40 protein-coding genes (2 of these 40 cut by a window edge) are annotated in these 57,671 nt (G+C 67.0%); 17 read left to right on the top strand and 23 right to left on the bottom strand.

Going from position 1 to position 57,671, the window contains the following annotated elements; genetic code table 11:
• The 3 genes in view from tssM to tssK are tightly spaced (each overlapping or abutting the next) and all read right to left on the bottom strand, a layout consistent with a single transcriptional unit that may run on beyond the window.
• Positions 1-1,150: the 5' end (the start) of a type VI secretion system membrane subunit TssM gene (gene tssM, locus ASC70_RS01630; protein WP_056045813.1), read on the bottom strand. The gene continues 2,288 nt to the left of window position 1, outside the view; the window shows 1,150 of its 3,438 coding nt (coding positions 1-1,150); it begins with the start codon at positions 1,148-1,150; the stop codon falls past the left edge of the window.
• Positions 1,147-2,547, bottom strand: a complete 1,401-nt coding sequence (gene icmH, locus ASC70_RS01635; RefSeq protein ID WP_056045816.1) for a type IVB secretion system protein IcmH/DotU — start codon at positions 2,545-2,547, stop codon at positions 1,147-1,149. Before icmH ends, tssM begins: the two co-directional genes overlap by 4 nt.
• Entirely contained in the window at positions 2,544-3,887 is a 1,344-nt protein-coding gene (gene tssK / locus ASC70_RS01640; RefSeq protein ID WP_047410975.1) for a type VI secretion system baseplate subunit TssK, read from the bottom strand. The genes icmH and tssK overlap by 4 nt, the downstream gene beginning before the upstream one ends.
• A gap of 289 nt (positions 3,888-4,176) precedes the next feature.
• Between tssK and ASC70_RS01645 the strand changes: the two genes are divergently transcribed.
• The 3 genes from ASC70_RS01645 to ASC70_RS01655 all read left to right on the top strand — a co-directional run bounded on the left by ASC70_RS01645 (position 4,177) and on the right by ASC70_RS01655 (position 6,726).
• Positions 4,177-5,367 carry a M23 family metallopeptidase gene (locus ASC70_RS01645; protein ID WP_162247168.1) on the top strand — a complete coding sequence of 397 codons (1,191 nt, stop codon included), beginning with the start codon at positions 4,177-4,179 and terminating at the stop codon, positions 5,365-5,367.
• A 182-nt stretch (positions 5,368-5,549) separates the two neighbouring features.
• The gene (locus ASC70_RS01650) at positions 5,550-6,170 is read left to right on the top strand and encodes a thioesterase domain-containing protein (protein ID WP_047410978.1); all 621 of its coding nucleotides are present in this window, start codon (positions 5,550-5,552) and stop codon (positions 6,168-6,170) included.
• Positions 6,171-6,207: 37 nt separating this feature from the next.
• A complete protein-coding gene (locus tag ASC70_RS01655) occupies positions 6,208-6,726 on the top strand; it encodes a hypothetical protein (RefSeq protein WP_056045822.1) in 519 nt (172 codons plus the stop codon).
• 165 nt (positions 6,727-6,891) lie between these two features.
• On the opposite strand, the gene ASC70_RS01660 is transcribed toward ASC70_RS01655, so the two are convergent.
• Genes ASC70_RS01660 through ASC70_RS01685 form a run of 6 tightly spaced genes read right to left on the bottom strand, consistent with a single transcriptional unit; the run spans position 6,892 to position 11,651 of the window.
• Positions 6,892-7,359: an SMI1/KNR4 family protein gene (locus tag ASC70_RS01660; protein ID WP_056045824.1), complete on the bottom strand. Its 468-nt coding sequence runs from the start codon at positions 7,357-7,359 to the stop codon at positions 6,892-6,894.
• A 39-nt stretch (positions 7,360-7,398) separates the two neighbouring features.
• Positions 7,399-7,842: an SMI1/KNR4 family protein gene (locus ASC70_RS01665; protein WP_056045827.1), complete on the bottom strand. Its 444-nt coding sequence runs from the start codon at positions 7,840-7,842 to the stop codon at positions 7,399-7,401.
• 39 nt (positions 7,843-7,881) lie between these two features.
• Entirely contained in the window at positions 7,882-8,454 is a 573-nt protein-coding gene (locus ASC70_RS01670; RefSeq protein WP_056045830.1) for a suppressor of fused domain protein, read from the bottom strand.
• 12 nt (positions 8,455-8,466) lie between these two features.
• Positions 8,467-9,672: a GH-E family nuclease gene (locus ASC70_RS25815; RefSeq protein ID WP_056045835.1), complete on the bottom strand. Its 1,206-nt coding sequence runs from the start codon at positions 9,670-9,672 to the stop codon at positions 8,467-8,469.
• Positions 9,673-9,703: 31 nt separating this feature from the next.
• Complete coding sequence (locus ASC70_RS01680; protein ID WP_082539678.1) at positions 9,704-10,267, bottom strand: DcrB-related protein; 564 nt, start codon at positions 10,265-10,267, stop codon at positions 9,704-9,706.
• Positions 10,242-11,651 carry an amidase gene (locus ASC70_RS01685; protein WP_056045841.1) on the bottom strand — a complete coding sequence of 470 codons (1,410 nt, stop codon included), beginning with the start codon at positions 11,649-11,651 and terminating at the stop codon, positions 10,242-10,244. The genes ASC70_RS01680 and ASC70_RS01685 overlap by 26 nt, the downstream gene beginning before the upstream one ends.
• A 133-nt stretch (positions 11,652-11,784) precedes the next feature.
• Here ASC70_RS01685 and ASC70_RS01690 point away from each other — a divergent pair, with 133 nt between their 5' ends.
• Positions 11,785-12,777, top strand: a complete 993-nt coding sequence (locus ASC70_RS01690; RefSeq protein WP_056045844.1) for a P1 family peptidase — start codon at positions 11,785-11,787, stop codon at positions 12,775-12,777.
• On the opposite strand, the gene ASC70_RS01695 is transcribed toward ASC70_RS01690, so the two are convergent.
• The 6 genes from ASC70_RS01695 to ASC70_RS01720 all read right to left on the bottom strand — a co-directional run bounded on the left by ASC70_RS01695 (position 12,774) and on the right by ASC70_RS01720 (position 22,389).
• The gene (locus ASC70_RS01695; protein ID WP_056046190.1) at positions 12,774-14,360 is read right to left on the bottom strand and encodes an ABC transporter ATP-binding protein; all 1,587 of its coding nucleotides are present in this window, start codon (positions 14,358-14,360) and stop codon (positions 12,774-12,776) included. The two genes, ASC70_RS01690 and ASC70_RS01695, sit on opposite strands and share 4 nt — an antisense overlap.
• Position 14,361: 1 nt before the next feature.
• Positions 14,362-15,177 carry an ABC transporter permease gene (locus ASC70_RS01700; protein ID WP_056045847.1) on the bottom strand — a complete coding sequence of 272 codons (816 nt, stop codon included), beginning with the start codon at positions 15,175-15,177 and terminating at the stop codon, positions 14,362-14,364.
• Positions 15,174-17,729, bottom strand: a complete 2,556-nt coding sequence (locus ASC70_RS01705; protein ID WP_235519200.1) for an ABC transporter substrate-binding protein — start codon at positions 17,727-17,729, stop codon at positions 15,174-15,176. The genes ASC70_RS01700 and ASC70_RS01705 overlap by 4 nt, the downstream gene beginning before the upstream one ends.
• Positions 17,726-19,099, bottom strand: a complete 1,374-nt coding sequence (locus ASC70_RS01710) for a tetratricopeptide repeat protein (RefSeq protein ID WP_056045856.1) — start codon at positions 19,097-19,099, stop codon at positions 17,726-17,728. The genes ASC70_RS01705 and ASC70_RS01710 overlap by 4 nt, the downstream gene beginning before the upstream one ends.
• 55 nt (positions 19,100-19,154) lie before the next feature.
• On the bottom strand, positions 19,155-20,120 hold the full coding sequence (locus ASC70_RS01715) for an alpha/beta fold hydrolase (RefSeq protein ID WP_082539679.1): 966 nt from the start codon (positions 20,118-20,120) through the stop codon (positions 19,155-19,157).
• Between the two features lie 82 nt (positions 20,121-20,202).
• Positions 20,203-22,389 carry a TonB-dependent receptor gene (locus tag ASC70_RS01720; protein WP_056045859.1) on the bottom strand — a complete coding sequence of 729 codons (2,187 nt, stop codon included), beginning with the start codon at positions 22,387-22,389 and terminating at the stop codon, positions 20,203-20,205.
• A 419-nt stretch (positions 22,390-22,808) separates the two neighbouring features.
• Between ASC70_RS01720 and ASC70_RS01725 the strand changes: the two genes are divergently transcribed.
• The 4 genes from ASC70_RS01725 to ASC70_RS01740 all read left to right on the top strand — a co-directional run bounded on the left by ASC70_RS01725 (position 22,809) and on the right by ASC70_RS01740 (position 32,880).
• Positions 22,809-25,079, top strand: coding sequence for a hypothetical protein (locus ASC70_RS01725; RefSeq protein ID WP_056045862.1), 2,271 nt, complete (start codon positions 22,809-22,811; stop codon positions 25,077-25,079).
• 328 nt (positions 25,080-25,407) lie between these two features.
• Complete coding sequence (locus ASC70_RS01730) at positions 25,408-28,113, top strand: TonB-dependent receptor (RefSeq protein ID WP_162247170.1); 2,706 nt, start codon at positions 25,408-25,410, stop codon at positions 28,111-28,113.
• Between the two features lie 83 nt (positions 28,114-28,196).
• On the top strand, positions 28,197-29,519 hold the full coding sequence (locus ASC70_RS01735; protein WP_056045868.1) for an oligogalacturonate lyase family protein: 1,323 nt from the start codon (positions 28,197-28,199) through the stop codon (positions 29,517-29,519).
• A gap of 13 nt (positions 29,520-29,532) precedes the next feature.
• Positions 29,533-32,880, top strand: coding sequence for a DUF4450 domain-containing protein (locus ASC70_RS01740; protein ID WP_056045872.1), 3,348 nt, complete (start codon positions 29,533-29,535; stop codon positions 32,878-32,880).
• Between the two features lie 18 nt (positions 32,881-32,898).
• Here ASC70_RS01740 and ASC70_RS01745 read toward each other — a convergent pair whose 3' ends face one another.
• Positions 32,899-35,160 carry a glycoside hydrolase family 88 protein gene (locus tag ASC70_RS01745; RefSeq protein ID WP_056045875.1) on the bottom strand — a complete coding sequence of 754 codons (2,262 nt, stop codon included), beginning with the start codon at positions 35,158-35,160 and terminating at the stop codon, positions 32,899-32,901.
• Positions 35,161-35,849: 689 nt separating this feature from the next.
• Here ASC70_RS01745 and pelA point away from each other — a divergent pair.
• The 3 genes from pelA (at position 35,850) to ASC70_RS01760 (ending at position 43,395) form a co-directional block, all read left to right on the top strand.
• Positions 35,850-37,202 (top strand): pectate lyase, encoded by a 1,353-nt coding sequence (gene pelA, locus ASC70_RS01750; RefSeq protein WP_082539681.1) that lies wholly within the window; start codon positions 35,850-35,852, stop codon positions 37,200-37,202.
• 128 nt (positions 37,203-37,330) lie between these two features.
• Positions 37,331-40,651 (top strand): TonB-dependent receptor, encoded by a 3,321-nt coding sequence (locus ASC70_RS01755; protein ID WP_056045878.1) that lies wholly within the window; start codon positions 37,331-37,333, stop codon positions 40,649-40,651.
• Positions 40,652-40,707: 56 nt separating this feature from the next.
• Positions 40,708-43,395: a glycosyl hydrolase gene (locus tag ASC70_RS01760; RefSeq protein ID WP_082539682.1), complete on the top strand. Its 2,688-nt coding sequence runs from the start codon at positions 40,708-40,710 to the stop codon at positions 43,393-43,395.
• 35 nt (positions 43,396-43,430) lie between these two features.
• Here ASC70_RS01760 and ASC70_RS01765 read toward each other — a convergent pair whose 3' ends face one another.
• From ASC70_RS01765 to ASC70_RS01780, 4 genes are all read right to left on the bottom strand, one after another.
• On the bottom strand, positions 43,431-44,732 hold the full coding sequence (locus tag ASC70_RS01765) for a glycoside hydrolase family 28 protein (protein WP_056045885.1): 1,302 nt from the start codon (positions 44,730-44,732) through the stop codon (positions 43,431-43,433).
• A gap of 57 nt (positions 44,733-44,789) precedes the next feature.
• On the bottom strand, positions 44,790-45,569 hold the full coding sequence (locus ASC70_RS01770; RefSeq protein ID WP_082539683.1) for an IclR family transcriptional regulator: 780 nt from the start codon (positions 45,567-45,569) through the stop codon (positions 44,790-44,792).
• Positions 45,570-45,707: 138 nt separating this feature from the next.
• The gene (locus tag ASC70_RS01775) at positions 45,708-46,766 is read right to left on the bottom strand and encodes a LacI family DNA-binding transcriptional regulator (protein ID WP_082539684.1); all 1,059 of its coding nucleotides are present in this window, start codon (positions 46,764-46,766) and stop codon (positions 45,708-45,710) included.
• 208 nt (positions 46,767-46,974) lie between these two features.
• Positions 46,975-48,063, bottom strand: a complete 1,089-nt coding sequence (locus ASC70_RS01780; RefSeq protein WP_056045892.1) for a rhamnogalacturonan acetylesterase — start codon at positions 48,061-48,063, stop codon at positions 46,975-46,977.
• Between the two features lie 405 nt (positions 48,064-48,468).
• Here ASC70_RS01780 and ASC70_RS01785 point away from each other — a divergent pair, with 405 nt between their 5' ends.
• Together ASC70_RS01785 and ASC70_RS01790 are read left to right on the top strand one after the other, a co-directional pair.
• A complete protein-coding gene (locus ASC70_RS01785) occupies positions 48,469-49,293 on the top strand; it encodes an RluA family pseudouridine synthase (RefSeq protein WP_056046197.1) in 825 nt (274 codons plus the stop codon).
• Positions 49,294-49,304: 11 nt separating this feature from the next.
• Positions 49,305-49,826, top strand: coding sequence for a hypothetical protein (locus ASC70_RS01790; RefSeq protein ID WP_056045894.1), 522 nt, complete (start codon positions 49,305-49,307; stop codon positions 49,824-49,826).
• A 17-nt stretch (positions 49,827-49,843) separates the two neighbouring features.
• Here the strand turns inward: ASC70_RS01790 and ASC70_RS01795 are convergent, their stop codons facing one another.
• Both ASC70_RS01795 and ASC70_RS01800 read right to left on the bottom strand, forming a co-directional pair.
• Complete coding sequence (locus ASC70_RS01795) at positions 49,844-50,881, bottom strand: NADP-dependent oxidoreductase (RefSeq protein WP_235519202.1); 1,038 nt, start codon at positions 50,879-50,881, stop codon at positions 49,844-49,846.
• A gap of 84 nt (positions 50,882-50,965) precedes the next feature.
• Positions 50,966-51,781 carry an oxidoreductase gene (locus ASC70_RS01800; RefSeq protein ID WP_056045896.1) on the bottom strand — a complete coding sequence of 272 codons (816 nt, stop codon included), beginning with the start codon at positions 51,779-51,781 and terminating at the stop codon, positions 50,966-50,968.
• Between the two features lie 105 nt (positions 51,782-51,886).
• On the opposite strand from ASC70_RS01800, the gene ASC70_RS01805 reads away from it, so the two are divergent.
• The gene (locus ASC70_RS01805; protein WP_056045899.1) at positions 51,887-52,471 is read left to right on the top strand and encodes a TetR/AcrR family transcriptional regulator; all 585 of its coding nucleotides are present in this window, start codon (positions 51,887-51,889) and stop codon (positions 52,469-52,471) included.
• Positions 52,472-52,656: 185 nt separating this feature from the next.
• On the opposite strand, the gene ASC70_RS01810 is transcribed toward ASC70_RS01805, so the two are convergent.
• The gene (locus ASC70_RS01810; RefSeq protein ID WP_156396093.1) at positions 52,657-53,943 is read right to left on the bottom strand and encodes an MFS transporter; all 1,287 of its coding nucleotides are present in this window, start codon (positions 53,941-53,943) and stop codon (positions 52,657-52,659) included.
• 323 nt (positions 53,944-54,266) lie between these two features.
• On the opposite strand from ASC70_RS01810, the gene ASC70_RS01815 reads away from it, so the two are divergent.
• From ASC70_RS01815 to ASC70_RS01825, 3 genes are all read left to right on the top strand, one after another.
• Positions 54,267-54,851, top strand: a complete 585-nt coding sequence (locus tag ASC70_RS01815) for an RNA polymerase sigma factor (RefSeq protein ID WP_056045905.1) — start codon at positions 54,267-54,269, stop codon at positions 54,849-54,851.
• The gene (locus ASC70_RS01820; RefSeq protein ID WP_056045908.1) at positions 54,784-55,776 is read left to right on the top strand and encodes a FecR family protein; all 993 of its coding nucleotides are present in this window, start codon (positions 54,784-54,786) and stop codon (positions 55,774-55,776) included. The genes ASC70_RS01815 and ASC70_RS01820 overlap by 68 nt, the downstream gene beginning before the upstream one ends.
• Positions 55,777-55,874: 98 nt before the next feature.
• Positions 55,875-57,671, top strand: the 5' portion of a protein-coding gene (locus ASC70_RS01825) for a TonB-dependent receptor (RefSeq protein ID WP_056045911.1). Its footprint extends 999 nt past the window's final position; 1,797 of the gene's 2,796 nt are visible here — the first part of the coding sequence; it begins with the start codon at positions 55,875-55,877; its stop codon lies off the right edge, out of view.

The following is a 57,671-nucleotide window of genomic DNA, read 5'->3' on the forward strand; positions in this document are numbered from 1 at the left end:
CCTGCCGCGCCACCACCGGCGCGTCATAGACGGCGGCGACGTCGCCGAGGATGCGATCGAGAGGCGCCCCCTCCTGCACGCCACTGGTGAAGTAGAAGCCGCGGAGCTTGGCCGGCGTATCCTGGTCGGCGATCAGAGCGCCGTCGAGGAAACGGGCGAGGCGCGCGCGTAAGGAGGCGACCTGGGCGGGGAAGCCGAGGATCAGGCTACGCCTGTGTGGATCGGTCTCTTCCTGCAGTCGCTTGGCGACTCGGTCGGAAAGGGCCTGCACCACGGCGTCGAACTCGCCCAGCAGGCCTTCTAGATCGTAGGGCTGCTCCAGCGGAAGGCTGGCGCCGAGCACTGCGCGGCGGCCCTCGACGTCGAGATCCTCGAAGAACTCGCCGAAGCCGGCCAGCAGGTCGGCCTTGGTGAACAGCACATAGACCGGCGCCGAGACCTCGAGCACTCGCCGCAGCTCGGCCAGCCGCCGGCGCACGGCGGTGGCGTGGTCGTCCAGTCCGGCGCGGTCGGTGTTCAGGATCTCGTCGAGGCCGATGGCGACCAGAACGCCGTTGATCGGTTGCAACGGCCGCGTGCGTCGCAGGAGGCCAAGAAAGCTCTCCCAGCCCTTCTGGTCGACCGCGGCGTCGGAAGTGTGGGTGGTGTAGCGGCCCGCGGTGTCGACCAGCACCGCTTCGTCGGCGAACCAGAAGTCGAGGTTACGCGTGCCGCCCACGCCCTTCAGCGCCGCGTCGGCGAAGGGAAGACGCACGCCCGACTTCAGCAGGGCGGTGGTCTTGCCCGCGCCCGGCGGACCGATGATCACGTACCACGGCCGGGCGTAGAGATAGTCGCGCCGCTCGCCGGCCACCGTCTTCAGCTTGGCCAGGGCCGAGCGCATCCGGCCCGACAGCGCCTCGGCCTCGGCGTCGCCGGGCGATGGCGCGGCCAACTGTTCGGCGATCGCGGCCGAGGCCTTGCGGGCGCGCAGGACGCGCAAAGTCGCGAAAACGCCCCAGACGATGGCGACCGTGAGGGCTAGCAGCAGCCGAACCCACCACGGGCGCAGGAACGGCGCCACCAGCGGCAGCACCAGGGCCAGCAGGACGGCAATCAGGATCGCGGCCAGCCCGGTCAGCAGCCACCAGTTCAGGAAGAAACGCTTCATGGCGCCTGTTCACCACGCGGAATGACGATTTCGACGCGGCGGTTCAGGGCCTTGCCGGCCGCCGTGGCGTTGGAGGCGATCGGCTGACTGTCGCCGAAGCCTTCGGTGCTGACGCGCGCCTTGTCGGTCAGCTGGTCGCGGACAACTCCGGCGGCGGCGTCCGCGCGGGCCTTCGAGAGCGCGAAGTTGTCGGGGAAGGTGATGCTGGTCAGGCGATCGGTGTCGGCGTGACCCTCGACGCGCACCGGGCCGCGCTCGGCTTCGACGGCGGCGCCGATGCGGGCGAACAGCTTGTCGGCGTTGGGTTCGAGCTTGTCCGACCCCGACTTGAACAGCGTGCCGATCGTGGTGCGCACGCGGATGGACTGGCTGTCCTGCTCGACCGTGACCAGGTGTTGGGCGATCTCCGGCGCCAGGAAACCCTGGATGCGCTGCAGCTGGGTGCTGGTGGGCGCCGGCGGCGGCGCGGCGAGGCGGGACATGCGCAGCGGCTGGTCGGGATTGATGGCCTTCAGGGCCGCCAACGACGGCTGCCCCGTCTGCATCAGCATCACGCGGAACAAGATGAATGCCACGAGCAGGACGCCAAGGGCGATCGCGCCGGCCAGGGCCAGGATCGCCCAAAAGCCGACCTTGGTCGCGGGCGTCGGATGTCCACGCCAGCGCGGCGTCAGTTCCGTCTGCGAGAGCGCGCGGACATGGTCCAGCGCCGCGTAGCAGCTGGCCATGATCTCGTGGAGCTGGCGCTTGCCGTCGGGCGAGACGCGATAACGCCCCTCGAACCCGGCGGCGAGGCAGGCGTGATAGAGTTCGATCAGGTCGGCGAACTGGGCTGGGCGGGCCAGCATGTCCTCCAGCAGGCGCCAGAAACGATCGCCGCCAATGTTCTCGGTGAACACCTGGACGACCATGCTCCGGCGCGCCCATTCGGCGCCGTCGGCGGCTTGTCCCGGCAGGTTCTGGGCGACGTCGTCGACCGTGGCGCAGACCGCGTAGAGCGCGCGTTGCCGGGTTTCGGCGTCGTAGTTCGCCGCATGCAGCGCCTTGTCGAAGGCCGCCACCTCGGTCGAGGCCTTCTGGTGCAGTTCGGGCAGACCTAGCCGTACGCGTCCCGACCGCACGCCGATGATCAGCGACAACAGCGGCGCGGCCGCCATCATCATCGGATTGCGAGCCCGGCCGGCCGGCGGCGGCAGAGGGATGTCGTCGTCGCTGGCGGTTCGGCGCCGCGGGGGCGGAGCCGGAGGCGAGGAAAAGTCGCCGGAATAGGTCGGGGTGAAAGCCGGCGAGGGCGCGGGCGCGGGCGAGGGCGGCCCGCCCGGCGTGCGGAGGTTCTGCAGCGGCGACGGCCGGAACACCGTCTTGTTCGGGTTCTTCGGGTCGTCGCTGTCGCTCATCGGCCGGTTCCCTTCACGCACCAGAGCTCGAGCTTAAGATCCGGCCAGTCGCCGGCCACGTGCAGGCCCAGGGCCGCGGCGCTGGCGAAGTCCCGCCAGTCGGCGACCGAGCGATCAAGTTCGAAGTAGACGTAGCCCGGGATCACCCGCAGCTGCGGCGGTGGCGTAGGCGTATGGCGAAGCGGCACGCCGGGCAGGGCGGAGTCGACGATCTCGCGCATCTTCTGGACCGCGCCGATCTTGGCCATCGACGGGAAGCGCCCGCGGATATCGTCCAGCGACGCGCGGGCGTTGACGGCCAGATAGAAGTAGCCGGTCTTGTAGAGATTGTGGTCGGTGATGCGCGAGGTGTAGGCGCCCAGCCCGGCCATCTGCAGCGGAAGCTGGATCGCCGAGCGATCGAACACCGCCGAGAGCGCGGCCTGCAGGGCCTCGAAGACCGGTTCGAAGGTCGGCTGCAGCTTCTCGTGGACATAGGCGGGAAACGGCGGCGGTCGACGATCCGGCCGGGTCAGGGTGGCCAGCTCGCCCGCCATGCCTAGGAAGGTTTCGTACAGGCGCTCTGGATGGACGCCGGGCAGGGCGTCCAGATGGCGAAGCTGGGGCGTCCAGCGGTTCAGCGCCTGCAACAACAGGAAGCTGGCGAAGGTCTCGGCCCCGCCATCGGTGGCCTCGACCGCGCGCAGCGCCAGTTCGTCCACCCGCTGGGCGGCTCGGCCGATGATGTCGGTCAGAAAGCCGGCAAGCCGGCGACTGGCCTGGATGTCGAGAGCCGGCGGGATATAGCGATCGTCGAACACCAGCGCGCCGTTGTGCACCTCGCGGATCCGCGCCAGGCCCAGCAGCACGCGGCCATAGGTCTGGTCCTGGGTCACGCCGAAGGCGAGGTTGGGGCGCGCCACCTCGATGGGCTCCTGGCCACGTTCTTCGGAGAAGGCGTCGGTGACGTCCTCTTCGTCGACCAGATAGCGCACGGCGGCGGTGTCGCGCTCGTCCCGTCCCTTGAACTCGACCGCGCCAGCCTGGCGGGCGGGGAGAGTGAGATAGACGATAGCGTCCCGGGCGTCGGCGGGGATGTCGAGCGGCGGCGGCGGCGGCAGATCGCCGGGAATCGAAAAGGGCAAACCGTCGGGCAGCACCCCCGACAGCGATTCGACCGCGAACTTGCCCAGGGCCGCCAGGTCGGCGTTGATCTTCAGTTGCGACACCCCCCACGGATAGGGGCGCAGGCTGTTCGCCCGGGCCGTGATCAGCGCCTCCAGATAGCGGTCCTGCTGTTGGAAGTGCTGTTGCCGAAGGAATAGACCTTCGCGCCACGCGACGCGGCTGTCGCTCTGCATACGCTTCCCTCGTTCCCCTGGGGGTTGCACTTAAACACTAGTCGGTAGAGCTACGGAAGCCGTATTCCCAGCAATAGCCCCTGGTTCGCGCGCCCCTCATAGCTATGCTTTGGGAAACGCAAGCAAAGAGAAGCGGATGCATCGCCGTTCAGAAGACGAGCCTTCCTTCGATCCGCGAAGCTGGATCAGAAAGACTGGCGCGCATTCGAAAATGATCCGCGAACGGTCAAGCTTGTCACGGTCAAGCTTGACCGTGAGCCGGCTTATGCTTTTTGGCGGGGGAGCGGTGGTGGCCTTGGCGTTGGCGGGAGCCGTCGGCTGGCGCCTGTGGCGCCCGCCCGCCAAACCCTCGGCGCCTGCTGCGGTCGCCGCCGCACCACAGTCGCCCGAAGGCTTGCGCCGCACCTTCGCGATCGCGCGGGTTCAGGACCTGGCGTCCGCGCTCGTCGCCGAGGGGGTCGGCATGGATCGCGCGATCCGCCTGGGTTTGGCGGCCAACGAAAAGCTGGACGCCGCGCCCGGCGAGCTTCGGGTGTCGCTGCGCTTTCGCTCGGGCCAGCCGGGCCTTGTCGACAGCGTCGAACTTCGACGGGCCGATGGATCGGGGGTGAGGCTGCGAGGCGACGGCTCACGGGCCGTGGACGCCGAGCCGCTCTCGTCCAACCGGACCGTCGAGATCAAGGTCGTGCGGGGCGAGATGGACGCCAACAGCTTCTATTCGTCGGCTGTCGCGGCCGGCGTGCGCGACTCGCTGATCGACGACTTCGCCGCCGCCTTCGCCTTCGATTTCGACTTCCAGCGTGAAATCAAGCCGGGCGATATCTTCGAGGCCGCGTTCGAGCGGCAGGTCGACGCGGAAGGTGCGGTCGTCGGCAGCGAGCGCCTCGTCTATGTCTCGCTGCAAACCAGCGCGAAATCCCGGGCGCTCTACGCCTTCCAGCCGCCCGGCGACGCCCGGCCCAGTTGGTTCGACGGCAATGGCGTCAGCGTGGTGCGCGGGCTGATGCGGACCCCGGTGGAGGGCGCGCGCATTACGTCCAGCTTTGGACTCAGGGTGCATCCGGTGCTGGGCTATACCCGCCTGCACAAGGGCACCGACTTCGCCGTGCCGGTGGGGACCGCGGTCTATGCCTCGGGCGACGGGGTGGTGGACTTCGTGGGTCCGCACGGCGGCCACGGCAACTTCGTGCGCATACGCCACAAGGCCAATCTGGAGACGGCCTATGCGCACCTCTCGCGCTTCGCGCCCGGCGTGGTGGTCGGGACGGCCGTGCGCCAGGGTCAGCCGATCGCCTTCTCCGGCAATACCGGCCTCTCGTCGGGACCGCATCTTCATTACGAGGTCATCGTCGAGGGTGTTCAGGTCGATCCCATGAGTTTCCAGACGAGCCAGGGGCGGACGCTCAATGGTCAAGCTTTGGCCGCCTTCCGGCGGGAGCGCGACAGGATTGATGGTCTGAGGGCGGCCCAAAACGGCTAAGCCTTGGAATGGTTCCAAGGCTATTGTGAAATATCGCGCGCAAGCTCTGCTGTAACTGTTCTGACATCATCTGGTTGATGAAAAAGGACTTTCTGGAAATTACAACAAATGGTGGTGGAGTGTATTGAGTAAGGCGAGTGCTGACGCTAGGCTCCGGCGACCTCTGGCCAGCGAGAGAGAGTATGATCGTCATCATCGATGGAACGGGACCGAGCGACGACAAGGAGTACGCCAAGGAGATGGGGAACTCCTTCCCCAGTCAGATCGCCAGGCAGGTCGTCGGAAGCGCCTACTTCCGCGGGCCGTCCCTGACCGGCAAGGAGGTGTCGCAGATCGCCGACCGCGCCGTCGGCGCGGCGCAGGGCGGTTCGGGCCCCTTGATGCTGGTGGGCTATAGCCGCGGCGGCTGCACCGCCATCGTCGCCGCCAAGCGGCTGAAGGCGCAGGGCAAGCGCGTCAAGGCGATGTTCCTGTTCGACGCGGTCGACATGCAGACCAGCGAACTTGGCCTATCGCAGACCATTCCGGACAATGTCGACTTCGTCGCCCACGCCCGCACGGCGCGCAGCTTGGGCTTCTGGGCCCGCAATCCGGTCAAGTCGCGGTTCTACTTCTACAACACCGGCCGCTGGCTCGACGGCGACGGGGTGCTTGAAGAGAAGAAGTTCGTCGGCACCCATGGCGCGGCCGGCGGCGTGCCGTGGCCCGACGTGGTCGGTGACCGGGCCTGCGCCCTGGCCGTGGCCGAATGGATGAGCGGCCAGCTCCAATCGCAGGGCGTCGCCGTCACTCTGAAAGTTTAATCCCGCGAAGTCGCGATCTTCTCCAGGGAGCAGGCCCTTGAGTCCTTTCGACATCAGTGTCCAGGAAGCCCAGTCGTTCGAGGGCGGCTTCTTCCGCTTCACCACCATCGCTGGCCCGATCCGTCTGGTGCGGTTCAGCGACAGCGGGCGCGGCGTGAATGGGCGCCTGGGCCGGTTTTGGCTGTACGGCAGCGAAGTGGCCGAGATCCTCTCCGCCGGCCCCTCGGGCAAGCACCTCGTCAAGGAGGTCAGCCAGCGCTGGGCCGTCTGCGACGACTGGGGCGACAAGGGGCTGGTCTGGTTCATGGACGTCCCGCGCGGCCAGGCCGTTCCGGCGTGCTGGGGCGCGACCAAGTTCCAGCCCAAGGTCTCCGCCGCCGCCCAGGACAAGGGCTGGCGCCAGACGCGGCGGTCCTACGCCGGCGGTTCCATCCAGCTGGTGATCCCGGTCATCGACACGGGGCGCAATCCGGATCCGTGGCTGACGTCGCTGATCTCGGGGCCGACGCCGACCGACAAGCTGGTGACGTCTGCCGACCGTTTCCTACCGGCCTAAAGCGCCGGCGGGTCGGTGTAGACCGGAGCGCCGAGGTCAGCTTCGTCGATCGGATCGGACTTGAACATCCGGTCGGCGCTGGCGGCCTGGGTCAGAAGCTCGGTCAAGTCACGTAGGAATAGACGCGAAGCGTGGGGTGCAGGTTCATGCATGGCTTGCGATGCGTCAGTGTAGCATCGCAAGCAATTCGCTGAACGTCTTGGCCACCGTGGTCACGGCGGGCGCGAAGTCCTCTGACTGTTCGTGATCCCACAGGCCAATTGTCGGTTCGAGCGCCGACGCGCGATAGTCCACGACGAGGAAGTCGCCGGCGAACAGAGTGGCGATCGGGATGAGGGTGACGGTCTCTCCGTCGGGATCGTCCGTGAGGCGCGAGTCGAGTTGCGACGCCACGACCTCGAGCTCCAGCCATCCCAGCGGATGGTCTTCGGCGTCGGCCAGGACCGGCAGGAAGCGTTCGATCAGCCGCTCCACGCCGGCCGCATCGAACCGCCTTGCGCGGGGGATGGCGCCGTTATGGCTGAGGACAAAGCGTTTGTAGTCTTCTGGGAGCTGGACTTCATAATAGTCCTCCAGCGTCTCGAGGTGCTCCGGCGGCGGCGCGGGAAGGATGGTGGCGGGATCGAATTCCATGGGCCTGTTCCGTATTCAACGGAGCCTTCGAGGCGGTGACTAGAGTTCGTCGGCGAGCGCATCGAGGAAGTTCGCCAGGCTGGGACTCAGGAATACAAGATACCGATCTGGCTCTTGGAAATAGTCTGACTGGACGAACAGGATTTGGCCGTAAGACTCCGGCCTGACGCTGTAGGCGAAGTAGTCACCGCCCTCGTCGACCGCGAAAGGAATGACGCCCGCCGGGAAAAGGGGATTGTCCAGCGCCAGGTCGCGATAGGTTTCTTCGAAGCCGGTGTTACGATCGCCATGGATCATCGTCAGGAATTGATGAACGCCATACCACTCATCGTTCTTTTCGAAGAAGCGAGGAGCCGGCCTTCCGCCATTGTGGCGCAGATAATGGTCCTTGAGGTCCGCAGGCAGGATGACGCCCAGCCGCTTCTCGACCGACGCCAGATCGGCTTGGGTAAGCGGCGGCCGGATTCTGCTGAACGTCACCATTCCCGATCTCGCCTACGGCGCTAGTAAGGCCCGGAAGCCTTAAAGGACGCTAGGGCGATCGATGTCGAAGACGTCGATCTGGTGCTCCTCGAATAGGTCCTCCAGCGCTTCGGGCCCGTTCGCCAGAGCATAGTCCCGCTCCGGGTCGGAAATCGGCAGGACTTGCAGCCAGGCGACGGTTTTGGCCGGGAAGGTCTGGGTTTCCAGCTCCCACAGAAACGGCGAGATGAGCATGGCGTGTTTCATGTCGCGCCCGTCGCCGTAGAGTTCCAGGACGCGTGGGATGATCGCGCCAGGCGTGGGGACGACCTCGCCCTTCTTGATGCTGAAGCCGCACGTAGCGATCATGTTGGCGCCTTCGGCGCAGTCGGTCGCCAGCGCCAGCACGATCTCCACGCCCAACGCCTTGCCGCCCGAGGTGAGGCCTGTCCGTACGTCCGAAAGGGCGAGCGAGGCGTAGGTTGAAACGCCTTTGGCCGGGGCGTCCTTGATGATCATGATATCGATATCGCTGACATGAGCATCGTCCCAATACTTCGTGACGGTCGGCGATCCCTGCGTGACGTCCTTCAGGTAGCGAGCGAGAGATTTATTTTCTTCTGAAACCGCCATGGGCTCCTCACGTCAAAAACCTAAGTAGTCTCCGGTCATGTCTTCGCCGGCGTGACTACGATTGTACGATGGCAGTTCAGGTCTGTAGTGGGAAGGGTCGTTGTGTTCGTTGAGGAATTCTTTGCGAGATATTCCTCTATCCATCGCGGACTGCTGATGCTTTCTAAATTCGTAGCCTGGTTTGTGGCCCATGTCCCAAGGTTTGTTCGGGTCCATGACCTCGCCGGTTCCCGGGTTGCGCACCTCTCCATCCGGTCCGCGCGCACTCTCCCAGACCTTGTCGCGAACGCCTTTCCGGAACCCAGACGGGCGCTCGTAGGACACGGGCTTGGCGGGCTTCAGCGACGTGGTTGGCTGGGGAGGCCTGCGCACGATCTTCAGATTGCCGCCGTTCATCCCCAGCGTGCCGGGCTGGGCCACGATCTGGTAGCGGCTGTTGAAGGCGCGCACGCCCTTCACGCCCGCCGCGCCGCCGATCATGCCGCCCAGGAACTGGCCGCCGGCCTCCATGGCCCGTTTGCCGGCCTCGGACATGCCCAGCGCCTCGCCCAGGGCTCTGCCGGCCTCGCCTCCGTACTTGCCTCCATAGTAGCCGAGCACCGCGCCGCCGATCGTCGCCGCGACGCCGACCGTCGCTATGGCGAAGGGCAGAGCTAGGATCGCCCCGGCGACGCCCAGCACCTGCAGCGCCGTCACCGCCCACTGCGGCACCTCGGGCTTGATCTCGACGCGCGGATCCTGAGCGCTCTCGCCGCCGATCAGCACGTTGGGCGAGGTCATCTTCACCGAAACGGCGCTGCAGCCCAGCTTCTCGCCCTCGCGACCGGCCATGCCGATGTTGATGAACACGGTCGAGGAGCCGGTCGCCAGCGGGATCGGGACGCCGGCCTCCTTGATGCAGACCGCCATGGACACGAAGGTCAGGGTTGCCGGGCGGCTGTTGATCAGAACGTTCGGCGAGCCGACCACGAACTTGCCGGTCGGCGGGCCCATCATCGCCGCGCCGATGTTCATGCCCGCCAGACCGCCGAACGAGGTCAGGCCCGCCGCGCCGCCGACCGCCGCCACAACGGCCAGGGCCGCGCCGCCGGTGGCGATCGTCGCGCCGACCAGGACCGCGCCCGCCACCACGCCGCCCAGCACGCCCAGCAGCATGCCGAGTCCGGCCTGGCTGTGGGCGACGTCGTCGCCCAGGCGCGCGGCGGGCATTTGGCTCATGCGGTCATCCGGCTCCAGCGGCGCATGGGCATCAGTGCATTCCGGCCGCGGCCGCCGGCGGCGCGTCGATGCGCAACGAGGCCAGGCCGCGCTCGAAGGCGGGCTCATAGGCGGCGAAATCATCCGCCGCGGCGGTCACCGCATAGTTCACGACGACCTGGGTTCCGGTGGCGATGAAGAAGACGCGCTGGCGCAACAGGCCGGCGGCCGAGCGCCAGGTGAACTGGATCTGGAACGCGTCCCGCTCGTGGCTGCGGCCATAACCCTCGCTCTCGCGGTTGAACTGCGGAAGATTGGATCGGAAGGTCTCGATCTGGCGATTGCAATATTCGCGAAAGGACTCGCCCTCGAGAAGGGCGTCGCGGGAAATGACCATGTTCGGCGCCATGGCGCGCCCGGGTTCATGGGGCGCGCTATATACAATCATCGTCTTGTCATGCCAGCCCTGCGGCGGGTCGGCTGCTAGCTTGACCATTGGCGGGCCGCCATCAATAGGCTTCATCGGCGCGTGCTCTGTGATTTGATCGCCGAAAAGTTCTAGGAGGTGAGCCGGCTCGCGGCAAGGCTGATCATGTCTGCGTCGTTGCCTCATCATCAAGTCGAGGCCAGGGGCGTTGGGGCGGACGCAAAAGCTCGTAGGCTCGCGAAAGCCGCAGCACGCCCAGATCGTCGAACCGTCGGCCGACGATCTGCAAGCCGATGGGCAGGCCATCGGCCGTGTAGCCGCAATTGATCGAGGCCGCCGGCTGTTCGGTCATGTTGAACGGGACCGTGAATCCGATGTGCTCGAACGGCCGACCAGGATCGTTGGTCGGGGAGGGGAGTTCCGCGGCGAAGGCCGGCATCGGCGCGGTCGGGGACAGCACGAAGTCGTAGGGTTGGAAAGCCTTGGCCCCGGCCTCGCGCATTCGGTGAATTTGATGGAAGCCGCGATAGACCGACAGGCCGTCGGCGTCCTTGGCCGCCCGCGCCCACGTGTCGATATAGGGCAGGATGCGTTCGGCTTGGTTCGGCGCCAGGGCGGTGATGTCGCTCCACGATCGGACGCGCCAGAAGAGATCTAGGCCGTCGAGCATTTCGCGCGTCAGGAAAGGGGCGAAGCTCTCGACGACCGCGCCCTGGGCCTCCAGCAGACGGGCGGCGGCGATCACCGCGTCAATGACCTCCGGCTCCGCCGGCGCTCCGGCGCCAGCGTCCAGCATCAGGCCGATGCGCAGGCCTTTTAAATCGAAGTCCAGATCGAGCCAGTCGATTTCGGCCGGCGGCAGGCTCATGTGGTCGCGCCAGTCGGGGGCGCTGAGCACGCTCATCATGAGGGCGGCGTCGACGACGGTGCGAGTCATCGGTCCGGCGACGCGGCCGATATAGGGCGGGTCGATCGGGATGCGTCCGTTGCTGGGCTTGAGCCCATAGACGCCGCACCAGCCGGCGGGCAGGCGGATCGAGCCGCCGATGTCCGTGCCCAGATGCAGCGGGCCATAGCCGGCCGCGGCGGCGGCGCCCGCTCCGGCGCTCGAGCCGCCGGGCGTCTTGCTGACGTCCCAGGGATTGCGCGACAGCTTGTGAAAGCTCGACAGGCCCGAGGACAGCATGCCGAAATCGGGCGAGGTGGTCTTGCAGAAGATCACCGCCCCCGCGTCGCGCAGCCGCGCCGCCGGGGGCGCGTCGGCGGGTTCGGGCGCCAGGTCGGTGGCCGCGCTGCCCAGGGGTTTGGCCACGCCCTTGGTCGCGATCAACTCCTTGACCGTCACCGGAACGCCGTCGAGCGGCCCCATCGGCTCGCCCCTCGCCCAGCGCGCCTCTGCCGCGCGGGCGTCATTCAGGGCCGCGTCGGGGTCCAGCGCCCAGGTGGCGTTGAGCCGGGGCTCCAAGGCCTCGACCCGGGACAGGGTCGCCGTCATCACCTCGACGGGAGAGGCGCGCCGGTCGCGATAGAGCCTCAGCAACTCGACGGCGGACAGGTCCGGCAGGTCGGCCATGGGAACTCCGGAAAGCGGGACTCGACCGGAACAGCCTACAGTCGCCCGCGCCGGCGCGAAGCCGTTTTCCGTCCCGCTGGGCGGCCGCCTCGGGTAAAAGCAGCGGCACGCCGAATCTTCGAAGGTGACTGCCTTGTATCGCCCCGGGCCCCGCAATCTGATCACCGACGTACCTGGCCTCACGGTGGGCAACGCCACCGACGAAACCGTGCGCAGCGGCGCGACCGTCGTGCTGTGTCCGGGGGGCTGGCGAGCGGGCGTGGACGTGCGGGGCGGCGGGCCTGGCGTGCGCGAAAGCGAGGCGCTGGCGCCGGAGAACGGCTACGCCAAGGCCCACGGACTGGTGCTGTCGGGCGGTTCGGTCTTCGGGCTGGGCGCGGCCGACGCCGTCACGGCGGCCCTGTCCGCTGCGGGAGAAGGTTTCGCCGTCCGGCCTGGCGCGCCCACGGCGCCGATCGTGGCCGGGGCCGTGCTCTACGACCTAGCCAACGGCGGCGACAAGGCCTGGGGCGTGGATCCGCCCTACCGACGGTTGGGCCACGAGGCGTTCGCCGCGGTGTCGAGCGATTTCGAGCTGGGCTCGGTCGGGGCCGGGCGCGGCGCTCGGGCGGGCCTGGTCAAGGGCGGGCTGGGCTCGGCCTCGCTCGATCTGGGCGAAGGCCTGATGGTCGGCGCCCTGGTCGCGGTCAATCCGGTCGGTTCGGTCTACATGCCCGATGGCGAGACTTTCTGGGCCTGGCCATTCGAGATCGACGGCGAGTTCGGCGGCCGCGCGCCCAAAGGTGCGGCGGGGGCTGTCGACCCCATGCCCGACGAATCTCGGCTGGCGGGGCAGGGGCGTTTGACGCCGGGGGCCAACACCACCCTCGCGGTCGTCGCGGTCAACGCGGATCTGTCGTCGGGCGAATGCAAACGCGTGGCGATCATGGCTCAGGACGGCCTGTCGCGGGCGATCCGGCCGGCCCATACGCCCTTCGATGGCGACGTCGTGTTCGCTGTCGCCTCCGGAGCGATCGCCCTGACGTCCGTCCAGGAACGGCAGCACCAGATCGCCCGGATCGGCTCCGCGGCCGGCGATTGCCTGGCCCGCGCCATCGCCCGGGCGGTATATCTGGCGGCCGGCTAGGCGCGGACCCCAAGGGCGCGGTCGAGGCTCGGCGTCGCGGCGATCAGTTGCGCCGTATAGGGATGCCGAGGGCTGGCGAAGACCTCCGCCGTCAGACCTTCTTCGACGATCTTGCCGTCCCGCATCACCAGCACCCGATCGGTCAGGCCGCGCACCACGCCCATGTCGTGCGAGACGAACAGATAGGCCAGACCCAGCTCGTCGGAGAGCCGCGTCAGCAAATCCAAAATCTCCGCGCGCACGGTGACATCCAGCGCCGACACCGCCTCGTCCAGAGCGATCACCGAAGGTTCCACGATCAGGGCGCGGGCGATGGCGATCCGTTGGCGCTGGCCGCCCGAGAACTGGTGCGGATAGCGGTCGGTCACCGTCGCGGGCAAGCCGACCTGGAGCAGGGCGTTCTCCACCCTGGCGCGGCGCTCGGCTGGCGTGAGTCTGGCGTCGAGCAGGTGCAGAGGCTCGGCGACCAGCCGCTCGACCGTCCAGCGTGGATCGAAGCTGCCGCTCGGATCCTGGAAGACCGCCTGGATGCGCCGGCGCAGCGCGCGGGGCGCGGCCGGTGAAAACGGCTGACCGGCCAAGGCGACCTCGCCGCCCTGCGGCGTCTCCAAGGCCAGCAGGGTCCGCAACAGGGTGGACTTGCCGCTCCCCGACTCCCCGACCAGGCCGACGATCTCGCCAGGTTGGATCGTCAGGCTGACCTCGGACACCGCCCGAAACGCGGGGCCGGCGCGTAGCAGGCGGCGCGGACCGGGATACTCGCGGATGACGGCCTTGGCTTCCAGCACGGGCGGGGCGGAAAGGTCGGGGCCGCCGCGCCTCAGCGGAACGCGCGCGGCGTCGGCGACCAGGGCGCGGGCGTAGGGATGGGTGAACAGGGCGGTGGTCTGACCCTGTTCGATAATCGCGCCATCCTTCATGACCGCCACGCGATCGGCGATCCCGGCGACCACGGCCAGGTCATGGCTGACCAGGATCAAGGCCGCATCGTCCTCGCGCACCAGCTGGCGCAGCAGGTCCAGGATCTGGGCCTGGGTGGTGACGTCCAGAGCCGTGGTCGGCTCGTCAGCGATGATCAGGCGGGGCGACAGGACAATGGCGATGGCGATAGCCACGCGCTGGCGCTGGCCGCCCGACAGCTCGTGCGGATAGCGGTTTAGGGGGAAGCGGTCGGCGGGCAGACCGACGCGGTCCAGGGCCCGCCGCGCCGCCGCCAGCGCCTGGATCCGCGATCCGCCGCGATGCTGGCGCACGACCTCCGCCACCTGGTCACCAATGGTCATGACGGGATTGAGGGCGGTCATCGGTTCCTGGAAGACCATACCGATCCGGGCCCCCCGGACGCGGCAGAGCTGAGCCTCGGACAAACCCGTGAGGTCCTGGCCCTCGAAACGGATCACGCCCGACGCTTTCGCGCCGCGCGGCAGCAGACCCAGGACCGCGAGGGCGGTCATCGATTTGCCCGAGCCGGACTCGCCGACGACGCCCAGCACCTGGCCGGGCTCCAAGGTCAGGGACACGTCGCGCAGGATCGGGCTGTCGCCGATCGCGACGCTCAGGGTCTCGATCGCCAGCAGGGCCATCTCAGCGTTCCCCGTCCAGGCGCGGGTCGAGCCGGTCGCGCAGACCATCGCCCAGCAGGTTCAAACCGAGGACCGTGATGACGATGACCAGGCCCGGGACGATCGCCTGCAGGGGCGAGAGGCTGATCAGGGTCTGGGCGTCGGCTAGCATCTTGCCCCAGCTGGCGGCCGGCGGCTGGACGCCCAGACCGACATAGGACAGGCCCGCTTCCGCGATGATCCCCAATGAAAACTGAAGGGTGGCCTGGACGATCAGAAGGCCGCGTAAGCCGGGAAGGATGTGTTCCCACGAGATCCGAGCTCGGCCCTTGCCGGCGGTGCGCGCGGCCAGCACGTAGTCGCGCGTCCAGAGGCTGAGCGCCACGCCGCGTGTCAGGCGGGCGAAGACCGGGATGTTGAAGACGCCTATGGCGATCACCGCGTTGATCGCGCCCGGACCCAGCACGGCGGTGAGCAGGATGGCCAGGATCAGCGACGGGAAGGCGAAGATCACGTCATTGGTCCGCATGACCAGCTCGTCGATCCAACCGCGACGGGCCGCGGCCAATAGGCCCAGAGGCACGCCGACTCCCGCACCCAGCAGCACCGCCACAAGCGAGACGGCCAGGGCGTTTCGCGCGCCCGCCAGGACCATCGACAGGACGTCGCGGCCGAAGTGGTCGGTTCCAAGCCAATGGGTGGCCGAAGGGCCTTGCAGGCGTCGAGCGATGTCGAAGGCCGCGACATCGTAGGGAGTCCAGACCAGTGACCCCAGAGCCGCCAGGACGAAGAGCGCGGTGATCGCGGCGCCGATGCGCAAGCTCGTGGAGCGGTTCATGATCGACCCCGCCCGCGCAGCCTGGGATCGACCAGTACATAGGCCACGTCGACTAGGAAGGTGGTGGCCACGACGGCGAAGATCAGCAGCATGACGACGCCCTGGACGACGATCAGATCGCGCTGGGTGATCGCCTGCAACACCAGCCGCCCCAGGCCTGGCAGGAAGAAGACGTTTTCGATGATCACGCTGCCGGCCAGCAAGAATGGCCACTGCAGCCCCAGGATGGTCAGAAGCGGGATCAGGGCGTTGGGCAAGCCGTGACGCCACAGGGCCTGGCTCGACGACAAGCCCTTCGCGCGGGCGGTGCGCATGTAGTCTTCGGCCAGGGTGTCGAGGAGCGCCGAGCGGGTGACGCGGGCGATGATCGCCGCCTGGGGAATGGCCAGCGCCAGGGAGGGCAGGGTCAGGGCCTTCAGCGCCGGCCATAGCCCCGCGTCCCAGCCCGGAAAGCCGCCGGCCGAGAACCAGCGCAGGCCCATTGAGAAGCCCATCACCAGCAGGACGCCGAACCAGAAGTTGGGAATGGCCACGCCGAGCTGGGTCAGGCCCATCATCGTCGTATCGGCCGCGCCGCCGCGCCTGGACGCCGCCAGCGCCCCGATCGGCGCGCCGATCAACACCGACAGCGCCATGGCCGCCATCGCCGGGGGCAGGGAGACGGCCAGGCGCTCGGCCACGAGACCGGCCACGGGCGTCTGATAGGTGTAGCTGACGCCCAGATCGCCGTGCAGCATTCCCAACAGCCAGGTCAGGTAGCGCTGCGGCGCCGGCCCCTCCAGTCCCATCTGGTGACGCAGGTTGGCCACGGCTTCGGGATTGGCGTTGAGGCCCAGCATGTAGGCGGCCGGATCACCGGGCACGATCTGGATGATGGCGAACACCACCAGGCTGGCGGCCAGCAGGGTCAGGCCCATGATCGCCGCCCGTCCGCCCAGATAGGCGGCGCCGAACCGGACCAGAAGGGCGATCAGACCCACCGCCACGGCCAGGCCGGCTAGGACGCCAAGGAATTCGCCAGCTCGGCTGGTCGTGGCGGCCGTCGTGTCGCGGGTCGCATCAGGACCGTCGAAATAGGCGGTGCGCAGATCGACGGTCAGGGTCGGCGAATTGACCCAGAAGTCCTTCAGCCGCGCATCGAACACACCCAAACGCGGAAACTGGAACAGGAAGCCGTTGACGGCGTCGTCGGCGATCTGGCGCTGAATCCGCTGCAGGACGACGGTGCGCTGGCCCTCGTCCGCCGTGGCCTTCAGCGTCGTCATCAGCGCGTGGAACTCGGCGCTGTGGTAGCCGAAATAGTAGTCGGGCCGGTCATAGATGTCGTAGTCCATGGGTTCGGCGTGGCTGACGACGGTCAGGTCGAAGGCATGGCGGCCGAACACCAGGTCCAGCCATTGAGCCCATTCCAAGTTCTCGATCCTGACCTTGATCCCCACCGCCGCCAGCTGCGAAGCGGCGATCTCGCCGCTGCGGCGCGCGTAGTTGGGTGGCGGCAGCTTCATGGTCAGGGAGAAGCCGTCCGGATAGCCGGCCTGGGCCAACAGCGCCTTGGCCTTGGCCACGTCGTGGGGATAGAGGCCGGTCAGATCGACGTAGGCGGCGTTCTGCGGCGGGAAATGGCTGCCGATCGGCGCGCCGTAGCCGTACATCGCACCGTCGATGATCGCCCGCCGGTCCAGGGCATGCTGGATGGCTTGGCGTACGCGCATGTCGGCCAGCGGACCGTTGCGGTTGTTGATCGCCAGGATCACCTCGCCCTCGCTGGAGGCCGAGATCACCTTCAGCGATGGATCGGCGCGCAGCTGGGTCAGGTTCTCGGGCGCGGGATAGTCGGGGAAGGCGTCGACGTCGTGGGTTCTGATCGCCGCGAAGGCGGCCGCGGGATCGGCGATGAACTTGAACACCACTTGGCGCAGCTTGGCCGGCTGACCCCAGTAGGCGTCGTTGCGCGTCAGGGTCACCGCGTCGCCGCGTCGCCAACTGGAGAACTTGAAAGGCCCGGTGCCGACGGGCGCGGTCGCCAAGGTCGCGGCCGATCTGGGCGAGACCATCACCGCGTCGCCCCAGGCCAGCACGTAGAGCAGGTTGCTGTCGGCCTGAGCCAGATGCAGTTTCACGGTCAGCGGATCGACGACCTCGACCTGGCGGATGACGCTCAGCGCCTGCTTCTGGACGTTGACCGATGTGGGCGCGATGGCGCGCTCCAAGCTGAACCCGACAATGCCGGCGTCGAAAGGCGTTCCGTCCTGGAAACGTACGCCCTCGCGCAGATGAAAGGTGTAGGTCAGGCCATCGGGCGCGACCTCCCAGTAGGTCGCCAGCAGAGGCTTGATCGCGCCGTCGCGGTCCAGGCGCACCAGGCCTTCGAAGATGTTGGCATAGACCACCTCGTCCGTGGCGACCGCCGCGCCCGAGGTCGGGTCGAGGTTCGGCGGCTCCAGTTGCTGGGCCAGGGTCAGGCTGTCCTTGGCCAGGACGGGGCTGGACGCGCCCAGCAGAACGAGCATGCAGGCCGCGAGGATCGCGCCCAGGACCTTTGGAAATCTCACGCCAGGGCCGCCAATCTGCGCTCGACCCGCGCCCTGGCCCTGGCCGCTTCGGCGGGCAGGCCCAGGCGGTCATAGACCTCGGCCAAGGCGCGGTTGAGCGGCACGCCGTCAGGATCGAAACCACGGCGCAGCTCCAGCGCCTGCTGGGCTTCCGAGAGCCGGCCGGCGTGTATGGTGGCGTCGAGGGCGATCTGCTCGAAGACGTCGCGCTGGGCGTGGCTGCCGCCGACCTCGATCATCCGCGGCAAGGCGGTGCGCAGGCCCTGGACGGCGGCCTCGAAGTCGCCGCGGGCATGGGCCACCAAGCCCTCGGCGGCGGGCAGCGCCGCGTCGCGCCAGGCCGCGCGGGTGAAATCGGGCGCATGGACCGCCCTACGGCGCACGGCCGCCAGCAGGCTGTCGGCCTCCGCGCGGCCGGCCTTCGCCAGGCCATAGAGGTATTGCAGCGTGAGGAACGGCTGGACGACGTCGTCGGCGCGGTTGACCAGGTGATCGGCGACGTCTTGCCAACGCGCGCCGACGTTCACGCCGGCCAGTTCCAGGCGAGCCAGCAACGAGACCGCTCCGACCTGGTCCTGGGAATAGTCCTTCTCCTGGGTCCAGCAGTGCTGGTCGTAGGCCTCGAGCGCCCGATCGAACCGTCCTTGGCTGAGATAAAACAGCGCCAGATGCCACCACAGATGGGTGTCCATGAACGAATTCAGGCCCGTCCAGGTGTCGCGCACGCTCTCCAGAAACAGCGCGCCTTCATCGATGCGCCCCTGGGTGAGCATGACGTGGGCGATGGCGTGCTGAGCCCAGGGCTCCTTGCGTTGCAGGCTCAGGGCGCGATGGGCGGCGGCCTCGGCCTCGACCAGCAGATGGCACTGCTCATAGGCGAAGGCCATCATGCCGTGCCAGTGCGCGACGTCGGCATTGGCGTCGGCGACGCTGGTGGCCGCGCGCAGCATGGCGGGAAAGTCGCCGCGATTGAAATCGTGATACTGGCGCAGCTTGAGGATCAGCAGGTCGCGCGGCCAGGCGGCCAGGATTGCGTCGGCGATGGTCAAGGCGTGGGGGATATCGTCCTCGAACCAGGCGAGCAGGAAATCGACCGTGGCCTGCTCACGAGGGTGGGCCGTGGCCCGGGCGGCATGCGCTCTAGCGACATAGGGCGCGGCGCGGCCGGGGCCTTCCGGCGATTCCAGCAACAGCCACAGCATGCCGGCATAGGCGTTGAGCAAGGCGCTGGCGGGATCGGCGTCGGCGGCCCCCAGCACGTTGGCGGCCCGGACCTCATAGGCGAGGAAACCGCCGACGAAATCGTTCACCGCCGCCAGCGAGGCTTCGGTGGAGACGGTGACGGGGTTGCCCAGGTAGTCGACGCGCATGCGGTTACTCTAGTCGGCGAATGCGGGCGCGCCAGCGGCGGCGCACCCTTGTTCGTCACGGGGCCGGATGCGCCGCGAGAAACGCCGCCACGTCGTCGGCCGAGCGTTGCGGAATCTCCACCTGCGGCAGGTGGCCGACCTTGGGATAGATGATCAGCTGGGCGCCCGGGATGGCTTCGGCGAACTTGCGGCCGGCCGACACCTCGATGATCGGATCGATCTCGCCGTGCAGGACCAGGGTCGGGACCGTGATCGTGGCGAGGAGCTCCTTGGTCGCCTGGCTGTGCTTGCCGGGCTGGATCGACATCAGGATGGCGCGATGGCCGGGGGCGCGTTGCAGTTCGGCCCAGCGGTCGATGAAGGCTTCGGTGATCACGGCCGGATCGCCGACCTCGCCGCGCAGGCCCGAACGGATCAGCGGCTTGTTGTCGATCGACCGCAGGAAGGCGCGACCCCACGAGTACTTGAGCAGCTTGAACGCCAGCGGCGGCTTCTTCAGGATTTCGGCGGGCCAGCCGGCGGCGTCGGCCAGCACCAGGGCGTTCAGGCGGTTTGGATAGCGCACGGCCGTCTGCCAGGCCACGCCGCCGCCCATGGAATTGCCGGCGATCGCGAACTTCGGCAGGGCCAGCTTGGCGGCCAGTGCGTCGATGAGGTCGGCGTAGCCATCGCTGGCGGCGACATAGCCGGCCGGGGCGCGGGTCAGGCCGTGGCCGGGCAGGTCGACGGTGATGATCCGGTAGCGGTCGCCCAGCCGAGCGACCCAGCCTTCCCAGGAAAAGTGGGAGTCGCCGAAGCCATGGACCAGCACCAGCACCGGCCCGTCGGCCTTGCCCTCGTCCTTGTAGTGCAGGCGCACGCCACTAGGCAGGTCGGCATAGTGCGAGGCCGCCGTGGCGTATTTCGCTTCGAGCGTCTCATAGGGGATGTCCGGCCCTCGCAGCAGCAGCCAGCCGACGAAGCCGGCTACGACGACCAGGGCCGCCAGGCCGCCCAGGATCAACAACAGGGTCTTGATCATCACGAAGGTCCTGAAATGGCGGGCTGGCACTTGAGCATCGACGCCTCGAGCGGCCAAGCAGCGTGTGCGGGCGAGGGAAGAGCTAGAACGCGTAGCTGGCGCGCACGCCATAGGTGGCCGGGCGTCCCGCCGCGCCGATCTTGGCCGAGGTCAGGAAGTAGTTGCGAGTGACGTCGTACTTCTCGTTGAAGACGTTGCGGCCCCACAGGCCCAGGCTCCAGGGGCCATCCTTGGGCTGAATCGTCAGATTGGCGTTGGCCAACCAGTAGGAGGCGACGGTGTATTCCGCGCCCAGGAACGACGGGGCCTCGTCGCGATAGGCGTAGTCGGTAGCCGCCTGGACGTCGAAGTCGCCGATGGCCCAGATGTAGCTGACCGCGCCGCCGTAGCTGATGCGCGGGAAGTCGAGCGCCACGCCCGATTTGTCGATGGTCTGGCCCGTCCACAGACCACTCACCGGGTCCTTGACCACCGAGCTGGCGTCAACGTCGTCGAAGGTCCTGTACGAGCCCTTCTTGTAGCTGGCCGTCTGGGTGATCTGCAGGCCGTGGAACGGGGTCCACTGCAGCTCCAGCTCGCCGCCGTAGATCTCGGACTTCGGCGCGTTGGTGATCCGGCCGATGGCCCCGTTCGTCGGGTTGATGACCACGCCCAGCACCTGCTGATCGCGGTAGTCGTAGTAGAACACCGAGCCGTTCAAGCGCAGATTCCGCGCCAGGTCGCCCTTGAAGCCGGCCTCATAGGCCCAGAGCACCTCGGGCTTGAAGGCGTTGATCTGGTCGGACTGGGGCGAGTTGTAGACGGTGAAGCCGCCCGATTTCACGCCGCGACTGACATTGGCGTAGAGCAGGACATTCTCGTCGGCCTGGAATTCGACGCCGGCCTTGCCCGACAGCTCGTTGAGCGAGGTGTGGCGGTCGCCGTTGTTGAACAGCGGCGCGCCGCCAATCTTGGTGGCGAAGTTTTCGAGATCGCGTTCCTCATGCTCGTAGCGCAGCCCCAGGATCGTCTTCAGGCGCGGCGTGAGTGCGTATTCAAGCTGGCCGAAGCCGCTGATCGACTCGACCTTCTGGCGGTACGAGGTGTTGGTGATGAAGCCCAGGCTCTGGGTGAAGTCGGTCAGGAAGGTCTCGTTCAGGGTCTGATGGCTGTAGTAGCCGCCGGCCAACCAGGTGAGCGGACCCGCGCTCTTGGACGCCAGCCGAACTTCCTGTGAATAGACGTCGACATCGCTGCCCCAGAAGGTGTCGGACTCCGACCTGGGTTTGGCGTCCCAGTCGTTCAGCTCGCGGCGCTTGAGGTTTTCATAGGCGCTGATGCTGGTCAGCTTGGCGAAGCCCAGGTCGATACTGGCGGTGATCGAGCCGCCGCCGGACTTGTTGTCCCGTTGCGGCTTGGCGCCCGGCGCCGCGCCGGCGAGGGCCGCGAAGGTCGAGGAGACGCCCCATCCGGTGGCGTTGTGGCGGGTGTCGCCGACCTGGCCGGGAACGTTGAGCAGGTAGAGGCCCTGGCCGTCCGACTTGTCCTGGCCGTAGTGGGCATTCAGCAGCACGTCGACCTTGTCGGTCGGCGACCAGTCCAACTGGCCGCGCACGGCGCTGCGATCGGCGTCGCCGAGCTTCTCGCCGGTCGCTCGGTTGCGCTGCCAGGCGCCGCCCTGTTCGGTCACGGCCGATAGGCGGCCCTTCAAGGTCTGACCGAGCGGGCCGGAGACGAAGCCCTCGACCTTGGCGCTGTCGAACCGGCCATACTCGGCGGTGACGCCGGCCGATAGCTGATCGGTGGGACGCCGGGTGATGAAGTTGATCGCGCCGCCGGTGGTGTTGCGGCCGTAGAGCGTGCCTTGCGGGCCGCGCAGCACTTCCACGCGATCGATGTCGTACAGCACGCCCTGGGTGGCGGCCGGGACCGGATAGGCGACCTCGTCGACATAGACGCCGACGGTGGGCGTGTTGTTGGTGGCGTAGTCGTCGAAGCCGACGCCGCGCAGGTGGAACTGCGGCTGGCCGCCGCCGAAGGCCGGAACGATCTCCAGGCTGGGCGTCTGGTACTGCAGCTGGTTGACGTTCGTCACGCCACGCGCCGCCAGCTGGTCCCCAGAGATCACCGACAAGGCGATGCCGACGTCCTGGGCCGACTGTTCGCGCCGCTGAGCGGTGACTACCACCTGCTCCAATTCGGTGTCGTTGGCGGCCTGGGCGTAGGCGCCGGTCACGAAGGCCGCGCCCAAGGCGCCCGCCGCGGTTCCGATAAGAAGACGCTTGATCACTGCACTATCCCCTGTGTCGGCGGGCGTGGTCTGACGCTACGGCGAAACGCCGGCTCCGATGTGAAAAGCCTATCTTTCAAGTAGGAATTGGAAACCGAGATTTTCTGTCGTTATCGCCAAGCTTCTCTATCGGCCTGGCCGTCGGCGGGCAGGGCGGCTCTGCGCCGTTTCCGGCTCGCCCTAGCTCAGACGCCCAGGCCGGCTATTGGCCGCTTTGCATCTCAGCCACTCTCTTCGCAACAATATGAGTGAGAGAGTCGCGCTTGCAGATAATTCCATAATATGAGATATCGTTCTATAAAGTGACACAAAAATCTTGAGCAAGCATGGCCTGCCAAGCGGCAACGTGCGGCCCAGGCATGTCACCGGGCCGGCCTGCCGTTGGCCTGGCGCTTGCTCGACAAACATGGGGAGTGGCCATGAAACGCGTTCTCGTCGCCGGCCTGGCGTTGGCCTGTCTGGCTGCTCCGGCATTGGCTGGATCCATCGACCGCCATGCGCTGGTCAGCCGCCACGATGTGAAGCTCACCAAAGTCGACCCGTCCGCGCCCTTGATGGTCGGCAATGGTCAGATCGGCTTCACCGCCGACATCACCGGCCTACAGACCTTCCCGGAGGCCTATTCCAACATCGCGCCGCTGCTGACCGAGGCCCAATGGGCCTGGCACGCCTTTCCGAACCCGAACAACTACACCTATGCCGATGGCACGACGTCGATCGACGTGCGCGGAACCAAGCAGCCCTACGCCTATATGAAGGACTGGAACGAGGCCGAGGCCCGTCCGGCCCTGGCCTATCTGCGCGAGAACCCGCACCGCTTCTCGCTGGGCCGGGTGGCCTTAGATCTGCGCGACAAGGCTGGCAAGGCCGCCAAGTTCGAGGACCTGACCCGGACCGAGCAGACCCTGGACCTGTGGAGCGGCGTGCTGACCAGCCGCTTCAGCTATGACGGCGAGGCCGTGACCGTCCGCACGCGGGTCCATCCGACCCTGGACATGATCGTGGTCGACGTGGACTCGGCCCTGGTCGCGCAGGGACGACTGAAGCTGTCGGTGAAGTTCCCGGGCGTCTCCAGGACCCTGAACCCGGATCCGTCCGACTGGACCCATCCGGAGCTGCACACGACCAAGGTGACGGGGGAGGGCGCCTCGCGCCTCGATGTCACACGCCAGCTGGACAAGACCCGCTATTTCGCCGCCCTGCAGGCCGACCGCGCGGCGGAGTTCACGGCCGCCGGACCGCACGCCTTCACGGTCGCACCCAAGGCCAAGAGCCGGACGCTGGGCTTGGAGGTCGCCTTCTCGCGCCAAGCCGTGCCGAAACTGCCCACCGTGACGGCGGCCGACCTGGCCGCGCGGGCGCACTGGAAAAACTACTGGACGCGGGGCGCGGCGGTCGACTTCTCGGGCAGCACCGACCCGCGGGCCGCGGAGCTGGAGCGCCGCGTGGTGCTGTCGCAGTACCTGATGGCCCTGAATGGCGCTGGCGAGGTCCCACCGCAGGAGGAGGGACTGTTCTCCAACAGCTGGAACGGCAAGTTCCACCTCGAAATGCACGCCTGGCACGCGGGACACTTCGCGCTCTGGAACCGGCCCGAGCTCTTGGAACGGAGCCTGCCCTGGTATCTGGGGCATCTGAAGGACGCCCAGGCGCGCGCCGCCAGCCATGGTCTGAAGGGCGCGTGGTGGCCGAAGATGACCGGCCCGGACGGCGTCGACAGCCCCAGCAAGGTTTCGCCGTTCATCATGTGGCAGCAGCCGCACCCGATCTGGATGTCGGAGCTGGTCTGGCGCGACCGGCCGACCCCGGCGACCTTGGCGAAGTACGGCGCGCTGGTTTCAGAGACGGCGGATCTGCTGGCCTCCTTCCCGCACAAGGACGCGGCCGGACGCTACGTCCTGGGTCCGCCGATCATCCCGGTGCAGGAGAACTACGATCCCCTGACCACCTCGAACCCGACGTTCGAGCTGGAATATTATCGCTGGGGCCTGGAGACGGCGCAGCGGTGGCGCGAACGCCAGGGCTTGAAGCGCAAGCCGGAGTGGGACGCGGTCATCAAGGGACTGCCCGCGCCGGCCACGAAGGACGGCCTGTACCTGCCGACCGAGACGGCGCCCGACTTCTGGGACGTGGCCAAGAGCAAGGCCTGTTCGCGCCACGCCATCGACCCGAAGTGCATGAACCGGGACCACCCCTCGTTCCTGATGGCCTATGGCCTGATCGCGGGGAGGAGCATCGATCGCGAGACCATGCGGCGCACGCTGCGGGCGGTCGAGAGCGACTGGGACCTGCGCCAGACCTGGGGCTGGGACTATCCGATGGTGGCCATGACCGCCGCCCGCCTGGGCGAACCGGACAAGGCCGTCGATTGGCTGTTCTACGAAGCCAAGAACAACAAGTTCGGCGTCTCGGGCATGACGCCGCGCGTGCACCTAGACGAACACGCCGAGGCCTTCGTGCCGAAGACCGTGGTGTCGGGCGGCCAGATCGTGCCGGCCGGCGAGCCGGTGGGGCCGGACGGCCAGGGCTATCGTCGCGCCGCCGAGACCTACTTCCCGTCGAACGGGTCGCTGCTGGCGGCCGTGGCGATGATGGCCGGCGGCTGGGACGGCTCGAAGGGGCCGGCGCCCGGCTTCCCGAAGGACGGCAAGTGGACGGTCCGCGCCGAGGGGTTCAAGCCGCTCCCCTAAGGTCTTGGATTCGGCGGGCGTGTGGCCGACGGCCGCGCGCCACGCTGCGGAGCGAGCTCGATAAGGCGGATCGCCGCCACCGCGTCGTCGCTCGACATGCGCTTTCGCACGTTTTGTGGATTTGAAAGAAATTCTATAAAAACAATAGGATATAGGCCGGCGGCAATGCGATTTCGGTGCGCCCTGCCGCTCGCGCCGCGTCATGACGCCAATAAGGCGGTTGCGAACTATACCGGTTTACTGCACTATATGGGCAGTAATCTCACATTGTGGAAACGATGTGACTGTCAATGATACCGGTGTCAAACCGGTGTTGGGGAGAAACGAAATGGCTTCGCGCACCTTGCGTCAACAGCTTATGGCGAGCGCTCTGCTCGGCGGCGCCTTCGCCGTGTCGATGCTTGCCGGCGCCGCGTCGGCCCAGACCGTCGCGCCGACGCAGACCGCCGACGAGGCTTCGGCCGTCGAACAGATCGTCGTCACCGGCTATCGCTCCAGCCTGAGCAAGGCGCTGGGCGCCAAGCGGACCAGCATCGGCGCCATCGACGCCATCTTGGCCGAGGACATCGCCGCCTTCCCCGACCAGAACCTGGCCGAAGCCATTCAGCGCCTCCCGGGCGTGACCATCGACCGCGTGGGCGGCGAAGGTCGCCAGATCTCGGTGCGCGGCCTCAACGCCGACTTCACCCGCGTGCGCATCAACGGCGTGGAGGCCATCGCCACGGGCGGCGGCAACCGCAGCCGCGGCTTCGACTTCAACGTCTTCGCCTCCGAGCTCTTCAACAGCATCACGGTGCGCAAGACCCAGTCGGCCGACGTCGCCGAAGGCTCGCTGGGCGCCACGGTCGACCTGCAGAGCGGCCGTCCGTTCGACTACACGGGCTTCAAGGCCGCCGCCTCGGCCGAGGGCAGCCTCAACAGCATCACTGACCGCATCCTGCCGCGCGCGGCGGGCCTGCTGAGCTGGTCCAACCCGGACAAGACTTTCGGCGTGCTGGCCTCCGTGGCCTATTCGAAGCGTCAGCCGGTGGCCGAAGGCTTCAACACCACCCGCTGGCAGGGCGCCGACGCCAGCGACAACTTCGCCAGCTGCAGCAAGTGCGCGACGCCGGAAGAGCTGGCCAAGGTGCAGAACGCCTTCTATCCGCGCATCCCGCGCTACACCGCCTCCAAGATCGATTCCGAGCGCCTGGGCATCACCTTCTCGACCCAGTGGCGCCCGAATTCGAAGTCGGAACTGTCGCTGGACGTTCTTTATTCGGACCTCAACCAGTTCACCGAGAGCCCGAACCTCGAAGCCATCTCGTTCAGCCGCTCGAACGCGGCGGGCGTCGGTTCGACGATCGTTCGCGACTACGCCCTGAACGACCGCAACACCTTCACCTACGGCGTGTTCGACAAGGTCGACGTCCGCTCGGAGAACGGCACGCAGCGCGACCACACGACCTTCACCCAGGTGACCCTGGCCGGGAAGTACGAGTTCACCGACCGGCTGCGCGGCCAGGCCCGCATCGGGGTGGCCAATTCCGACTACCGCATGCCCGAGCAGATTTCGTTCCAGCTCGATCGCAACGACGTGAATGGCTACACCTACGACGGACGCCAGAACGACCGCACGCCGATCATCACCTATGGCTTCGACGTCGCCAACCCGAGCCTCTACACCCTGACCGAGATGCGCTCGGCGGTGCAGACCTCGCTGAACATCACCCGCACGGCCAGTGGCAACCTCGAGTTCGACGTCGACGAGCACCTGAAGCTGCGCGGTGGCGTCGACGCCCAGCAATACGTGGTCAAGTATCGCGGCGCGAGCCGCAACCAAGTCCTGACCGGCGCGAACCAGATCGTCGGCGTGGGCGCCTTCTCGAAGGTGGTCTCGTTCGGCCGCGACTTCCCATTCCCGGGCGGCGACCGCAAGTATGTGGTGGCCGACATTGACAAGGCCCTGGCCTACACCAAGCTGCTGAACTTCCCGCTGCTCGTCCAGCAGGGCGACACCCGCGACGTGGAAGAAGAAGACCTGTCGGGCTTCGGCCAGGCGGTCGTGGACGCCACCGTGTTTAGCGGCATGCCGCTGCGCTCCGACTTCGGGTTCCGCATCGCCCACACCAAGGTCACCTCGCAGGGCTTCATCGGCAGCGGCGTCTATTTGACCGCCAAGAACGACTACACCGACGTTCTGCCGTCGATGAACATCACGCTGGAGCCGCGCGACAACTTCATCCTGCGCGGCGGCGTCGCCAAGGTCATGGCCCGTCCCACCCTGGGCAGCCTAACGCCCGGCGGTTCGGTCGGCGCCACGACCCGGACGGTCAATTTCGGCAATCCGGATCTCGAGCCGTTCCGCGCCACCAACTTCGACCTGGCGGCCGAATGGTACTTCGCCCCGGAGTCCCTGCTGGGCGTGGCGGTCTTCTACAAGAAGATCGACAGCTTCATCGCCAGCCAGACCACGCGGGCCGTCTATAGCTCGCTGGGCCTGCCGGCTAGCCTGCTCAGCACCAGCGCCGGCGTCTCGGTCAACGACATCTTCGACGTCACCAACCCCTACAATGGCGAAGGCGGCTGGCTGAAGGGCGTCGAGTTCCAGTATCAGCAGCCGTTCAACTTCTTGCCTGACTACCTGCGCGGCTTCGGCTTCATCGGCAACTTCACCTATGTCGACTCCGAGGTGAATTACGGCACCAAGGCCGCGCCGAAGCTGAACAAGCTGACCGGCCAGTCGAAGACGACGGCTAACGCCACGCTTTATTTCGAGCGCGGCAAGTTCAGCGCTCGCACGTCGCTGGCCCGTCGCTCGGGCTTCCTGACGGCCTTCCCCGGCTCGAACGGCAACAGCGAGCACGGCACGCACGGCAGCACCTATTACGACTTCTCGTCGAGCTACAAGGTGCGGGACAATCTCGTCGTCACCCTGGAAGGCATCAACCTGGGCGACAAGTTCACCGACGCCTATGTCGATACCGCCGACCGCGTCAGCGACTATCGCCACACCGGTCGCGAGATCCTGCTGGGCGTTCGCTGGACGTACTGACCACTTTAAGATCGGCTCCTCCCCTGGGGCCTGGCGCCGGTCCTTCCCCGCGCCAGGCCCACATTTTTTCGGAGAGTACAGACGTGATCGCTCGCAGAACCGTCCTTGGCCTGACCGCCGCCGCCCTGGCGACGCCGGCCTTCGCCCGGCAGGGCGTTCCGGTCACGCCGCCGAAGGACTGGATCGACCCGAAGACCGGTCACCGGATCGTGCGCCTCTCCGAAGAGGGGGGCAGCAAGAACCTCTATTTCCACCAGCATGGCTACACGCCGCAGGGCGACAAGCTGGCGATCACCACGCCCTCGGGCATCGCCCTGGTCGACCTGAAGACCTTCAAGCTAAGCCCGGTCCCGAACACCAAGGGCGCGGACCTGCTGTTCTTTCCGCGCGGTTCGCGCCGGCTATACTATTCGTTGACCGCGCCGGGCGAGGGCCTGCCGGCCGACCGTCCCAAGACGATCTACGCGCTCGATATCGACAGCGGTAAAACCAAAGTCGTGGGCCAACTGGCCCAGGGCCAGATCGCCTCGGTCAGCGCCGACGAATCCCTGCTGCTGGGCGTCGTAACCTATGGCGGCAAGCCGTTGCAGCCCAATACCGCAGATGATCGCAAGCGCTTCGGCCAGGCCGAGTACGCCGCCAACGGACCGGACGGCAAGCCGCTGTCCTTCGCCAAGGCCAAGGGCGTGCGGATGACCGAGCGCTTCGAGACGCCGACACCGATGGAGATCTTCACGCTCGACCTGAAGACCGGCGAGCGCAAGGTCGTCCACGCCTCGGACAAGTGGCTGGGCCACGCGCAGTTCTCGCCCACCGACCCGACCTTGGTGATGTTCTGCCATGAAGGGCCCTGGCATCGGGTCGACCGCATCTGGACGATCCGCACCGACGGCTCGGGCCTGACCAAGATCCACACCCGGACCATGAACTTCGAGATCGCCGGCCACGAGTTCTTCTCGGCCGACGGCAAGTGGATCTGGTACGATCTGCAGACCCCGCGCGGCCAGGTGTTCTGGATCGCCGGCCACGAGCTGGCCACGGGCAGGAAGCTCTATCGCCGCGTCGAGCAGAACGAATGGTCGGTGCATTATAATGTGGCCGCCGACGGCAAGCTGTTCGCCGGCGACGGCGGCGACGCCGACATGGTCGCCCATGCGCCGGACGGAAAGTGGCTGTATGTTTTCCGCCCGGAAACCATCCGTGACGCGGCCACCCAGTTCTACACCGACGACCTGATCACCGTGGACAAGATGGCCAGCGAGCGGCTGGTCGACATGTCGGCCCACGACTATCGTCTCGAGCCTAATCTGAGCTTCACGCCCGACCAGAAGTGGATCGTCTTCACGTCCAATATGCACGGCCAAAACCACGTGTACGCCGTGGAGGTCGACAAGCGCGGCGCTTGATCGGGAGACGGTGATGAAGCGATCGCGCCGACACGCGGGCCTTGCTCTGGCGCTGCTCGCGGGTCTCTCGCCCGGCCTGGCGTGGACCCAGACCGCGCCATCGGCGGTCGGTGGGTCAAGACCCAATCTCGTGGGCAATATCGATCGGCCGATCCGCTATCGGCCCGACGCCGGCGACTTCGTCATCGAGAACGGCGGCGAGACCTTCAACCGGCCGCTGTACGGCGGCGACACCGCCTTTCGCGTCGACGGCGGCGACAAGCCTGAATTCGTTCTCTACCTGCCCGGGCGCGGCGGCAATCTGCGGCTCGGCGTCGCCGGTCCGAACGGCGCGCGCTGGCTGCACGAGGCCAAGCGGATCGTCACGCGCTACCGGCCCGGCGAGCTGATCTACGAGATCGGCGATCCGCTGCTGGGGCAGGGGACGCTGCGTATTGAGGTCCTGGCCTACGCGGTCACCGAAGGGCTGTCCCTGCGGATCGAGGGCGTCGACCTGCCGCCGGATCTTGAGCTGGTCTGGGCGTTCGGCGGCATCACCGGCCAGCGCGGCGTCCGCGACGGCGATATCGGCACCGAGAAGGTTCCGATCTCCGAGTGGTTCCAGTTCAAGCCGGCCTTCGCCGCGAGTAACCGTGTCGCGCTGAGCGATGACGGCTTCCAGGTGAGCGCGCCTCAGGCGGTGATCGTCGGCTCGACCAGCGGTTCGGCGCGCTTCTCGCGCGGCGAGGCGGGCGCGTGGAACGACATCAACCGGCTCCTGGCGAGCCAAGGCGCGGAGCAGGGCAGCGTCGCCGTCGGCCGCGCGGCCCTGTTGTCGAACATGCCTCTGATCGTGGCCCTGCAACGGGTGGATCCCAACGTCGCCGACGACCTGGCCGACTACAAGGCGGTCCGCGCCGGCAAGCCCGACGCGCCGCCCGCGCCCGCGCGACGGCCAGCCGCCTTCGCTCGGGCTGAACTCGATGCGCGGTTCGACGAGGCGCGACGCCATTTCCAGGCCCTGCGCGACCAGGTGCGGATCGAGACGCCCGACCCCTATGTCAACGCCGCCATGCAGGCGCTGAACGTCGGGGCCGAAGCCACTTGGGATGGACCTCAGCAGGCGGTCATGCACGGCGCGGTCGCCTGGCGAACCAAGCTCTTGGGCTGGCGGGGGCCGTACTGGCTGGACGCCTTGGGCCGCTCCGACCGCGCCGACCAGCATTTCCGCGCCTGGGCCAAGGGCCAGAACGTCTCACCCATTCCCGCGACGATCCCGCCCGCCGACGAGGACGCCAACCTGGCGCGGGCCGAGAAGGCGCTGCACTCGAACGGCGACCTGTCGAACTCGCACTACGACATGAACACCGTCTATATCGACGCGCTGTTCCGGCACCTGGCGTGGACTGGCGACCGCGCGCTGGCGCGCGAGCTCTGGCCGACCATCACCCGTCACCTCGCCTGGGAACGCCGCCTGTTTCGCCGCGAGTACGGGCCGCGCCGGCTGCCGCTCTACGAAGCCTACGCCGCGATCTGGGCCAGCGACGATCTTTCCTACGACGGTGGCGGCGCGACCCACGCCTCGGCCTACCAAGCCTATCACAACCGCATGGCCGCCAAGCTCGCCCGCCTGATCGGCGAGGATCCGACGCCCTACGATCGCGAAGCCGACGCGATCCTGCAGGCGATGCGGACCCTGCTCTGGATGCCGGGCGAAGGCGCCTTTGGCGAATATCGCGACCTGCTGGGCGAGCAGCGCCTGCATACGGCCTTTGGCCTGTGGACCTACTATCACGCTGTCGATTCCGAGGTCGCTTCGCCCACGGACGCTTGGCGGATGTCGGACGCCCTGAAGCGCCTGCCGCGCATCCCCATCAAGGGACCTGGCGTGCCGAGCGACGCAAGCTACGGGCTCTACGCCACCACCGACTGGCTGCCCTATGCGTGGTCGATCAACAACGTCGCCACCCAGGAGAACCTCCACGCCGCCTTGGCGCTGTGGGAGGCGGGGCGGAACGACGAGGCCTTCGTGCTGGCCAAGAGCGGGTTTCTGGCCAGCATGTTCATGGGTGTCTCACCCGGCAATATGGGCACCTTGGCCTGGCCGGACGTCTATCGCCGGGAATCGCAGCGCGACTTCGCCGATAGCGCCGGCGTGACCGCTCGGACCATGGTCGAAGGCCTGTTCGGGCTGCGGCCGGACGCACTGGCCGGCGTCATGGCGGTCCGTCCGGGTTTTCCAGCGAGTTGGGACCACGCCGCGATCACCCACCCGGTCTTCAGCTATAGCTTCCGCCGTTCTGGCGACGAGGACCGTTGGATCCTGACGCCGGGCGACCGCCGCTTCAAGACCGTGGTCCTGCGCCTGCCGGCGCCGCGCGAGGCGGTGGCGAGCGTCGAGATCAACGGCGCCAAGGCGGCCTGGCGGTCCGCGCCCGACGCCATCGGCGGTCCGGCCATCGAGATCACCGTCCCTGGCGACAAGGCCGAGGTCGTCGTGCGTTGGCGCGGCGAAGCGGTTTTGCCGCTCAAGGCGCCCGCGCCCGCCACGTCCTTCGCGCGGGTCTCACGTAATGGGCTGACTTGGCTGGCCCCACTCGCCAGACCGACGCCACAGTCGAGGGCGCTTTCCGCGCCGGTCCCGGCGATCGCGCGTGGGCGGATGGATTCCGTGACCTTGGCCTTCAACGACAAGGTCACGGCGATCTTCGCCAAGGGAAAGTATCGCTCGCCCCGGCCGAGGGGGCCGTCGCTCGGACTTCCGGCCCAGGGACTGGGCGGTTGGGCCGGCAACGTCAATCAGATGGCCAAGATCGACGACAGCGGCCTGCGCCGGATCGCGGCCGCGCAGGGCGGTCGCTTGACGACCCCCGAGGGCGTGGTCTTCAGCACCCCCGGTGAGTCAGACGTTCCGAACATCGTCTTCACGTCGCTTTGGGACAATTACCCGAAACAGGCCGTCGTGCCGCTGACCGGCAAGGCCGACCGTGTGCACCTACTGATGGCCGGCTCGACCAACCCGATGCAGAGCCGCTTCGATAACGGCGAGGTGGTCGTGACCTATCAGGATGGCTCTATGGCCCGCCTATCATTGCGCAATCCCGACACCTGGTGGCCGATCGAGACGGACTACTTCCTCGACGACTATCAGTTCCGGGTCGATACGCCACCGCCCACGCGGGTGGATTTGGCGACCGGCGAGGTTCGAGTGCTGGACCGCGAAGGCTTCAAGGGCCAGGGCCGCGAGGTTCCGGGCGGCGCGGCGACGGTGCTGTCGCTGGCGCTGGATCCCAGCAAATCTCTGCGCTCGCTGACGGTGCGAACCTCGGCCAACGAGGTGGTGATCGGCCTGATGGCCGTGACCCTCGAGCGGCCCCGCTAGGCAGGGCCGCTCGAGCGCTTACTTGCCCGGATTGAAGTCGGGCTTCTGCGCGAAGACGTAAGCTTCCCAGTCAGCGCGGCTGTGGAAGTCGAGGCCTTTGTCCCAGGCCGCGCCCATATAGTAGACGAACGGCTTGCCCGGCGTGACCTTGACCAGCACCAGCCAATCGCTGTCGGTCTCGACGACGTCGACGATCTGGCGCGGGTCGATCAGCAGGGCGACACCCATCGTGCCCTTGTCGGGATCGGTGACATCCCAGAACGAGAAGACGCCCTTGGCCTTGTCGGCCTTGAGGTCGCCCGCCGTGGCGGCCGTCGGCTTCTTGCTGATCCCGAGCGCTACGGTCAGCGGGCCCTTGGCGTTGGAGCCGAAGGTCGAGACCAGGCGGGTGAAGTTCGTGCCCATCGGCAGGGTGAAGGTGCGGCTCTCCCAGACTTCCCGCTTTTCGCCGACCTTCCAGGGCGCATAGCTGACCTTGAACGACGCGACGTCCGGGCCGTCCTTCAGGATCTTGTAGTCCTTCCAGTTACGGGACACCCACAGCTTGCCGCCGTCCCAGACGCCCAGGCCGCCCGCGCCGCGGTAGGTCTTGACGTTGTAGTAGTCGATGCCCTCGCCATGGTAGGCGTGCTGGTCGCCCGTGCGCAGCTGACGGGTCATGAATGGATAGCGGACGCTCTTGCCCCAGGCGTCGATGCCCGAGGTCGAGGGCGGCTCGTACTGCTCCAGCGCCGGGCCGTAGATGCGGTGGGCCGTGCGGTCGTTCTCCCACAGGATGTCGTCATAGCGCTCGGGCGCGTAGCGGACCGTGGCGCGCGGCTTCTCCTGCCCCGCCGGCGGCGGCGCCAGGCGATAGATCATCTTAGGCGGCGTCGGCTGGCCCGGCGCGGCCGGCGGGACCTGGGCAGGCGCGAGGCCCGGTCCCTCGACCATCGGGTCGTAGGCGAGGGCGGCGACGGCCTTCATTTCTGTGGCGTGGCGCTGGGTCTCTTCGGGGCCGCGCACGGTCCTGGGCAGGGCCGGGGTCGGTGTGCTAGCCGAGACCAGTGTCGCCGGGTCCGACTTCGGGTCAGCCAGCGGCAAGGTCGTCTCGGGCTTGCCGAGGTTCATGACCTCGAGACCGGCCAGCAGGAAGGCGCCTGTGCCGTAGGGGCCGATATCGGTCGGCGCGGTGGTGACGGGCTGATCGCCGGTCTTCTGGACCGCGCCGATCATGCCGTTCGGCAGCACCTGCCGCTCTAGCGCGTTCCAGCCCTTTACGACCACCGGGAGATAGGTCGCCCGGTCGAGAACGCCGTGGTTGATCCCCCAGGCCAGGGCATAGACGAAGAAGGCCGAGCCGGAGGTCTCCGCCTCGGGGAAGCGTTCCGGCTGCATCAGGCTGGCGGCCCACAGCCCGTCTGTGCGCTGCAGGCCCGCGACGCGCGCCGACATGGCGCGGAAGATGGCCAGGTAGCGCGGGCGGTTGATGTAGTCGGCCGGCAATGATTCCAGCAGCCGCGCCATGCCGCCCATCACCCAGCCGTTGCCGCGCGACCAGAAGATCTTGCGGCCGTTCTCGTCGCGGCGCTCGATGAAGCGTTCGTCGCGGAAATAGAGGCTCTCATCCGGATCGTAGAGCCGCGCGAAGGTGCGCCACCACTGGGTATCCATGGCGTCGAAATACTTCTTCTCGCCGGTCATGGCGCCCATGCGCGACAGGACGGGCGGGGCCATGAACAGCGCGTCGCTCCACCACCAGACCAGGTGCTCGGGAACCGGCTGGCGACGAAGGTGGGGCAGGGACCAGTCCAGCCGCTGGCGCAGGGGCATGATCACGCCTTCCTGGCCGCGTCGGGCGTAGAGCTCCTGGTAGAGGTCGCCGATCGCCCACTCGTCGGCGTTCAGCATCGCCTTGCCCGAGCGCGCGCCGCGCAGGCCGTAGTTGTAGTGCTCGGCGGCCTCGGTCAGGAACTTCAGGGTCTCGACGTCGCCCGTCACCCGCGCCAGCCGCGCCGCGCCGATGTAGTAGGTGGCCGCGACCCAGTTCGACGAGATCTCGCGGACCGCACCGCCGGTGGTCAGCGGGATCGGCTCGGCGCGCATGGCGTCGATCTGAGCCTTGTTCGCTCTCTTCAGGACCGCCAGCACGGCGGCGGCGTCCGGAACCTGGGCCGCGACGGCGACGGTGGGACGCGGCGCGGCGGCGTGGGCGGCCGCGAACGGCGACAACGCCGTGGCGCACAGCAGAACAGCGAGGCCGGCGTGCAGCGGCGCTTGGTTACGCTTGGAAAAAAGCACGGCGAATCCCCCGGGCGCGGCGACGTCCCTATGGCGTCGATGTCCATTATCTGGAACAGTGTGCCATCTTTTGGAACGAAGTCCAGGCGGCGGCGGCGTCAATCGGGCGACGTTTCGCTATGTTCACGTAAAGCTTCGGGAAATCGCTCCGCGGCGGGCGGAATACTGAATGAGACAGCGTTATCATTCACTGCATCATTCCCAAATGATGGGATGCTTCGCCGAAGCTTCCTACGGTTCGCGTGCTTCGATGGGGATGGAGGCGCCTCGGCGCTACCTGGTGCGCGACTGGTCAGGCCAGGACGCCCGCGATTGAAATCGACCTCGGCATTCTAAGAAAATCAACATGACCAATTCGCGATTGGAGGCGTCCGTCATTCAAGCGGATCCTTCCGTTCTCCTTTGTAAATTAATGGATTTTTGATCAGAAGTCGCAGTCGGGCGACTGCGCAATGTCCGTTCATATATAAAAATTGGTGAAACCAAACTTGCGGAAGGGCGCCCCTTAACCGGTTGACTTGTGCGGGACAAATCGGTTCTGTGCCCTCAAATGGTTAGGTCGGCGACGGCGTGGCCGCGGCTGGGCGTCTTGTGAAGGCCTCGCGGCGCTTCCCGCGTAGAGGCGATCAGCGGCGGCTTCGACCAGTGTTTGCGGGCGTAATTCGCGAACAGAATCGATGGGGTAGGATGTGACGAAGAAGAACGATCCAATTGGCGAGGTCGCCAATGTAATCGTCGACCGTGCTCGACTTGCGCGTCAGGCGGCGCTGTCGGGCGTAATCGCGCTGGCGCTGGCCGCGCCGGGTTTCGTCCAGGCTTCGGTGATCGGAAAGAACGAGCCCGCCCGCTCGCTGACGATCGAGCGGCTTTCCGAGCTGCCCGTTCCGCAACGCGCGGCCTGGGCCGATTACATCAAGCGCTCGCAGGCCCAGATGCAGCGGGATCGCGCGGCCCTGGCGGCCGAACTCCCACAAGGCCAGACGCCGCCGCCACCGCCCGAGGCGGGCAGCGGTCACATGCCGCTGGACAAGGACGCGGCCTGGTACGCGAGCCCCGAGGCGCGCGCCATCGCCGACACAATCGTCAGCTTCCAGACCCCGGCCGGTGGTTGGAGCAAGAACCAGGACCGCACCAAGCCACCGCGCCTGAAGGGGCAGCGGTTCGCCAACAACGCCGAGCACATGGCGCTGGACGACAGTTTCGATGCGCCGGTTGACCGGTTCTGGACTTTCGTGGGCACGCTCGACAACGGCGCGACGACCACCGAGATGCGGTTCCTGGCCAAGGTGCAGCAGCAACTGCCGGGCAAGGATGGCGATGCCTACCGCGCCAGCATCATCAAGGGCGTCAACTATCTGCTGGCGGCTCAGTATCCCAACGGGGGCTGGCCGCAGATCTATCCGATCGAAGGCGGATTCCACGACGCGGTGACGTTCAACGACAACGCCGTGGCCGAGGCGGCGATGATCCTGGAGGACGTCGCCGAGGCCAAGGAAGGCTTCGCCTTCGCGCCGCCGGCCCTGCGCAAGGCGGCCGGCGCGGCGTCGGCCCGCGCCATCCGGCCGATCCTCGACGCCCAGGTCGTCGTCGACGGCAAGAAGACCGTCTGGCCGCAGCAGGTCGATCCGCTGACGCTGAAGCCGAGTTCGGCGCGCGACTACGAGATGCGCTCGCTGGCCAGTGGCGAGAGCACCGACGTCCTGCTGTTCCTGATGCGCCAGCCGAAGCCGACGCCCGAGGTGAAGGACGCGGTCCATGCCGGCGTGGCCTGGCTCAAGGCGCACGCCGTCTACGGCAAGGCCTTCACCAAGGTCAGCGATGACGAGGGCCGCAAGCTGGTCGACGCGCCCGGCGCGGGCCCGATCTGGTCGCGCAACTACGACATTCGCACCGGCCAGCCGATCTTTGGCGACTGGGGCAAGACCATCCACGATGACGTGAATGAAATCTCCAAGGGGCGCCGCAACGGATACTCCTGGTATTCGGCCGGCCCGCAAAAGGCGTTGGACGCTTATGCGCGATGGGCGCCGGCCAACCCCTAGGAGAACGACGACATACGCGGGCTGGCTAAGACAAAACAATCAGCCGCCCGCGAGCCCATCCTCCAATGATCGAGGGCGGGCTGAGCAAAGACAAAAGACTAGGGCTGGAAATACCGGGGCAGGGAACCATGAAAATTTCGAACACTACAGATGCGGTCGCCGTGCGGCTGATGGTCGGCGCGTCGATCCTCGCACTGGCCGCGGGGGCCGCGAGCGCCGTTCGCGCTCAGAGCGCCAGCGCCGAACCGACCGCCACCGCGCAGGTCGAGGAGATCGTCGTGGTCGGCGCGCGCAAGGCCGAGCAGTCGGCCATCCAGCGCAAGAAGCGCGCGGCCACCAACCAGGACTCGATCGTCGCCGACGACATCGGCAACTTCCCGGACAAGAACGTCGGTGAAGCCGTCGCCCGTATCGCCGGCGTCGCGCTGGATGTCGCCGACGACGGCCAGCAGGGCGGCTTCTCCATCCGCGGCCAGGGCGCCGATCTGGTGCGCGTCGAGGTCGACGGCATGTCGATGCTTTCAACAAGCGATCAAGGCGGACGGGCCGTTACTGGTCTCGGCGACATGTCGTCGGACTTGATCAAGAGCGTCGACGTGATCAAGGGACAGACCGCCGACATGACGCCCGGCGGCGTCGGCGGCACGGTGAAGATCGAACAGCGCAGCGGTCTGGATTTCTCCAAGCCGATGATCAAGCTGAACGTCCAGTATCAAAACAACTCGCTGGAAAAGAAGTGGTCACCGCGCATCAGCGCCTTCGCCACACGCAAGTTCTTCGACGATCGCCTCGGGATCCTCGTTAACTTCACCTACGACGACGCGCGCACGATCATCGACACCGCGCGGGTCTCGGACAAGCAGGCCGGCTACATTCCGCTGGGCGACCAAGACAACTCGCCGTCGAAGACCTTCACCACCCCGTACGATCCGATCGCGGCGGCCATCACCAGCAAGGCCGGCTGCGCTACGTTGCCGGCGCCGACGGGGACTCAGACAGACTCCCGCCTGAATTGCTACGCGCAGTTCGAGGACCTCGTCCCGTCGCTAGTCCGCTTCAGCCGGGGCGTTCGGATCGACAAGCGTTATTCGGCGCAGTTCCGGGCTGACTTCCGAGTCAATGACGACCTGGTCGTCTTCGCCTCGTACAACCCTAACCTCAACTTCCAGGACTCGGACTCGTTCAATCTCAGCGTCGCCAGTCCCACGGGGACGACCAGCACGGCTGGCGTCCTGGCGACCAGCATGCGCAACGTGGTGGTCAATCCGAACCACTATGTGACGCAATACGACCTGATCCGGGGCAATGGCTCGACGACCCTGAACTGGACCTCGCAGGACCGCTATACCGAGCGCCGCGACCAGCAGCATTACCTGCAGGCCGGAGCGGACTTCAACAAGGGCAAGTGGATCGTCAAGGCCCGCGCGCAATACGGTCTAGCCAAGGGCAAGCGCGAGGACGAGGCCTTCAGCTTTGTCGCCCCGATCCCGTCGGCGACGTTCAAGATGGTGCCGGAGAACGGCCTGTGGACCATGTCGGTCCCCTCGTCGGTCGATCTGACCAGCGCCGCCGCCTACTATCCCGTCCTGGGCGCCAACGGCCTGAGCGCCACCTCGCAGCTGGAATATACCCCGTTCGCGGACAAGAGCTCGGAGCTGAACTATCAGGTCGATGTCACACGGGAGTTCGACCACTTCGGTCCCGTCCAGGACGTCAAGTTCGGGATTCAGCACCGGGACCATGACAACCACACCTGGCGGGAGGACAGTTTCGACCTCTCGCCAGGCGTGACCCTGTATCGCGCGCGGGCGCTGGATCTCGTCCAATACTGCGTTCCGTCCGCGGCGCCCGCCTCGGCGCCCTGCGTGTTCGGCACGGCCAACCGTCCCAGCACGACGGTCAAGGATCAGCAGTACCGCACCTACACCCTCACCCAAGGCCAATACCAATCGCTGATCCAGAACAGCCTGAAAGACATTCCGGGCGGGCAGTTCTTCGGCGGCCTGCCGGGGCGCGGCAATCTGCTGGACACCTGGTCGGCCTACGACTTCCAGACCTTCTTCAAGGAACTGGGGCAGTACGCCGATCTCAGCCGCCACAACCCCGACTGCCTCTACAGCTGCCTGGCCTCGGACGGGAAGACGTACAAGCGTCCGTCGTACTCGACCAACGAGAAGACCACCTCGGCCTACGCCATGATGGACTTCGAGACGCGTCTGGCCGGGATGCCGCTGATCGGCAACTTCGGCGTTCGCTACCAGCAGATCGAGGTGACGGCCCAGCCGTCGATCGTCATCAACAACCTGACGATCGATCCGGCGGTCCTGGCGGACCTCAACGCCGGCCGGACCGTCGATCCGAACAAGGTGATCACCAGCACTTTCGTCTCGCGGCAGGTGAAAGACATCAACCGGAAGTCCACCGACTTTCTGCCCAGCCTAAACCTGGCGCTGTGGCCGATCGAGGACCAGTTCGTGGTGCGCTACTCGATCGCCAAGCAGCGGGCGCGACCGAAAATGACGGAACTGACCGGCACCTCGGCGGCGACCTGCAGCAAGATGGACGCCGCAACGCGGGCGGCTGTCGAGAAGCTGATCAGCCAATACCCCAGCCAGTTCAATGATCCGACCGTGGACGATGAAGATTCGGGGAGTCTGATCCGCGGCGATGCGGTCAATAACTGCACGAGCAAAATCGGCAATCCGGAGCTGAAGGGCTATGCCGCCACGACCCAGAACCTGTCAGCGGAATGGTATCCGAACCGCGACACCCAGCTGAGCGTGGGTCTCTTCGCGATCGACGTGAAGACGGGCTATCCGGACACCACGAACGTCAACGACTACGAGATCGACGGCGACCTCTATAGCGTCAGCACCTACAAGGACGGCCCCAGCGGCCTGAAGCAGAAGGGGTTCGAGGTGGCCGGTCGGACCGCCTTCACCTTCCTGCCCTGGCGGTTGAAGTACACCGGTGCGGGCTTCAACTACGCTCGCAACAAGTCGAACGAGACCAATACCCAGATCGACCGGATCACGGGCAAGGCCCTGCCGCCGTCCAAGCAGTCCGATTTCACCTACAACCTGAACCTCTGGTACGACGACGGTCGCCTGAACGCGCGCGTGGCCTATCAGCGCCGCGACCTCTATTACGATCGCACCGAGGCGGCGAGCATCAACCGCGTGCCGACCATCAGCGGCGGGACAGTTACGTCCTATTACAAGATGGTCACGCCGATCTTCAAGATCGGCACCAAGTCGCTGGACGCGCGCGCCTCGTACAAGGTGACCAAGCGTATCCAGCTGTTCGCCGAGGGCAAGAACCTGCTCGACGACAGCCTCTCGCGCTTTACGCCGGAGGAGTACCGCAACATCGGCGGCGGCACGCCCTATGTCTTCGACAGCACCTATATGGGCCGCCGCTACTATGTCGGCCTGATCGCCACGTTCTAAGCTGATCAGAAGGGTCCGGTCTCATCCTAGACCGGACCCTTGGAGTACGAGCGACCATGCGGACAACAGGGGCGTCACGCCGTGGAGTCCTGCTCGGCGCCAGTGCGCTGGGCCTGGCGACTGCCTTGCCCGCCGGGGCGACGGACAGGTCAGGCCTGTCCCAGCTCACCGCCGGGTTCGTCCTGCCGCCCGCCGACGCTCGACCCATGGCCCGCTGGTGGTGGTTCGGCGGCGCGGTCGAGGCCGACGAGATCGTCCGCGAAATCCGGGCGATGAAAGCCGGCGGGTTCGGCGGCTTCGAGATCCAGCCGGTCTATCCGTTGTCGCTGGACGATCCCAAGCTTGGGATCCGCAACAAGCCGTACCTGTCGAAGGACTTCCTCGACATGGTCTCGGTCGCGGCCCGGACCGGGCGCGAGGAGGAGATGCGGGCCGACCTGACCCTGGGCTCCGGCTGGCCCTTCGGCGGGCCGCACATTGGTCCTGAGGACGCCGCCTCGCGTGTCATCAAGCAGGACCTGCCCGCCCCCGCCGGGGCCGAGGCGGTCGAGCTGCCGACGCTGCAACCAGGCCAGCGCTACGTCGCCGCCTTCGTCGGGACCTCGCCGGTCGACGCCAAGCCCGTCGAGATCGCTGGGAGCCGCGCGACCTTCGCCAAGGCCTCGGCGGACCGGACGCTGTACCTGATCCTGCAGACCCGCACCCGGCAGCAGGTCAAGCGTCCGACGGTCGGATCGGAAGGCTTCGTGCTCGACCACCTGAGCGCGCGGGCCGTCCGCAAGCATCTCGACACCGTGGGCGGGCCGCTGCTGGCGGCGTTCGGCGCGGATCGCCCCCATGCGATCTTCAGCGACAGCCTCGAGGTCTACGGGGCCAATTGGACCGACGATCTCCTGGCCGAGTTCAAGGTCCGTCGCGGCTATGACCTGGCGCCGCACCTGTTGAGCCTGTTCCACGACACGGAGCGCTCGCCAGGCGTCCGCTACGACTGGAGTCTGACCCTCTCGGAGCTGGTCGGCGAGCGCTACCTGTCCCAGGTGAGCGCCTGGGCCAAGACTCGCCACACCCTGTTCCGGTCGCAAACCTACGGCATTCCGGCCGTGACCCTGTCGTCCAACCGTCTGGTCGACCTGGCCGAGGGGGAGGGCGCCGACTGGCGTCTGGCGACCTCGACCCGCTGGGCCAGTTCGGCCAATCACCTCTACGGCCAGGCCGTGACCTCGGCGGAGAGCTTCACCTGGTTGCACAAAGGCGCTTTCCGCGCGACGCCCCTCGACATCAAGGCCGAAGCCGACGTGTTGATGCTGCAGGGCGTCAACCAGTTCGTCGTTCACGGCTGGCCCTATTCGCCGCCCAAGGTTCCCGAGCCCGGCTGGGCGCTTTACGCCGCGGCGGTGTTCAACGACCACAATCCGTGGTGGCCGGTGATGCGGGACGTGAACCTGTACCTTCAGCGCCTGAGCCACCTGCTGCGCCAGGGCGAGAACGTCGCCGATGTCGCCCTCTACGTGCCGACGGAGGACATCATGTCGGGCTTCAAGCCTGGCAAGGACGTTTCGATCAACGACGAGCTGCGCAAGACCTTCCCGGCCGCCATTCTCGATGGCCTGCTCGACGGCGGCTACAATTTCGACCTGATCGATGGCGACGCGATCCTGCGCCGGGGCGTCCGTTACAACGTCCTGCTGCTGCCGCACATCGAACGTATCGCGCCGGACGTCTATGAGCGCATTCAGGCCTTCGCGGCGGGCGGCGGCTTCGTCGTCTCGGTCGGCGCGCCGCCGTCGAAAGCCCCGGGGCTGAAGGACGCCGAAGCCCAGAGTCGCCGCGTGGCGGACCTGTCGGCGGCGCTGTTCGGCGGAAAGGTCAAAAGGACGGCGGTCACCGATGAGGTCGGGCTGGTCCGTACGCTTGGAGGTTTTCTACCGCCCGACCTAGCCGGCGCGCCCAAGGGCGTCGGCTATGTCCACCGCCGGCTGGCGGGCGGAGACCTCTATTTTGTCGCCAACACCACCAATGCTCCGATCGCCGCGCCGTTGATCTTCGCCGCCTCTGATCAAGCCGGGCAGGCCTGGGATCCGGTGAAGGGTGCGATCGACGGTTTCCGGCCGGACGACGTGGTCCATCTTGCGCCGTTCGAGTCGCGGGTCTTCGTCTTCGGTCACGGCCTTCCGAGCGCGGCCGCGCCGCGCAAGGCTGCCAACAAGCGAACCCTGCCGCTGAGGGGCGGCTGGCGTCTGAAGGTCGGCGACAAGGAGGCTCCGGTGGGCGCCTTCGACTCGTGGACGCAGGACCCGGCGCTGCGGCACTATTCCGGCCAGGGGATCTATACGCGCGACGTGGACCTGACGGCGGGGGACCTGACCTGGCCGGCGATCCGCCTGGACCTGGGGCAGGGCGGGCCGGGCTCGGCCAATGAGCGCAAGGGGCCCGGCTACTATGCTCAGTACGATGCGCCGGTCCGCGACGCGGCCGAGGTGTTCGTCAACGGCCGGCGCGCCGGCGCGATCTGGTGCGCGCCGTTCGGGCTGGACCTGAAGTCCTTCCTGAAGCCCGGCCGCAACCGCTTGGAGATCCGCGTCTACAACACCGCGATCAACAGCCTCGCCGGCCGTCCGCCGACCGACTACACGGCCTTACGGGAAACCTATGGCGACCGCTTCCAGCCCCAGAACATGAGCGAGTTGACGCCTCTGCCCTCGGGCCTGCTGGGCGAGCCAATGCTGCGGTTCGGCCAGGCCTAAAGGCAGGTCTCTCGAAGGCCGGCCGGCGCCGAAGGCTAAGCGCCCGGCGCCGCCGGCTGGCCATTGACCACGACCTTGTCGAAGGTCAGTCCCGTGACGCCCGTGGCCTCAAGCGCGCTCTGCGACAGCTGAAGATCGAAGTCCTTGAACCGGATGTCGCGGATCGTGGTCTGCCCGGGATTGGGCCGGATCGAGCCGAACGACCCGAACCGACCCTTCAATCCCGACAGCGTCACGTTGCGTACGGTCGACCGCGGCGGCGCATGGCCCTTCAGGTCCTTGTACTGCGACCAGGGGGCGATGAAGATGATCCGGCCGGCGGCGTTGTCGAACGTGACGCCGCGCACCTGAATGTCCTCGTAGAGCTGCGGCGTGTCGGGACGCAGCTTCAGCATCAGGAAGCTCATTTGGCCGGTGACCCGGCAGTTCTCGATGACCACGTCGCGCACGATCGTCGCTTCGCTGCCGCAGGAGAAGGCCTGATGACCCCGGCGGAAGTGGCAGTTGCGGACCCGAATATGCTCGACGGGCGGGCTGTCCTTGTCCTCGAGCGCCAGTGGACCCTTCGAGCCCTTTGCGGCGATGCAGTCGTCGGTCACCGAGAAATAGCAACCGTCGATGATGACGCGCTGGCAGCTGTCGAGGTCGACGCCGTCCGTGCTCGGCGCCTGCTTGACGTCGTCGGGCACCTCGAAGCGGGCGTTGCGCACCAGGACGTCCTGGCACTTGTAGAGATGCAGGTTCCAGAACTGGGAGTCCTTGAACGTCACGCCGTCGATGGTCACGCGCTTGGAGTTCTGGATCAGCGCCAGCCGGGCGCGATCAAGACCGACATTGGGGAAGTTGGACGGGTCGGGAGCGGCGGCCTGCAACTTCCAGAACAGGTCCCAGATCGGACGACCGGAGCCGTCGAGGACGCCTTCGCCGGTCAGGGAGAAGCCGTCACAACCGTCCACATTGATCAGGGCCGGCGTGAAGTTCGCCTCGAAATGCCCCTCGATACGCGTGCGCTGTCGGGGAAAGTTCGACATTTCGGTCGTGCACTTGAGCACCGCGCCCCTGGCGAGATGCAGATTGACCCCGGGCTTGAAGAACAGCGCGCCGCTGACGAAGACGCCGGCGGGCGCCGTCACCGTGCCGCCGCCCCGCGCCGCGAGATGATCGATCGCCGACTGGATCGCCTGAGTGTTCAGGGTGGTCCCGTCGGCCTTCGCGCCAAAAGCGGTGATCGACACTAACCGCGTGCGCCGGGTCGCGGCCTCGGCGCGGGTGGCCAAGATCGGCGCGGCGATCAGCGAGGCGGCGAACCAACGACGCGTTCGGCGATGGAGAGACATGGCTTGGCGTCCAATCTCGGAAGGCTCGGGAGCGACCGACAGGCGCCCCGGAGCAGGTCAGATCTTCCAGCCCCAGCCAAGCTGGCGGCTGATCGCGTCGGCGCCTTCGATGACGTATCGGCCGGCTTGTTCCAACCGTTCCGAAGTCATGTACTGCGGAATGCTGGAGAGGCTCAGGGCGGCGACGATCGCGCCGCTGGCGCCTCGAATGGGCGAGGCGATGCAGCATATGCGATCACCCTCCGCATCGACGTGTCGGGTGAAGCGGTCTTCGATCGCGGGCTTCAGTTCCTCGAGCGGGAAGTACTCGGTCCACACGTCCGAAGGCGCGTCCAGCAGCAACGCCCGGCCCAGGGCCGTGTCCGCGATGCGGTTTCGATCGCCGATGCGATGGCGAACCACGACACGCCGGCGGCTCGCCGATCGGGCGATATAGACCACGTCGTCGCCATCGCGGATGGCCAGATTGGTGGCGTCGTCGGTGCGCTGACTGATGGCGTCCAGCGTCGGCTGCGCCACGGTCGCCAGATCGGTCGCCTCGTGCGCCAGGAAGCCCAGATCCATGAGCCTCGGCCCAAGCCGATAGCCCTTGCGGGGGTCGTGGCTCAGAAGACGGCGCTCGACCAGGGCCGTGGCCAGGCGATGAGCCGTGCTGCGGCTCAGCCCTAGCTGGCGCTCGAGGTCGGGCAGGCTGATCGGGCCGCCGCGTACGGCGTCCAGGATATCCAAGGCCCGCGTGAGCGTCTGGCTGGACCGCTCCGGCTTTCCGCCCGCCTCGACGGGCGCGGGAGCCTCTGGGAACGCGTCGACGGCAGGTGGGGCGATCGCAACTTGCATGGAAACCGGAAGCTGTCCGCGATCGTGCGCCGAAGGCTGTCGATCGTTACTATTGTCTGATGACCTGATGACTTTGGCTTAACCGGTTAACTCGATTGCGTCAATTCTTCGCGAAAGCGGATTGCGGGTGGGGGGGCGCTAGCTCGCGGTGCGCGGCTTCACGGCGCAGACAATCTCAAGACCCAGGATCTGCTCCGTCGCGCGTTGAGGGTCCGCAAGCGCCGTGAAGGCCATGTTGGCGGCGGCCCGACCCATTTCGACGGCGGGCTGAACGACGCAGATGTATTGGATGTCCAGCAGATGGACGATATCGCCCAAGCCGAAAAAGATGATGACGATCTTGCTCAGGTGCTCGGGCGCGTGGACCTTCAGGGCATGGATGGCGCCCAACGCCACGGGAAAGGACGCGCAGAACAGGGCGTCAGGTCGTTCCGACTGAGCCCACAGCTTCTGAAAGCCGTCGAATCCGGCCTGCTCGTCGAAACGGCTTTCGATGATCCACTCGCCGCGCGGCGCGATGCCGGCTTCCCGCAGAGCAGCCTCGTAACCGGCGCGCCGATCGCGGCCGATGTTGGTCACGCTCGAACCCGCCAGGTGGGCGACGCGTCGATAGCCATGGTCGATGCTGGCGGCGACCGCGGCCTTCGCGCCGCCGAAGTCGTCCATCACCACGCGCTTCACGCCACCGGGATTTGTCGGCACGCGGTCGAAGAAGACGAGGGGGACGCCATTGTCGGCCGCCGACCGACAGAGCTGCTCGTCCAGCGCTCGGGTGTGCTCCGTCACCGAAATCAGAAGCGCGGCGGCGCGCATGGACAGGAAGGTTTCGACGTGCCGGCGCTCGACGACCGGATCTTCTCCGGAGATCCCCAGCACCATCTCGAAATCGCGCGCGGCCACCGCGCTGTTGATGCCCGCCAGCACCGCGGCGAAGAAGGTGTGCTGGACCTTGGGGATGACCACCCCGAAGACCTTGGATCCCGTCGTTAGCGACCGCGCGAGAAAGTTGGGCAGATAGCCCATCTCGTGGGCCGCCAGCTTCACGCGTTCGCGCGTGGATGGCGAAATATCGGGGGAATCTCGCAACGCCTTCGAGATGGCCGCCTTGCTGAGGCCAAGGCGCGAAGCGATGTCGCTCAGCCGAGGTGGTTGGCGTTTGCCTCCCTCCATGTCGTTCCGACTCCACTCCAGCCCCATCACGCGGCGCTAGGCCCATCGACGGCCGTACCGTTCTGCGCCAAGTAACGGTGAAGGTCCATAAGTGCGATGAATGACCAAGTCGCGAACTTTGACTTGAGTTCGGCAACGTGGGGTTTAGGCGGCGCCGTCGATCGACAGGTGGCGTCGACCTTCCTACCCGCCGAGATATTGTGAACGCACCGGAATCGTCCGGACGGCGAAGTCCCTAGGGTTGATTGACGCCCAGGGGGCGTTCCTCGGTCGCGGTAATACTGGGCGGGACCTTGAAGTCACTTTCCCGCATGGGCTTGCTTGGATCGTAGGGCGGAAGATCATCCACGACGGCGCGGGCGATCGGAGCCTTGGCGTCGCGCAGGCCCTGGACGACGATCTTGGCCAGTTCATAGGCGCCATAGGGGCCATGATGCGAGCCGTCTTTTACCGAGAAGTCGGCATTGTGCATGAAGAGGGCGTCGACGCCCGTGGGGCCCATGGCCTCGTAGAGCGCCTTGCTCCGGGCGTGGAGATCGATCAGCAGCGCGCCCGATTCTTCAGCGGCCTCGCGCGCCAGCTGTGGAAACGGGCCCGCGGTGTCCACCGCCTGATCGCCGTCGAATCTGTTGCGGAACATCGGGGTGACGATCACCGGCGTGGCGCCCTTGGCCTTTACCCGCTGCGCCCACCCAATCAGGTTGGCCTTGAACTTCTGCTGCGCGTCCGGATCCTTGGACTTCTGATCGTTGTGGCCGAATTGGACGAGGAAATAGTCGCCGGGCCGAATCCGCGCCGCGATCTTCTCGAAGCGGTTGGCGATCACCGCCGAAAAGGTGGACTCGCCCGACTCGGCGTGGTTGGCGACCGCCACGGACGGCTTGAAGAAGCGCGGCAGCATTTGGCCCCAGGAGGCGTAGGGCTCGCCCGGTTGGTCCGCCACCGTCGAGTCGCCGAGGACATAGATCGTCGGCACGTCCGCCGGTTCGATCTTCAGCGCCCGCACCGCCGGCGTCCCGTCGAACTCGAGCGTCAGACGATTGTCCCAGGCCCGCGCCTCCTGCACGGCCTCGCGCGGTTTCAGCTTCACCGCGCCGCCGGGATAGGCCGGCGTGCGAACATTGACGATGAAGGTCCTGGTCGCCGATCCGCCCGCCCGAACCGCGATCCGTTCGAGCATCAGGCGTCTCAGCTCGGCCTTGACGGTGGTGTCCGAGGCCGTATCGCCGCCGAACGTGACCGTCACCTTGTAGTTGCCCTCGGGGACCGTGACCGAGAAGAGGAACGGAGTCTTGCCGGCGCCGTGCGGCTCGACGACGGGCATGGCGCCCTCGACCCCAAAGCCCGTCCGAGCCGAATAGACCACGGCCCCCGAGCTGGCGTGACGGGGCGCCGGATCGGTTCCAAAGGCGAAATCAAGACGGGGCGCCGGAGTTTGGGGCGCGGCCGCCAAGAGCGCGGCGAGCAGGAATGGTCCGGCGGCTAGCATCTTTTCGATCGATTCCTACTGGCGATAGAACCTGTCCACCGAATGTCAGGTTCTGGAGATCGCGCCAAGGGCGGCGCTCGCATGGATCTCCACGGCCCATTGCGCCTCGCGGAGAAAAGCCATGACGCCGTTCGACGCGATGCTCTACATCTAGGGCCGATCTGGATCGCTGTTGGCGCTTAGAGGAGTTCCTCGAGCGCGAGCTCGACGAACGCCAAGCCCTTCATCGTGAGCACTCCGCTGAATAGACCGCCTTCCGGGAAGACGCGCCGTCCTCCCGCCCAGCCGAAACCCAAGGCCTCCGACACGCCCATCGACCTGACGCCCGACGAGATCGAGCAGGCGCGGTCTTGGGTGCTGTACGAGGACGAGGCGATCATCGTGCTGGACAAACCGGCCGGTCTTTCCAGCCAGGGCGGCCGGATCAAGGCCCATACGCTGGATGACCTGCTGTGGGCATTCGCACGGCCGGGCCGGTCCCGGCCTCGGCTGATCCATCGTCTGGACCGCGACACCTCGGGCGTGATCCTGACGGCCAAGACCAAGCCGGGCGCGGCCTTCCTGGGCGAGGCCCTGATGGCCAAGCGGTTCCGCAAGAGCTACCTGGCCATCGTCGCGCCGGGAGCGCCGGAACCGAAGGGCGGCATGATCGACAGCCCGCTGCGTCGGGAGTCGATCGGCCGCGAGGCCTATATGCGCGTCTGCGCACCCGACCATCCGGACGCCGAGACCGCTCGCAGCCGCTATCGCACCCTGGCTCACAACGCCACGGCGGCCCTGGTCGAGCTGTCGCCCGACACCGGCCGCATGCACCAACTTCGGGTTCACATGGCGTCGATCGGTCGGCCGCTGGCCGGCGACAGCCGCTATGGCGGGGCGCTGATGCTGGGTGGCGTCGCCGTGCCGCGCCTGATGCTGCACGCCGCTCGCCTGACGTTCCCGCACCCGCTGGGCGGCGAACGCAAGGTCATGGCCCCGCTTCCGACTGATTTCGTGATGGTGCTCAAGGCCTTGGACTTGCCGGTTCCGGAACAGCCGGGTTCCGAGGCCGTTGAACAGGTCTGAAGAGGCACGCCATGAAGATCGCCAAAACCCTCATCGCCCCCCTTGTCGCCATCGGCCTGTCGGGCCTGCTGCTGGCCGGCTGCGCCACCGTCCCGACCGTCTACCGCGCCCAGCAGGGCGCGCCTAACGATGTCGGCTATTCCGAATACCGTCTCGAGGCCGGGCGCTACCGCGTCACCTTCCAGGGTGGTCCCGGCGCGCCGGAGGCCCAGGTCTCCGACTACGCCCTGCTGCGCGCGGCGGAACTGGCCATCCGTGATGGCTACGACTGGTTCCGGATCGCCGACCGCGCGACCACGGCCAGCGGCTATGACCGCGGTCCCCGGATGTCGGTCGGTGGCGGCTCGGCCAGTTTCGGCCGCCATACCGGCGTTGGCCTGGGCCTCGGCACCAGCTTCAACCTCGGCCCGGGCCCGGCCTATTCCCGCTCGATCGAGGTGGTGTTCGGCAAGGGTCCCGTTCCCAGGGATCGCGACGCCTATGACGCGCGTGAGGTCGTGAAGAACGTCGGATACGGGCGGCAGCGGACCTAGGGGAAGGCCCGCCGCGCTCATTTCACCTTGAGCACGACCTTGCCCTTGGCCCGTCCGGATTCGACATGGACCATCGCGTCATTGAGCGCCTGGAACGGGAAGATGCGATCCACGACCGGTCGGATGACCCCGGCCTCGATCAGCGCGGTGATCTGGCTGAGCTGCTGGCCGTCGGCGCGCATGAACAGGAACGCGTAGCTGGCCCGCCGCGCCTTGGCCTTCTTGCGAATGCCGCGGCTCAGGAACCCCATGACCAGTTGCAGGACCCCATTGAGGCCCGCCTCCTTGGCGTACCGAGGATCGGGCGGGCCCGAGATCGAGATCAGTTGGCCGCCCGGCTTAAGCACGTCCAGCGACTTTTCGAGCGTCTGGCCATCCAAGCTGTTGAGCACGACGTCGTAGCCGGACAGCACCTTTTCGAAGTCGTCCTTCTTGTAGTCGACGACCACATCGGCCCCGAGGCCTTTGACCAGTCCGACATTGACCGTGCTGGTCGTCGTGGCGACCGAAGCGCCGAGATGCTTGGCCAATTGGATAGCGAAGGCTCCGACGCCGCCGGAGCCGGCATGGATCAGCACCTTCTGGCCTTTCTGGAGCTTGGCGCGCTCGACCAGCACCTGCCAGGCCGTCAGGCCGACCAGGGGAATGGAGGCGGCTTCCTCCATGCTGAGGTTCCGGGGCTTTAGCGCCGCGTCCGCCTGATGGATGGCGATGAACTCGGCGAACGTGCCGATCTGGCCATCTCGCGGCCGGGCATAGATCTCGTCGCCCGGCTTGAAGCCGCGAACCTTGACGCCGACGCGCACGACCTTGCCGGCCACGTCGTGGCCCAGGATGAACGGCGGGCGATAGGGCAGGATCGGCTTGAACTCGCCGTTACGGATTTTCGAATCCAGCAGGTTGAGCGCGGCCGCATGGACCTCGACCAGGATGTCGTCGTCCCGGAGTCTCGGCTCGGGCGCGTCGCCCAGGCGGAGGGCGGCGCCCTTGCCATATCGATCGAGGATGAAGGCCTTCATGGTGGTGGTGCTCCAGTCGCCGCCGTCGCTGGCCAATGACTTTGATCGTGACGGCTCGCGAGGGCGAGTAGGACGGCGTTTGCCGCTGATATCGAAAGACCGGCGCGGGAACTCAGGCGTCTAGGCGGGCAAACGCATCTGCTTGCGCAGGCTCTTGTCGAAGGCCTTGGCCGGCGCGAACCGGCGCAGGAGCGAGATCTGCTTGGCCAGCTGACCGGCCGGATAGCGCAGGCGCGGCTGAGGGTCGACGGCGGCGGCGCGGACCACCTTGGCCACTACTTCGGGCAGGTCGGCGGTGGGCATGACGTCGTCGAGCAGGGCCCGGACACCGGCCCGCGCCTGGTCGTAGACGGCGATGGGCGCGTCGACCGACAAGGCGTTCTGGTCGAAGGCGCTGCGGATATAGCCCGGCTCGATCAGGGATACACGGACACCAAAGGCGCGGACCTCGTGGTCGAGGGATTCCGAATAGCCTTCCAGCGCGTGCTTGCTGGCCGAGTAGTGGGCGGAATAGGGGGCGGGGATCAGTCCGAGCACGGAGCTGATGTTGAGGATGCGTCCCTGGCGGCGCGCGCGCATCGACGGCAGCACCGCATTGATCACCCGCATGACGCCGAACAGATTGACGTCGAACAGGGCCTGGGCCTGGCGGATCGAGGTTTCCTCGGCCCCCCCCACCAAGCCTAGCCCGGCATTGTTGACCAGCAGGTCGATCTGGCCCGCCTCGGCAAGGATCTTGCCGATCAGCGCCTGGACGGATCCGTCGTCGGTGACGTCACACGTCAACATGCGCACGTCCTTGGGCGGATCGGCGAGAGGCCGCCGGCTAGTGCCATAGACGGTGAACCCGGCCGCGGCCAGGTTCTGGGCGATCGCGCGGCCGATGCCGGCGGACGCTCCTGTCACCAGGGCGATTTTCTTGCGTTGAGCGGTCATGGGCCTTCCCGTAGGCAGAGCGCGCCGGAGTGGCGTTGCACTTTGCATTACGATCATAATGTGCAATTATGATCGTAATGCAATAGGATTCTTGGAGGCGCGACCATGCGCTACGAAAAAGGTCATCGGGACGCGTCGCGTCAGCGGATCCTGCAGGCAGCCTCGGAACGGTTCCGCGCCGACGGCATCGCCGCCTCGGGGCTGTCGCGCGTCATGCAGGACGCCGGCCTGACCAACGGCGCCTTCTACCCACACTTCCAGTCCAAGACCGAACTGGTGCGCGAAAGCCTGGCCGCCGCCATGGAGACCCAAGCCCAGCAGATGGCCGAGGTCCTCGACGCCGAGGGCCTCGACGGAGTCATCGCGACCTACCTCTCGCCCGAGCACCGGGACAATCCGGGGATCGGCTGCGCGGTCTCGGCTCTGGGCGCCGAGCTCGCCCGCGAGCCGCCGGAAACGCGCGCGGTCCACTTCTCGCGCGCCACGGCGCTGGTCAAACAGGTCGCGGCCCATATGCCCCCCGAGGCCGAGGATCCCGAGGGCATGGCGCTGGCGTTCTTCGCGACCATGATCGGTACGTTGCAGCTGGCCCGCGTTGCAGACAGCGCCGAAATGTCCGATCGCATTCTCGCCGTCGGCCGGCAGGCGGCGCGAGCGCTGTCGCGAACGCCGTCCTTGTCCGTGGCCTAGGCTAGCGGTGACGGCGAGGGCGTTGTTAGCGCGGCTTAATGCCTACTAAGTTGATATGATTTGCCGCGCCACCCGTCCCAAGGCCACGCTTCGGGACGATCGGCGCGGTGTTCTCGCGCCGGCGGCTCTTTCCTGGCGGTGCGCCCATGCCTGATGAAAACCGATCGTCGAACGCTGGCGCCGTCCTACGCGTCGGTGATGAGGCTGTGCTTCTTGGTGTCCGGCATTCGCAGATAGACGATCAGCGACACGGCGATCATCACCGTCACGTACACATAGAAGCCGCGCTCCATGCCTCGGCCCTTGAACCACAGCGCCACATATTCCGCCGTACCGCCAAACACGGTGTTGGCCAGAGCATAGGGCAGGGCGACGCCCAGCGCCCGGATGTGAGCGGGAAAGAGCTCGGCCTTCACCACGGCGTTGATCGCCGTGTAGCCGGTGACGATGACCAAGGCGCCCAGAACCAGCAGGAAGGCCGCGAACGAGCTGCTGGTGGTCTCGAGCATACGGAAGATGATCCAGGTGAAGGCCACGCCCAGAACGCCGAAACCTACCATCAAGGGCTTGCGGCCGATGCGATCCGACAGCGCGCCGGCGACGGGCTGCAGCAGCATGTAGACGAACAACGCCGCCGCCGTGATCGCGGTGGCGGACTCGCGGCTGAAGCCGGAGGTGTTGACCAGGAACTTCTGCATGTAGGTCGAGTAGGCGTAGAAGGCCAAGGTGCCGCCGGCGGTCAGCAGCATCACGGTCATCGCCTGCTTGGGGTGGTTGCGGAACAGCGCCCAGCCGCTGGAAACGGCGCGCGGGTCGCGCTTGACGGCGAGATAGCTGTTGGTTTCGCTCAGGCCGCGCCGGATGTAGAACACGGCGATGGCCAGCACGCCGCCCGCGGCGAAGGGAATGCGCCAGCCCCAGGTCTCCAGGTCGTGGACCGGCAGGAGCGCCTGCAGCAACAGCAGCACGCACAACGCGATCAACTGACCCGAGATCAGGGTCACGTACTGGAAGCTGGAGAAGAAGCCGCGGTTCTCGCGCCCCGCCATCTCGGACAGGTAGGTGGCCGAGGCGCCGTATTCGCCGCCGACCGAAAGACCCTGCAGCAGCCGAGCGATCAGCAGTATGGCCGGCGCGAAGATGCCGATCCGGTCGTAGCCCGGCGTCACCGCGATCATCAGGGATCCGGCGCACATCAGGGTGACCGAGAAGGTCAGGCCCGCCTTGCGGCCCTTGCGATCGGCGTACATGCCCATGACCCAGGCGCCGATCGGACGCATGACGAACCCGACCGCGAAGATCGCCGCGGCGCTCAGAAGTTGGGCGGTCGGATCGTCGGAGGGAAAGAAGGCCGGCGCGAAATAGAGCGTGAAGGCCGAGTAGGCATACCAGTCGTACCACTCCACCAGATTGCCGGCCGAGCCGCCGATGATCGACTTGATCCGTTGGCGACGATCGAGAACATCTCCCAAGATTTCATCCCCCTGGCGGCCGGGCGTTTCGTGGCGTCACACGCGGTCGCGACGCGACCGTCCGAGCGTCTGCCCCCGTGTGCTGTTCAAACGGACGGCGCGCGGATTTCCGCCATCGGGCTCGGTCGTCAATCTAGCCGGCCCGCGCCGAGAGCTTGTCCGTCGGTCGAAATGCCCGCATTTGATCTCGAAGTGCGACGCTCTTGGACGCTTGGGCCCGACCTAGCCTTCGACCCGGTCTTTGACATCGACGTCGCGGTTCCGGCGCGATGTTCTGTACACGGCGCGCTGTCGCGCCGCCCCTTTTTCGGAGGGACGACGCCATGGACGGTCTGACCGCTCGCCTGAACTGGTTCAAGGCGGTGATCCTGCCCCATGAGGCGGCTCTGCGATCGCGCCTGCGCCGCGTGTGCCCCACGGGCTTCGATGTCGACAACCTGGTGGCCGAGAGCCTGGCCCGCGCCTACACCGCCAAGGACATCGACCGCATTCCGACCGGACGCGGCTATCTGTTCACGATCGCCCGCAACCTGCTGATCGACACCCTGCGGCGGGAAACCATCGTCTCGCTGGACTTCGTCGCCGACCTCGACACCTTGCGCGGCGACGACAGCCTGGAAGCGTCGCTGACCGCCCGCGACGAGTTGCGCTGGCTGCTCGCCACGATCGAAACCCTGCCCCCACAATGCCGCCAAGTGTTCATTTTTCGGCGGGTGCACGATGTTTCGTTCCAGGAGATAGCGGTTCGCATGTCCCTATCCGTTTCGACAGTTGAGAAGCATCTTGCTAGAGCTGTGATGCTCGTGGCCAAGGCGATGTCCGAGCGCGAGGAAGACAGTTTTGACCGCAACAAACGCAGCGCTGGAAAGGCAGGCGATCGACGACCAGGCCTCGGCGTTCGTCGTTAGATTGCAGGAAGGCGCCAGCGCGAGCGAGCGCCAGGCCATCGCCGATTGGATCGAGGCCGATCCGCGCCATGCCGTGGCGTTCGCACGCATGGAAGTGGCCTGGGAGGTCGGGGATCGGCTGAGGGCCAGCCCTCCGCCGATCGAGGCGCCCGAGGCGGCGACCGATGTCGACGACAAGCCTCGGGTGTCACGCCGGGCCCTGGTCGGCGCCGGACTGGCGGCCTCGATCGCCACGGTCGGCGCGACGGTGGCCTGGCGCTACGCCAGTGATGTGGACCTCCACCATACGCGGTTGGGCGAGCGCCGGATCATCACCTTGGCCGATGGCTCCCGGATTCACCTGAACACCGCTTCGGCCGTCGAGGTGGCGATGCGCAAGCGCAGCCGGCGCATCCGCCTGATCAAGGGCGAGGCGCTGTTCGAGGTAGCCCACGATCCCAGCCGGCCGTTCCTGGTGGATGCGGGCGCCGCGCGCCTGCGCGCCGTCGGCACCGCCTTCAACGTGCGCATTCGTGACACCGTGGTCGAGCTGACGGTCACCGAAGGCGTCGTGGCGGTGGCCGAGGACGCGGCCGATGTCCATCGACCGGACGCGCCGAAGATCGTCGCCGGCGGTGGGGCGGTGATCGGTTCCGGGGCGATGGCCCCCACGGCGCTGAACGCCACCGTCCTGCGCCAACGTACCGCCTGGCAGGACGGGGTCATCGAACTGGACGGCGAAACGCTGGCCCAGGCGGTGGAGGAGTTCAACCGCTACCGCAAGGCGCCGATCATCGTCGGCGACCCTCGCCTGGCCAATCTGCGGGTCGGCGGACGGTTCGAGGTCGACGAGGCCGAGAAATTCCTGACGGCCGTCGAAGGCAGTTTCCCGGTCAGCGCGATCGCCGCGGCCGACGGCAGCATCCTGCTGGTTTCGCGCTCCTGAGCGTCGACTGAAATTTATTCTCCGGACGGATGGCGGTTCTGGGCGAGCCGGCTCGTTGGACGTGGTTGACATGGTTTAACTGCGCTGGGGGCGCCGACATGGCTGGCGGATCAAACTTCAAGTCCTGGTATCGCGGCGCACTGTTCGCCACGGTCGCGGCGGCGGCGTTGCCGGCGTCGGCGGCGGAACCCTCCAAGGACTTTCACATCGCGGCCCAGCCGATGCAGAGCGCGCTGAACGTTCTGGCCCGGCAATCGGGGGAGCGCCTGCTTTACCCCTATGACCAGATCGCGGGCCTGCGCTCGCCCGCCGTCAGCGGCCGGATGCCGACCCGTCAGGCCCTGGACGCCATCATCGAAGGCTCGCCGCTGCGCGTGGCGATCATGAAGGATGGCCTGATCGCCCTGACCGTCGATCCCGCGCCCACCCTGATCAAGGCCAGCGCGCCCGGCGCCTTCGTGACGGCGGAGACCTCCGGTCCGGCTGCTGTCCAGGCCAGTGTTCCGGAGGAGCCGGCGGAGGTCGCCGAAGTGGTGGTCACCGGCGTCCGCGGCGTGGCCCGGACCGTGATCAAGAGCCCGACCCCGATCGACGTGCTGAGTTCGGCCGAGCTGGAGCGCACCGGCAAGGCTGGCGCCTTCCAGGCTCTGCAGACCCTGGTGCCGTCCTTCAACCTGCCGGCCCGGGCGGGCGGCGGCACCGCCACGGTGATCGCCACGGGCGGCCTGCGCGGCCTCAATCCCGATCAGACCCTGGTGCTGGTCAACGGCAAGCGCCGGCACAAGACCTCGCTGATCAACTCGGTGTCGTCGCTGTACAACGGCTCGGTGCCGGCCGACCTGGACCTGCTCCCCACCTCGGCGATCGGCCGCATCGAGGTGCTGCGCGACGGGGCCGCGGCCCAGTACGGTTCGGACGCCATCGCCGGGGTGATCAACATCATCCTCAAGGACACGACGGGCGGCTCGCTCACCGTCACAAAGGGCCAGAACTTCGATCGCGACGACGGCGACTTCACCCTGGTCCAGGGCAATTTCGGGACAAAGATCGGCGACCGCGGCTTCCTGAACCTGTCTTTCGCCACCAAGGACCAGGCGCTGTCCAACCGGGCCGAGCCGATCGCCTCCAGCATCCGCCTCTATCCGGTGGTCGGCGGCGTGATCGATCCGCGCGAGGCCACGGTCAATCGCCTGGTCACCCGCAATTCGGGCGTCCTGCCGCAGAACGGCGTCAACCTGGGCTACAACGGCCGCTACGATCTCGGCGGCGACGTGGAGCTCTATTCGTTCGGGACCTACAGCCACCGCGTCTCGGACCTGCCCTTCACCTTCCGCGCCCCGACCAACGTCAACGCGCTGCCGCAGGTCTATCCCGACGGCTTCCGGCCCAACCTGGTCATCAAGGAAAACGACTTCGAACTGGCCTTTGGCGCGCGCGGCGACCTCAACGGCTGGTCGTGGGACGTCTCGTCGACCTACGGCAAGAACCTGGCCAAGGAGCGCGTCTCCGAGACCATCAACGCCAGCCTTGGTCCGGCCAGTCCCACCCACTTCTATGTCGGCAAGCTGGTGTCGTCCGAATGGGTCAATTCGCTGGATGTGACCCGGGGCTTCACCGCCGCGGGCGGCGACCTGCAGCTCTCGTTCGGCGCCCAGCACCGTCGCGAGACCTATCAGGTCGGCGAGGGCGAGCCGCTCAGCTACGCGGCCGGAACCTATGTCATTCCGGCGGGCCAGCCCTTGGCCGGGTCACGGCCGGCCACCGGCGCCCAGGCCGCGCCGGGCTTCCAGCCGACCGACGCCAGCAAGTCCAGGCGCAACAACTACGCGGCCTATGGGGAGGTCGGCTACACCATCCAGAAGCTCTTCCTGGGCGCGGCGGTCCGTTACGAGGAC

It is taken from the genome of Caulobacter sp. Root343 (genome assembly GCF_001425745.1).
Lineage (GTDB): Bacteria > Pseudomonadota > Alphaproteobacteria > Caulobacterales > Caulobacteraceae > Caulobacter.

Bases quoted from the DNA above. Each gene is read 5' to 3' on its own strand.
- icmH (WP_056045816.1), bottom strand. From the start codon at position 2,547: ATGAGCGACAGCGACGACCCGAAGAACCCGAACAAGACGGTGTTCCGG.
- ASC70_RS01800 (WP_056045896.1), bottom strand. From the start codon at position 51,781: ATGACCGCTCAACGCAAGAAAATCGCCCTGGTGACAGGAGCGTCCGCC.
- ASC70_RS01805 (WP_056045899.1), top strand. From the start codon at position 51,887: ATGCGCTACGAAAAAGGTCATCGGGACGCGTCGCGTCAGCGGATCCTG.
- ASC70_RS01670 (WP_056045830.1), bottom strand. From the start codon at position 8,454: ATGGCGGTTTCAGAAGAAAATAAATCTCTCGCTCGCTACCTGAAGGAC.
- ASC70_RS01815 (WP_056045905.1), top strand. From the start codon at position 54,267: ATGGACGGTCTGACCGCTCGCCTGAACTGGTTCAAGGCGGTGATCCTG.
- ASC70_RS01680 (WP_082539678.1), bottom strand. From the start codon at position 10,267: ATGATGAGGCAACGACGCAGACATGATCAGCCTTGCCGCGAGCCGGCT.
- ASC70_RS01740 (WP_056045872.1), top strand. From the start codon at position 29,533: ATGAAGCGATCGCGCCGACACGCGGGCCTTGCTCTGGCGCTGCTCGCG.
- ASC70_RS01700 (WP_056045847.1), bottom strand. From the start codon at position 15,177: ATGAACCGCTCCACGAGCTTGCGCATCGGCGCCGCGATCACCGCGCTC.
- ASC70_RS01760 (WP_082539682.1), top strand. From the start codon at position 40,708: ATGCGGACAACAGGGGCGTCACGCCGTGGAGTCCTGCTCGGCGCCAGT.
- ASC70_RS01665 (WP_056045827.1), bottom strand. From the start codon at position 7,842: ATGGTGACGTTCAGCAGAATCCGGCCGCCGCTTACCCAAGCCGATCTG.
- ASC70_RS01660 (WP_056045824.1), bottom strand. From the start codon at position 7,359: ATGGAATTCGATCCCGCCACCATCCTTCCCGCGCCGCCGCCGGAGCAC.
- ASC70_RS25815 (WP_056045835.1), bottom strand. From the start codon at position 9,672: ATGAGCCAAATGCCCGCCGCGCGCCTGGGCGACGACGTCGCCCACAGC.
- ASC70_RS01780 (WP_056045892.1), bottom strand. From the start codon at position 48,063: ATGCCCGTCGTCGAGCCGCACGGCGCCGGCAAGACTCCGTTCCTCTTC.
- ASC70_RS01725 (WP_056045862.1), top strand. From the start codon at position 22,809: ATGAAACGCGTTCTCGTCGCCGGCCTGGCGTTGGCCTGTCTGGCTGCT.
- ASC70_RS01770 (WP_082539683.1), bottom strand. From the start codon at position 45,569: ATGCAAGTTGCGATCGCCCCACCTGCCGTCGACGCGTTCCCAGAGGCT.
- ASC70_RS01775 (WP_082539684.1), bottom strand. From the start codon at position 46,766: ATGGGGCTGGAGTGGAGTCGGAACGACATGGAGGGAGGCAAACGCCAA.
- ASC70_RS01730 (WP_162247170.1), top strand. From the start codon at position 25,408: ATGGCTTCGCGCACCTTGCGTCAACAGCTTATGGCGAGCGCTCTGCTC.
- ASC70_RS01765 (WP_056045885.1), bottom strand. From the start codon at position 44,732: ATGTCTCTCCATCGCCGAACGCGTCGTTGGTTCGCCGCCTCGCTGATC.
- ASC70_RS01685 (WP_056045841.1), bottom strand. From the start codon at position 11,651: ATGGCCGACCTGCCGGACCTGTCCGCCGTCGAGTTGCTGAGGCTCTAT.
- ASC70_RS01755 (WP_056045878.1), top strand. From the start codon at position 37,331: ATGAAAATTTCGAACACTACAGATGCGGTCGCCGTGCGGCTGATGGTC.
- ASC70_RS01715 (WP_082539679.1), bottom strand. From the start codon at position 20,120: ATGATCAAGACCCTGTTGTTGATCCTGGGCGGCCTGGCGGCCCTGGTC.
- ASC70_RS01710 (WP_056045856.1), bottom strand. From the start codon at position 19,099: ATGCGCGTCGACTACCTGGGCAACCCCGTCACCGTCTCCACCGAAGCC.
- ASC70_RS01695 (WP_056046190.1), bottom strand. From the start codon at position 14,360: ATGGCCCTGCTGGCGATCGAGACCCTGAGCGTCGCGATCGGCGACAGC.
- ASC70_RS01650 (WP_047410978.1), top strand. From the start codon at position 5,550: ATGATCGTCATCATCGATGGAACGGGACCGAGCGACGACAAGGAGTAC.
- tssK (WP_047410975.1), bottom strand. From the start codon at position 3,887: ATGCAGAGCGACAGCCGCGTCGCGTGGCGCGAAGGTCTATTCCTTCGG.
- ASC70_RS01790 (WP_056045894.1), top strand. From the start codon at position 49,305: ATGAAGATCGCCAAAACCCTCATCGCCCCCCTTGTCGCCATCGGCCTG.